This window comes from Entomomonas sp. E7T21, from assembly GCF_058693955.1.
The window spans coordinates 2,710,296-2,767,966 of record NZ_CP191672.1 but is presented as its reverse complement, the minus strand read 5'-3'; the positions used below and the strand labels follow the sequence as shown (position 1 = coordinate 2,767,966).

General features: G+C 35.1%; 55 protein-coding genes, 1 pseudogene and 1 riboswitch (1 of these 57 only partly in view). Of the genes and pseudogenes, 34 read left to right on the top strand and 22 right to left on the bottom strand.

The window, feature by feature from the left end:
• Positions 1-57: 57 nt before the first annotated feature.
• From ACQVD9_RS13070 to ACQVD9_RS13040, 7 genes are all read right to left on the bottom strand, one after another.
• Positions 58-1,674 (bottom strand): BatD family protein, encoded by a 1,617-nt coding sequence (locus tag ACQVD9_RS13070; protein WP_264746387.1) that lies wholly within the window; start codon positions 1,672-1,674, stop codon positions 58-60.
• A complete protein-coding gene (locus tag ACQVD9_RS13065) occupies positions 1,674-3,527 on the bottom strand; it encodes a vWA domain-containing protein (RefSeq protein WP_264746386.1) in 1,854 nt (617 codons plus the stop codon). The genes ACQVD9_RS13070 and ACQVD9_RS13065 overlap by 1 nt, the downstream gene beginning before the upstream one ends.
• Positions 3,524-4,519 carry a vWA domain-containing protein gene (locus ACQVD9_RS13060; protein WP_264746385.1) on the bottom strand — a complete coding sequence of 332 codons (996 nt, stop codon included), beginning with the start codon at positions 4,517-4,519 and terminating at the stop codon, positions 3,524-3,526. The genes ACQVD9_RS13065 and ACQVD9_RS13060 overlap by 4 nt, the downstream gene beginning before the upstream one ends.
• Positions 4,512-5,009, bottom strand: coding sequence for a DUF4381 domain-containing protein (locus tag ACQVD9_RS13055; protein ID WP_264746384.1), 498 nt, complete (start codon positions 5,007-5,009; stop codon positions 4,512-4,514). Before ACQVD9_RS13055 ends, ACQVD9_RS13060 begins: the two co-directional genes overlap by 8 nt.
• A 12-nt stretch (positions 5,010-5,021) precedes the next feature.
• Positions 5,022-5,978, bottom strand: a complete 957-nt coding sequence (locus tag ACQVD9_RS13050; protein WP_264746383.1) for a DUF58 domain-containing protein — start codon at positions 5,976-5,978, stop codon at positions 5,022-5,024.
• Between the two features lie 3 nt (positions 5,979-5,981).
• On the bottom strand, positions 5,982-6,941 hold the full coding sequence (locus ACQVD9_RS13045; RefSeq protein ID WP_264746382.1) for an AAA family ATPase: 960 nt from the start codon (positions 6,939-6,941) through the stop codon (positions 5,982-5,984).
• 146 nt (positions 6,942-7,087) lie between these two features.
• Entirely contained in the window at positions 7,088-7,660 is a 573-nt protein-coding gene (locus ACQVD9_RS13040) for a UPF0149 family protein (protein WP_413774199.1), read from the bottom strand.
• A 153-nt stretch (positions 7,661-7,813) separates the two neighbouring features.
• Between ACQVD9_RS13040 and recQ the strand changes: the two genes are divergently transcribed.
• The 5 genes from recQ (at position 7,814) to ppnP (ending at position 12,888) form a co-directional block, all read left to right on the top strand.
• Positions 7,814-9,931, top strand: coding sequence for a DNA helicase RecQ (gene recQ / locus ACQVD9_RS13035; protein WP_264746380.1), 2,118 nt, complete (start codon positions 7,814-7,816; stop codon positions 9,929-9,931).
• Between the two features lie 11 nt (positions 9,932-9,942).
• Positions 9,943-10,650, top strand: coding sequence for a tyrosine-protein phosphatase (locus ACQVD9_RS13030; protein WP_264746379.1), 708 nt, complete (start codon positions 9,943-9,945; stop codon positions 10,648-10,650).
• 7 nt (positions 10,651-10,657) lie between these two features.
• A complete protein-coding gene (locus tag ACQVD9_RS13025; RefSeq protein ID WP_264746378.1) occupies positions 10,658-11,143 on the top strand; it encodes a DUF2726 domain-containing protein in 486 nt (161 codons plus the stop codon).
• A 184-nt stretch (positions 11,144-11,327) separates the two neighbouring features.
• The gene (locus ACQVD9_RS13020) at positions 11,328-12,185 is read left to right on the top strand and encodes a hypothetical protein (protein ID WP_264746377.1); all 858 of its coding nucleotides are present in this window, start codon (positions 11,328-11,330) and stop codon (positions 12,183-12,185) included.
• Positions 12,186-12,603: 418 nt separating this feature from the next.
• Complete coding sequence (ppnP, locus tag ACQVD9_RS13015; protein WP_264746376.1) at positions 12,604-12,888, top strand: pyrimidine/purine nucleoside phosphorylase; 285 nt, start codon at positions 12,604-12,606, stop codon at positions 12,886-12,888.
• 189 nt (positions 12,889-13,077) lie between these two features.
• Here ppnP and ACQVD9_RS13010 read toward each other — a convergent pair whose 3' ends face one another.
• Positions 13,078-14,331 carry a mechanosensitive ion channel family protein gene (locus tag ACQVD9_RS13010; protein ID WP_264746375.1) on the bottom strand — a complete coding sequence of 418 codons (1,254 nt, stop codon included), beginning with the start codon at positions 14,329-14,331 and terminating at the stop codon, positions 13,078-13,080.
• Positions 14,332-14,706: 375 nt separating this feature from the next.
• Here ACQVD9_RS13010 and ACQVD9_RS13005 point away from each other — a divergent pair, with 375 nt between their 5' ends.
• From ACQVD9_RS13005 to ACQVD9_RS12995, 3 genes are all read left to right on the top strand, one after another.
• Positions 14,707-15,069, top strand: a complete 363-nt coding sequence (locus ACQVD9_RS13005; protein ID WP_264746374.1) for an SMR family transporter — start codon at positions 14,707-14,709, stop codon at positions 15,067-15,069.
• Entirely contained in the window at positions 15,066-15,395 is a 330-nt protein-coding gene (gene mdtI / locus ACQVD9_RS13000; protein WP_264746373.1) for a multidrug/spermidine efflux SMR transporter subunit MdtI, read from the top strand. The genes ACQVD9_RS13005 and mdtI overlap by 4 nt, the downstream gene beginning before the upstream one ends.
• A 151-nt stretch (positions 15,396-15,546) precedes the next feature.
• Positions 15,547-16,620: an NAD(P)-dependent alcohol dehydrogenase gene (locus ACQVD9_RS12995; protein WP_264746372.1), complete on the top strand. Its 1,074-nt coding sequence runs from the start codon at positions 15,547-15,549 to the stop codon at positions 16,618-16,620.
• A 66-nt stretch (positions 16,621-16,686) separates the two neighbouring features.
• On the opposite strand, the gene ACQVD9_RS12990 is transcribed toward ACQVD9_RS12995, so the two are convergent.
• Positions 16,687-17,718 carry an ABC transporter permease gene (locus ACQVD9_RS12990; protein WP_264746371.1) on the bottom strand — a complete coding sequence of 344 codons (1,032 nt, stop codon included), beginning with the start codon at positions 17,716-17,718 and terminating at the stop codon, positions 16,687-16,689.
• Entirely contained in the window at positions 17,708-18,742 is a 1,035-nt protein-coding gene (locus ACQVD9_RS12985; protein ID WP_264746370.1) for a quaternary amine ABC transporter ATP-binding protein, read from the bottom strand. The genes ACQVD9_RS12990 and ACQVD9_RS12985 overlap by 11 nt, the downstream gene beginning before the upstream one ends.
• 302 nt (positions 18,743-19,044) lie before the next feature.
• Here ACQVD9_RS12985 and ACQVD9_RS12980 point away from each other — a divergent pair, with 302 nt between their 5' ends.
• The 3 genes from ACQVD9_RS12980 (at position 19,045) to ACQVD9_RS12970 (ending at position 20,954) form a co-directional block, all read left to right on the top strand.
• Positions 19,045-19,422, top strand: coding sequence for a hypothetical protein (locus ACQVD9_RS12980; RefSeq protein ID WP_264746369.1), 378 nt, complete (start codon positions 19,045-19,047; stop codon positions 19,420-19,422).
• A gap of 330 nt (positions 19,423-19,752) precedes the next feature.
• Positions 19,753-19,962: a cold-shock protein gene (locus ACQVD9_RS12975; RefSeq protein ID WP_201090755.1), complete on the top strand. Its 210-nt coding sequence runs from the start codon at positions 19,753-19,755 to the stop codon at positions 19,960-19,962.
• A 173-nt stretch (positions 19,963-20,135) separates the two neighbouring features.
• Complete coding sequence (locus ACQVD9_RS12970) at positions 20,136-20,954, top strand: M48 family metallopeptidase (protein WP_264746368.1); 819 nt, start codon at positions 20,136-20,138, stop codon at positions 20,952-20,954.
• Positions 20,955-21,012: 58 nt separating this feature from the next.
• Here the strand turns inward: ACQVD9_RS12970 and ACQVD9_RS12965 are convergent, their stop codons facing one another.
• Together ACQVD9_RS12965 and ACQVD9_RS12960 are read right to left on the bottom strand one after the other, a co-directional pair.
• Positions 21,013-22,245, bottom strand: a complete 1,233-nt coding sequence (locus ACQVD9_RS12965; protein WP_264746367.1) for a serine hydrolase domain-containing protein — start codon at positions 22,243-22,245, stop codon at positions 21,013-21,015.
• Between the two features lie 202 nt (positions 22,246-22,447).
• Entirely contained in the window at positions 22,448-23,017 is a 570-nt protein-coding gene (locus ACQVD9_RS12960) for a TMEM165/GDT1 family protein (protein WP_264746366.1), read from the bottom strand.
• Between the two features lie 23 nt (positions 23,018-23,040).
• Positions 23,041-23,205, bottom strand: a riboswitch (yybP-ykoY riboswitch).
• A 165-nt stretch (positions 23,206-23,370) separates the two neighbouring features.
• On the opposite strand from ACQVD9_RS12960, the gene xseA reads away from it, so the two are divergent.
• Positions 23,371-24,753, top strand: a complete 1,383-nt coding sequence (xseA, locus tag ACQVD9_RS12955) for an exodeoxyribonuclease VII large subunit (RefSeq protein ID WP_264746365.1) — start codon at positions 23,371-23,373, stop codon at positions 24,751-24,753.
• Here the strand turns inward: xseA and ACQVD9_RS12950 are convergent.
• Positions 24,750-25,235 carry a GNAT family N-acetyltransferase gene (locus ACQVD9_RS12950; protein WP_413774160.1) on the bottom strand — a complete coding sequence of 162 codons (486 nt, stop codon included), beginning with the start codon at positions 25,233-25,235 and terminating at the stop codon, positions 24,750-24,752. The genes xseA and ACQVD9_RS12950 overlap by 4 nt on opposite strands.
• Before the next feature lie 166 nt (positions 25,236-25,401).
• Between ACQVD9_RS12950 and ACQVD9_RS12945 the strand changes: the two genes are divergently transcribed.
• Positions 25,402-25,713 carry a YqfO family protein gene (locus ACQVD9_RS12945; RefSeq protein WP_264746364.1) on the top strand — a complete coding sequence of 104 codons (312 nt, stop codon included), beginning with the start codon at positions 25,402-25,404 and terminating at the stop codon, positions 25,711-25,713.
• 3 nt (positions 25,714-25,716) lie between these two features.
• Here ACQVD9_RS12945 and ACQVD9_RS12940 read toward each other — a convergent pair whose 3' ends face one another.
• A complete protein-coding gene (locus ACQVD9_RS12940) occupies positions 25,717-26,112 on the bottom strand; it encodes a PA3611 family quorum-sensing-regulated virulence factor (protein ID WP_264746363.1) in 396 nt (131 codons plus the stop codon).
• 135 nt (positions 26,113-26,247) lie between these two features.
• On the opposite strand from ACQVD9_RS12940, the gene thiI reads away from it, so the two are divergent.
• From thiI to ACQVD9_RS12905, 7 genes are all read left to right on the top strand, one after another.
• Positions 26,248-27,699, top strand: a complete 1,452-nt coding sequence (thiI, locus tag ACQVD9_RS12935; protein WP_264746362.1) for a tRNA uracil 4-sulfurtransferase ThiI — start codon at positions 26,248-26,250, stop codon at positions 27,697-27,699.
• 113 nt (positions 27,700-27,812) lie between these two features.
• Entirely contained in the window at positions 27,813-29,630 is a 1,818-nt protein-coding gene (gene typA / locus ACQVD9_RS12930) for a translational GTPase TypA (protein WP_264746361.1), read from the top strand.
• A 163-nt stretch (positions 29,631-29,793) separates the two neighbouring features.
• Entirely contained in the window at positions 29,794-30,798 is a 1,005-nt protein-coding gene (dsdC, locus tag ACQVD9_RS12925; RefSeq protein WP_264746360.1) for a DNA-binding transcriptional regulator DsdC, read from the top strand.
• A gap of 271 nt (positions 30,799-31,069) precedes the next feature.
• Positions 31,070-32,410, top strand: coding sequence for a GntP family permease (locus ACQVD9_RS12920; RefSeq protein WP_264746359.1), 1,341 nt, complete (start codon positions 31,070-31,072; stop codon positions 32,408-32,410).
• A 15-nt stretch (positions 32,411-32,425) separates the two neighbouring features.
• A complete protein-coding gene (gene dsdA / locus ACQVD9_RS12915; RefSeq protein WP_264746358.1) occupies positions 32,426-33,784 on the top strand; it encodes a D-serine ammonia-lyase in 1,359 nt (452 codons plus the stop codon).
• Positions 33,785-33,916: 132 nt separating this feature from the next.
• The gene (locus ACQVD9_RS12910) at positions 33,917-34,618 is read left to right on the top strand and encodes a glutathione S-transferase family protein (protein ID WP_264746357.1); all 702 of its coding nucleotides are present in this window, start codon (positions 33,917-33,919) and stop codon (positions 34,616-34,618) included.
• 410 nt (positions 34,619-35,028) lie between these two features.
• Positions 35,029-35,946 (top strand): LysR family transcriptional regulator, encoded by a 918-nt coding sequence (locus ACQVD9_RS12905; RefSeq protein WP_264746356.1) that lies wholly within the window; start codon positions 35,029-35,031, stop codon positions 35,944-35,946.
• Between the two features lie 94 nt (positions 35,947-36,040).
• Here ACQVD9_RS12905 and ACQVD9_RS12900 read toward each other — a convergent pair whose 3' ends face one another.
• Complete coding sequence (locus tag ACQVD9_RS12900) at positions 36,041-38,224, bottom strand: heavy metal translocating P-type ATPase (RefSeq protein WP_264746355.1); 2,184 nt, start codon at positions 38,222-38,224, stop codon at positions 36,041-36,043.
• A 117-nt stretch (positions 38,225-38,341) separates the two neighbouring features.
• Between ACQVD9_RS12900 and corA the strand changes: the two genes are divergently transcribed.
• Positions 38,342-39,307 (top strand): magnesium/cobalt transporter CorA, encoded by a 966-nt coding sequence (gene corA / locus ACQVD9_RS12895; protein ID WP_264746354.1) that lies wholly within the window; start codon positions 38,342-38,344, stop codon positions 39,305-39,307.
• A gap of 190 nt (positions 39,308-39,497) precedes the next feature.
• Here the strand turns inward: corA and dacB are convergent, their stop codons facing one another.
• Positions 39,498-40,970 carry a D-alanyl-D-alanine carboxypeptidase/D-alanyl-D-alanine endopeptidase gene (gene dacB, locus ACQVD9_RS12890; RefSeq protein WP_264746353.1) on the bottom strand — a complete coding sequence of 491 codons (1,473 nt, stop codon included), beginning with the start codon at positions 40,968-40,970 and terminating at the stop codon, positions 39,498-39,500.
• A 158-nt stretch (positions 40,971-41,128) separates the two neighbouring features.
• On the bottom strand, positions 41,129-41,887 hold the full coding sequence (locus ACQVD9_RS12885; protein WP_264747903.1) for an SDR family NAD(P)-dependent oxidoreductase: 759 nt from the start codon (positions 41,885-41,887) through the stop codon (positions 41,129-41,131).
• A gap of 259 nt (positions 41,888-42,146) precedes the next feature.
• Between ACQVD9_RS12885 and ACQVD9_RS12880 the strand changes: the two genes are divergently transcribed.
• Positions 42,147-42,272 carry a hypothetical protein gene (locus tag ACQVD9_RS12880; protein WP_264746352.1) on the top strand — a complete coding sequence of 42 codons (126 nt, stop codon included), beginning with the start codon at positions 42,147-42,149 and terminating at the stop codon, positions 42,270-42,272.
• Positions 42,273-42,427: 155 nt separating this feature from the next.
• Here ACQVD9_RS12880 and rpmG read toward each other — a convergent pair whose 3' ends face one another.
• Together rpmG and rpmB are read right to left on the bottom strand one after the other, a co-directional pair.
• Complete coding sequence (gene rpmG / locus ACQVD9_RS12875; RefSeq protein WP_003457707.1) at positions 42,428-42,583, bottom strand: 50S ribosomal protein L33; 156 nt, start codon at positions 42,581-42,583, stop codon at positions 42,428-42,430.
• Positions 42,584-42,594: 11 nt separating this feature from the next.
• Entirely contained in the window at positions 42,595-42,831 is a 237-nt protein-coding gene (gene rpmB, locus ACQVD9_RS12870; RefSeq protein ID WP_264746351.1) for a 50S ribosomal protein L28, read from the bottom strand.
• A 426-nt stretch (positions 42,832-43,257) separates the two neighbouring features.
• Between rpmB and ACQVD9_RS12865 the strand changes: the two genes are divergently transcribed.
• The 8 genes from ACQVD9_RS12865 to ACQVD9_RS12830 all read left to right on the top strand — a co-directional run bounded on the left by ACQVD9_RS12865 (position 43,258) and on the right by ACQVD9_RS12830 (position 48,680).
• Positions 43,258-43,593, top strand: coding sequence for an ElaB/YgaM/YqjD family protein (locus ACQVD9_RS12865; RefSeq protein WP_264746350.1), 336 nt, complete (start codon positions 43,258-43,260; stop codon positions 43,591-43,593).
• A 16-nt stretch (positions 43,594-43,609) separates the two neighbouring features.
• Positions 43,610-43,987: a phage holin family protein gene (locus ACQVD9_RS12860; protein WP_264746349.1), complete on the top strand. Its 378-nt coding sequence runs from the start codon at positions 43,610-43,612 to the stop codon at positions 43,985-43,987.
• The gene (locus ACQVD9_RS12855; RefSeq protein WP_264746348.1) at positions 43,984-44,286 is read left to right on the top strand and encodes a hypothetical protein; all 303 of its coding nucleotides are present in this window, start codon (positions 43,984-43,986) and stop codon (positions 44,284-44,286) included. The genes ACQVD9_RS12860 and ACQVD9_RS12855 overlap by 4 nt, the downstream gene beginning before the upstream one ends.
• Before the next feature lie 72 nt (positions 44,287-44,358).
• A complete protein-coding gene (locus tag ACQVD9_RS12850) occupies positions 44,359-44,706 on the top strand; it encodes a glycine zipper domain-containing protein (protein ID WP_264746347.1) in 348 nt (115 codons plus the stop codon).
• A 578-nt stretch (positions 44,707-45,284) separates the two neighbouring features.
• Entirely contained in the window at positions 45,285-45,854 is a 570-nt protein-coding gene (locus ACQVD9_RS12845) for a hypothetical protein (protein ID WP_264746346.1), read from the top strand.
• 301 nt (positions 45,855-46,155) lie between these two features.
• Positions 46,156-46,611 carry a hypothetical protein gene (locus ACQVD9_RS12840; protein WP_264746345.1) on the top strand — a complete coding sequence of 152 codons (456 nt, stop codon included), beginning with the start codon at positions 46,156-46,158 and terminating at the stop codon, positions 46,609-46,611.
• A 104-nt stretch (positions 46,612-46,715) separates the two neighbouring features.
• On the top strand, positions 46,716-48,047 hold the full coding sequence (locus ACQVD9_RS12835; RefSeq protein WP_264746344.1) for a deoxyguanosinetriphosphate triphosphohydrolase: 1,332 nt from the start codon (positions 46,716-46,718) through the stop codon (positions 48,045-48,047).
• A 198-nt stretch (positions 48,048-48,245) separates the two neighbouring features.
• Positions 48,246-48,680 (top strand): YfbO family protein, encoded by a 435-nt coding sequence (locus ACQVD9_RS12830; protein WP_264746343.1) that lies wholly within the window; start codon positions 48,246-48,248, stop codon positions 48,678-48,680.
• A gap of 35 nt (positions 48,681-48,715) precedes the next feature.
• On the opposite strand, the gene ACQVD9_RS12825 is transcribed toward ACQVD9_RS12830, so the two are convergent.
• A complete protein-coding gene (locus ACQVD9_RS12825) occupies positions 48,716-49,933 on the bottom strand; it encodes an MFS transporter (protein ID WP_264746342.1) in 1,218 nt (405 codons plus the stop codon).
• A 288-nt stretch (positions 49,934-50,221) separates the two neighbouring features.
• Here ACQVD9_RS12825 and clpA point away from each other — a divergent pair, with 288 nt between their 5' ends.
• Positions 50,222-52,480 (top strand): ATP-dependent Clp protease ATP-binding subunit ClpA, encoded by a 2,259-nt coding sequence (gene clpA / locus ACQVD9_RS12820; RefSeq protein WP_264746341.1) that lies wholly within the window; start codon positions 50,222-50,224, stop codon positions 52,478-52,480.
• A 23-nt stretch (positions 52,481-52,503) separates the two neighbouring features.
• Entirely contained in the window at positions 52,504-53,124 is a 621-nt protein-coding gene (locus ACQVD9_RS12815) for a hypothetical protein (protein WP_264746340.1), read from the top strand.
• A 95-nt stretch (positions 53,125-53,219) separates the two neighbouring features.
• Here ACQVD9_RS12815 and ACQVD9_RS12810 read toward each other — a convergent pair.
• A pseudogene (locus ACQVD9_RS12810) lies at positions 53,220-53,414 on the bottom strand (YnfA family protein); the annotation flags it as partial.
• Positions 53,411-54,028, bottom strand: coding sequence for a LysE family transporter (locus tag ACQVD9_RS12805; protein WP_264746339.1), 618 nt, complete (start codon positions 54,026-54,028; stop codon positions 53,411-53,413). The pseudogene ACQVD9_RS12810 and the gene ACQVD9_RS12805, both read right to left, overlap by 4 nt.
• A 542-nt stretch (positions 54,029-54,570) precedes the next feature.
• On the opposite strand from ACQVD9_RS12805, the gene ACQVD9_RS12800 reads away from it, so the two are divergent.
• Positions 54,571-55,890 (top strand): MFS transporter, encoded by a 1,320-nt coding sequence (locus ACQVD9_RS12800; protein WP_264746338.1) that lies wholly within the window; start codon positions 54,571-54,573, stop codon positions 55,888-55,890.
• A 300-nt stretch (positions 55,891-56,190) separates the two neighbouring features.
• A protein-coding gene (locus tag ACQVD9_RS12795; RefSeq protein WP_413774198.1) for an alpha-2-macroglobulin family protein crosses the window boundary here: on the top strand, positions 56,191-57,671 show its 5' end (the start). 3,406 nt of this gene lie beyond the right edge of the window; the window shows 1,481 of its 4,887 coding nt (coding positions 1-1,481); the start codon lies at positions 56,191-56,193; its stop codon lies off the right edge, out of view.

Here is a 57,671-nt window from a genome sequence, read left to right as displayed (position 1 = left end):
TTTATTACCTATTTACTTATGAAAATCCCAGCTGTTGCTGGGATTTAAGAAAAACGCTTATTTGGGATATAGGGGTGGAATAATAGTATTATTTACTGTTGCAACTTCTTCTTTAGGGGGAAGGTTTTGAACAGCTTGCCATAAATTATCACCTTGCCATGTGTAACTGGTTTCACTATAAAGTGCTTTGTTAAGATCTTCTACCGCCTCGGCTAAAGGTGCATAGCGAGCAACAAGTTCAGTTAAATTTTCAGGTTGTTGTTTAACCCAGTTATCTAAAGCAATGCGTGTAGCTTGTGGGTCATGTTCTTGGCAAGCCCTTTTTATATCATCTAATAATGTTTTAGGATTGATAACAGGAGTATCTGGTTTAATGATAGCAGGCTGTTTACGAGCGTAAATCCACAATGCAAAACCAATTATTGTTGTTATAGCAAAGATACCTGTTAATAGTTGCCATATCCATAAATTAGAGGATGTTACTTTTTTTATAACAGTAGTTAGTTGAGTATCGTTATTGGCTGTAGTTGTTGTACTGTTAAAAGCAGGATTACTAGCTACTTGTATTTTTCGCTCAGCAATAGTGGCATATTCTAATTTATCTGTTTCTGTATTCCACCAAGCTACTTTAATTTCTGGAAGAGTAATTTCCCCCGCTTGGATGGGAATGATTAAATCTTTCTCTTCACGAGTACCTATAGGTAAATCTTGTTGCCAATCATCTGCAAGTTTTGGTTGTTCTGGATAGTTTCTTAATCCTGCTATTGATGTGGTAGGCAATGCACCCAATTGATCACTAGTAAGACCTTCGGCAGTAATACTAAGTGTCCGTATTAATGTATCTCCCTGTAGAACATTATTAGGCATTTTATCCCAGTGTTCTGTTAAGGTAATATTTTTGGCTGGTAGCCAAGGTGCATTCTTAGGATAATTAGTTGGTTTAGGTTTTATTTTTATTGTTAATTCGTTGGAAGTAACTGTTTTATTTTGAGTACGTCCATCTTCTTTGACTAAGGCCGTTAAAGCAAAAGAAGGTATTTTTAGTTGGCCACTTTTTTGTGGAGAAATTGCATAGCTTCTTTCAATAATAGAATAGTGGATACCATTAATTTGTTCTTCATGCTGTGTATTATTTAATTGTTTAATATTTACATCTAAAGCAGGAGGAATTAAGTTGTTCAGTCTATAGACCTGACCATCAGCTGCATAAATACGTAAAGTAAGCACCAGTTGTTCTTGAACGTACGCAGCATCTTTATTAAGGGTTGTTTCTACTTTAAGAATATCATGACCATTTGCAACTACATTAGTTGGTTGGTCAATTAGCTTAATAGTGATGGGATCAGTTTTATCTTGCCCAAGATTGATAGGTGGAATAACAATACCTTTAGCTTGCGTGGTAGGCTTCAAATTAATAGTCCAACGTCTAAATGATGTAGTTTGACCATTTACATAAACTACTTCACGACTTTCTTGAATACCTAGGATATCAAATAAATTTTTAAGTGGCTCTAAATCAGGGGCGTCTGAGCCATCAGAGGTAATGGTTAAATTAATCGTTTCATTAAGTACAATTTCAGTTTTATCAATAGAGGCTTTTACATTGGCCGCCAATGTAAAAGGGCTAACAAATAACAATAGTAACAATATTGCAAATAGGCGCTTAATCATCATTAATAACCACCTTTATTATAGCGTTGTTCATAATAGAATTTTCTGCGTAGTAATTCAGAGGGATCATCTGGAATAGTACGTATTTGTTGTAATAAAGCTTCGTCTTGTTCTTGCTGATTAGCATCTTTATTATCAGCATTGTTCATTGTTTGACCTTGAGCATTTTGTTGATCATTATTTTGCTGTTGATTATTTTGTTGAGCTTGTTGTTCTTGATCAGATTGTTGGCCATCTTGCTGATCTTGATCATTTTGGTCAGTATTTTGTTCATCACTATCTTGTTGATCTTTATTTTGTTGTTGGTTGTTCTGACTGTTATTACCATTTTGTGATTGATCTTTATTTTGTTGATCATTGCTCTGATTCTGCTGCTGATCATTTTGTTGTTGATTATTACCATCTTGTTGCTGACCATTCTGTTGTTGGTTATCTTGATCAGATTGTTGGTCATCATTACTTTGTTGATCTTGTTGTTGTTTCTTTAAAAGATCTTCAACAATTTTTTTATTAACAATAGCTTGTTCAAAATTAGGTTTAGCTTTAATAGCTTTATTCCATTCATCAATAGCTTCTTGATATTTCCCTTGGCGAGCTAATGTGTTGCCGTAGTTATATATACCTTCTGGAGTTGTTTCTTGTGAGAACTTTTGTTCAGCTTGCTTATAGTCTTTGGCTTGATAAGCTGAATAACCTTGCCATTGTTTATTCTCAAATCTTTTAGCTGCTTCAGTAGGTTTATTTTCTTTTAATAGTTTTGCTCCCTGTTGATCTTTATTAAGCCATAGTTTATTCCATTCGAAAGCTTGAACAGGTTGAGGCTGTAATATAAATATTAAAGGAATACAGAGTAACCATCCTTTGCGGCTTGCGAAAGCAGCTAGTAATAAGATAGGTAATATGAACCAGTAACCTTGGTCTTGCCAAAGATCTGTTGCTTTATTTTCTGTATCATCAGTGTGGCGCTGTTGTCCTTTAAGATTCACAAGGTTTAAGGTGTTAATATCTGTATCATTTAAAGTAATAGTACTGTAATAACCGCCTTCACTATAAGCAAAACGTTGTAAAGAACCGCTATCTAGCTTCGATAACATAATAGTGCCTGAAGCATTTTTCACAAAGTTACCTTTAGTATCCAAAATAGGAGCGCCTTGTACAGTACCTACACCTAAGATATTAAGAGTAAAAGGTTTATTAGCTAGTATTTGTTTAATGGCAGATTGTTCTTGATCGGACAAACCTGTTGTTATAAGTAAAATTTCAGCATGATCAATTTGGTTGTTTTGTTGCGTATTATTCAACAACTGAATAGCTTTATTAATACCTAAATCAGCTCTTTCGCCTGCTTGTGGCATAATATTGGGCGAAATAGAGTTAACTAAGTTGGTAATAGTGGCTTGATCATCTGATAAAGGAACTACAATATGAGCAGACCCTGAATAAGCAACAAGCGCTGTTTGTGCATCTTTACGTGCTTTAATGATATCTAGGAGCTTTTGTTTAACTGTTTGTAAGCGATTAGGTGGAATATCGCTAGATAACATGCGTGGTGTGAGGTCCATTACAATAATTAATGGCGCATCAATTTTTAGGGGCGGTTGTTCGATGTGTTTCCAGCTAGGCCCCAATAGTGCTAGCAAAGTAAATATACTCGCAAAAGTTATAAGTAGTTTAGGTAAGGCAGACTCTTGAATAGAAGTGCCTCGAAGTAACCAAGGTTGAAATAGACTAGGGATTAATTTTTGCCATGATCCTTTAATTTCATGGAAATTCCATAGTTTCCATAGTAAATAAATTAACACGGGTAATAAGATTAAAAACAGCGGGCGCTGCCAATGTGGCCATAATGACATCATACTGGCCTCCAATTTTTTAAGTTTGGAAATAATCTATTAATCACTAATAACATACTAAGTAAAAGGGCTAGAATCAGTGGCCAATAATAATATTCTTGAATATAACGGGATTCATCTAATTGCTGATTAACGGGTTCTAATTTATTGAGTGTTTGAGATATAGCTTGTAAATCGGCTTCTGAACGTGCTCTAAAATAAAGACCGCCTGTTTGTTCTGCAATATTTTTTAATGCCCCTTCATCTAAGTCGGCAGAGGCTAGGTAGCGTGAGAATCCATAACGAACCATTTTGTCAGAACCAATACCTACCGTATAAATTTTTACTTTGGCTTGTACGGCAAGTTTAGTAGCCTGTTCGGGCGTCATATTACCTGCATTATTAGAACCATCTGTGATTAGTACTAATATACGTGCTTTTTCGTCTTGGTTATAAAGTCGTTTAACACCTAATGCAATGGCATCACCAATGGCTGTTTGAGTACCAGCAATGCCTATTACTGATTCATCCAACCATGTACGAACGGTTTTACGATCAAAGGTAAGTGGTGATTGTAGGTAAGCATTAGAACCAAACAAGATTAAACCGACTCGATCACCTACTCTTTGTTCAATGAAAGGCCCAAATAGTTTCTTAATAAGGGTGAGTCGATCGACATCCTTACCTTGCCAAGGCATATCATCTTGTTCCATTGAGCCTGATGTATCTACCGCTAATAAAAGGTCGCGTCCAGTAGGTTGCACAGGTAATAGATCTCCTAGCCATTGTGGACGTGCTGCTGCAAAGACTAGTAAACACCAAATAATGGCTAAAGGAATAATTTTGTACCATGTTTGATTGGTTGAATAAGCCTTTTGCCCAGATATATGTTCTAATTCTTCAATAAAAGTGATATTGAGAGCAGTTGTATCTTGTTTAGCAGCAGGTAATAACCACCTTAATAATAAAGGTAAAGGTAAAATAAGGAATATCCATGGCCAAGCAAACTCAAACATGATGAGTAATCCACTTTTCTACAGCTGAATAAAGATTATCAATAGTTTTATCATCCATATAATAATTAGGATGATATTCACCTTCTACCAGCATGGGGAATTGTTTAATTTCTGCTTCAATACATTTATTGTCTAGAAAATTTAACCATGCTTGTCCAATCAATATTTTTGCATTTTCGGTAGGGTAACGTACGATACAAAGTCGTTTTAATAAGTCATTAATTTGCTGTAGCCAAAGACCTGCTGCTTGTTGATAAGGCTTTGGTAGTTTAGATAACTCATTAAGTGCGGCTTGGCGACGTATATCAAAATCAATAACAGGTAGTTTGGGTTGTGTGGTATACAATATTTTTCTAAATCGATAAATTAGTACGCCAATAATAACTATAATTAATAAAGCTAAAACTATCCACCAAATAGGTGCTAATGGCCACCAACTAACAGGGGGCGGAGCAATTAATGGTTCTAAAGGTAGTTTTTGTGGATCCATTTTATGCCACCCTTAGCGTTGTATCATAAGTAATGGTTTGATTTGTTCTACCACATCTTGTTCTGTGTTGATGGGCAGTAGCTTGGCAGTTATTTTCTTTGCTAATTCTTGCCAACGTTGTTGTCGTTGTTTAGCCTGCTGTGCATAGGCAGCTCGGAGTTTATTATTATTTGTATCCAATACTAATTCGCGATTATTTTGAGCAAATCGTAATAGTCCTGCCCTAGGTAATTCATGATCTAAAGGGTCATAAACGGGTAGTAATACAATATCCAAATGAATAGAGAGATGTTGTAATATGCGTAGGCAATCGTCATTCAGGCTGCGTTCGTCTACAATTAGAAATAATAAGCTGCCAGGTCTAAGTGCTTCTTTTGATTGTTTTAATGCTTGTAATAAAGTATTAGCTTGGTTGTCATTATTAGGCTCACTAGTAGTAAGTTGACCATTCATTTTTTGTAAATAGCCAATAAATTGTAATAAGCTGTGCTTGCTGAGGCGAGGTTTTATTAGGCGTTGCTCTGACTCATTAAAAACAAGACCACCAATACGATCATTGTTGTCTAAAGCAGCCCAACCCAGTAAGCTGGCTAATCGTGCTGTAATAACAGATTTTAAGCTATTGCCTGTACCTAAAAATAAATGTTTGGTTTGCTCAACTAATAGAAAAACTGGACGCTCTTTTTCTTCATGAAAGATTTTGGTATGAGCTTGTTGACTGCGTGCTGTAACACGCCAATCAATACTACGAATATCATCACCTGGCAAATAAACACGAACTTGGTCAAAATCAATACCACGACCTCTTAATTTGGAGTGGTGTGATCCTACTAATGGACTACGTCTATTATTAGCTGAAAATAGACTTAACCCTTTTAAATGGTAACGCATGTTTAGTAGTTCTTCTAAACTAGCGTGAATACCTTCTTCTGAGTTAGGTGTATTAATTAGTGAGTCAAGTATAGCCATAAATTATGCAACAGCAACATCTTCAAGGACACGTTGAATAACTTGGTCGGGTGTAATACCTTCCGCTTCCGCTTCAAATGAAAGAATTAAACGATGGCGCAGAATATCAAAAAGTACTGCCTGAATATCTTCTGGGCTAACAAAGTCACGTTCATTTAACCACGCATGGGCACGGGCACAACGATCTAAGGCAATAGTTGCCCTTGGGCTGGCGCCATAACTAATCCAATCTGCTAATTGTGCATCATAGTTTTCAGGTTGGCGTGTGGCCATAATAAGTTGCACTAAATATTCTTCTACAGCATCTGCCATATAGAGTTGCATAATTTCATCACGAGCACTAAAAATGGCTTGTTGGCTTACTTTATGTTCTGCTTTGGCTTCACCATGTAATGCTTCATTACGGGTGAGATGTAGAATTTGTCGTTCAACACTGGACTCAGGATAACCAATTATTACATGCATTAAGAAACGATCCAACTGTGCTTCTGGTAGTGGATAGGTTCCTTCTTGTTCAATAGGGTTCTGGGTTGCCATTACTAAAAATAATGGTGATAGAGGATAAGTATTGTTACCTACAGAAACTTGTCTTTCTGCCATTGCTTCCAGTAAGGCAGATTGTACCTTTGCTGGCGCACGGTTAATTTCATCAGCAAGAATAAGGTTGTGAAAAATAGGGCCTCTTTGAAACTCAAAACTAGCTGTCTCAGCTCGATAGATTTCACTACCAGTAATATCTGCAGGTAGTAAATCTGGAGTAAATTGAATGCGTTGGAAACTAGCTTCCATACCTTCAGAAAGTTCTTTAATCGCTTTAGTTTTTGCTAAACCAGGTGCACCTTCAACTAAAATATGACCATCGGCTAATAAGGCAATCAATAAACGGTCAATAAGTTTTTCTTGTCCTAGGATTTGGCTTGATAAAAACTGACGAAGTGCCAGTATTTCAGCGCGATGTTGCATGAATAGATTCCTTAATTAATGCTTGAACATAATGAGTAATTGATAATTTTATCAATAATAACTGATTAAGTGACCATACTTCCTTTGTTGGGTTGCAACAAATTATTAATGAGATGGTTACAGAGGGGTAACCATCTATTGCTAACCTAATGATTACTCTTTAATAATGCAGGTTTTTCTTCAGGTGCATTACAGAGTAGATAGAGTGTAGTTAGTAGTTCGGGAATACGTTCCAACATATCTGCTACTAAATCAACATCTTTCATTACTTCAGCAAACTCAGGTTGTTCTTCAAATAATTTAGAACCTACCATAATAGGTAGTAATAGTTCACTGACTTCTTCTTCATGATTGGCAAACCAGACCTCTTCGCGGAGGAATACGCCTTCCATAAAGCCCATACACCAGCCATGAATTTCAGAATCTTCTAAATCTTCACCTGGATCTAGGTCACAAGGCAAAACAAGATCTTCTTCAGAGGAAAGAACACGTAGAATTTGAGTTTTTAGACTAACTAATGTCTGTTCAATTTCTTGGCGTTGTTCAGCTGATTCAAATTGAGGATTTTCACCAAATAATATATCTAACCACTCTTGCTCTGCAATTACCTCTGGACAAATACATAGAGCAGTAATATATCCATGAGCTTGGATATAAGTCATCATTTCTTCATGAATATCCTGATCTAGAAAAGCTTGTAATGAATTTTGAGGATTCATTGTAAATGACATATGGGCTTACCTTATTAGTGGACTTATATAGACATAGTAGAGCAAATTCATATTAATTTCATGTGTTTTATTCAAATAAACGTTATTTATAGCCTATTTTGTGAGGTATTTGTATAATCCCGTTGTTATAGTGGAGCAATTATGTATAAGCGGGCATTATCCATACTTAAAAATACCTTTGGTTATGACTCATTTCGGGGTGAGCAAGCGGCTATTATTAAACATATAGCTGAAGGTAAGGACGCACTTGTATTAATGCCTACGGGTGGTGGTAAATCTATTTGTTTTCAAATACCGGCGCTTCTTCGTGAAGGCGTGGCGGTCGTTGTATCACCATTAATTGCCTTAATGCAGGATCAAGTGGATACACTTAATGAGTTAGGTGTTAAGGCAGCAGCATTAAATTCTTCCTTATCAGCAGAAGAGCAACGCAGTATTGCTAGGCAATTATTAGCAGGGGAAATTAAATTTCTATATGTAGCTCCAGAGCGTTTAGTTCAAGAGAGAATGCTTAACTTCTTGGAGCAATTGCCCTTAGCATTATTTGCTATTGATGAAGCGCATTGTGTCTCACAGTGGGGACACGATTTTAGACCAGAATATTTACAGTTAGGGCAGCTAGCTAAATTATTTCCCAATGTACCTAGAGTAGCCCTTACAGCAACAGCTGATACACGGACTCAACAAGAAATTGTCGAGCGTCTATATTTAAAAAACGCCAAAATATTTATAGCCAGTTTTAACCGACCCAATATCTTTTATCGTATTCAACCTAAAGAGCAACCTCGTAAGCAGTTGCTTAACTTTTTAGCAGATAAACGGGATGAAGCAGGCATTGTTTATTGTATGTCCCGTAAGCGCGTAGAAGATACCGCAGAGTTTTTACAAAGCCAAGGATATCATGCCTTACCTTATCACGCTGGTCTCTCATCGGAAGTAAGGAGTACTAATCAAAGCCGCTTTATCAAAGAAGAAGGCATTATTATGGTGGCAACCATTGCCTTTGGTATGGGAATTGATAAACCTAATGTGCGTTTTGTGGCGCATTTAGATTTGCCCAAAAGTTTAGAGGCTTATTACCAAGAAACTGGGCGAGCAGGGCGTGATGGGTTACCTGCTGAAGCGTGGATGGTTTATGGCTTACAAGATGTATTATTTAATCAACAGTTACTTGCCCAGTCAGATGCCAGTGAACAACATAAGCGTGTTGAATTACATAAACTACAAACAATGTTGGCTTTATGTGAAGAAATACGTTGCCGTCGGCAATCATTATTGGCCTATTTTGACGAGCAATTACCTGAACCTTGCGGTTATTGCGATAATTGTCGTGACAATGTTGAAACATGGGATGCTACAGAAGCAGCTAGAAAAGCGTTGTCTACTGTATACCGCACGGGACAACGTTATGGCGTTGGTCATTTAGTGGATGTATTGCTAGGGCATAATACAGAAAAGGTTGCAGCACTAGGACATCAACATTTATCTGTATTTGGTATAGGGAAGCAGTATTCAGAAAAGACTTGGCGCACACTATTTCGACAATTAATTGTACGCGGCTTGGTAGAAATTGATTTAGACAGTTTTTCAGGGTTACGTTTAACAGAGCAATGTCGTACGGTATTGCGTGGAGAAGAAAAACTACAACTGAGAGTTGATCAAACCCAAACTAGATCAGATAAACCTAGAACAGTTATTCATCATATTCAAGAGGGTGAAAAAGAGTTATGGGAAGCATTACGTACTTTACGTAGAAAATTGGCAGAGGAACATAATGTGCCACCTTATGTTATTTTTCATGATGCTACGTTACTTGAAATGTTACGTCTCAAACCACGCACCTTGGGGGATATGGCAATGATTAATGGTATTGGTACTCATAAACTTGAAAATTATGGTACAGTATTTTTAGAGGTAATCAATGGACAAATGGTTACTGACTCTAGGGCACAAGATATTCAGTATGAAATTATTGCATTAGCAAGAGCTGGCATGACAGTACAACAAATTGCTCAACAATTAAATTGTTCTAGTAAAGCAATTTATCGTACGCTTGCTGAAGCTATTAGCCAACAACAACTTTCTTTGGAGCAGGCAATTGATTTACCAGAAGATCTATTAGAGAAAATCCAAACTAGCTTTTTGGAGGAGGAGGGTAAATTAGCTTCTGTTCCTAAAGTATATAAGCAGTTAGGTGGACAAGTGGATGAAGGTGTATTGTATTGTGTGCATTCTGCTTTGGCAGATATATTTCAATAGGTAATACTGTAGTGGAAAATATTGTTAATATGCGTGAGTTGGGAGGTATTGTTACCCAACAAGGTATGCAAATAAAAACTAATAAGTTATTTAGATCGGGTAACCCTAGCTTAGCTAGTGAGAAGGATCGTGAATATTTACAACAGTTAACTCTCGATGAAGTTATAGATTTTCGTAGTGATAACGAAAAACGTAATTCAGAGCAAGTGTTTGCTGAATATTTTAATTGGGTAGCACAACCAATTTTTACAGGTGACTTAAGTGGCTTTTTTGGTAGTGGTCTTACTAAAAAGAAAGCTGTACGGGCAATGCATGATGTTTATCGACGTTTTCCTATAGAGTTTCAGCATCAGTTTCGTTATTTATTAAAACAGGCTGAGCAGGGTAAAACGATGCTTTATCACTGTACAGCTGGAAAAGATCGTACTGGATTTGCATCATTACTTTTATTGTCAGCATTAAGTGTTGATTTTGAGACAATTTTAGAAGATTACTTATATTCTAATAAAGCAGTGGCAGGATTAAAAAGGCAAATTGCTGATTTTATGGATAATGAAATTGATAATGAAGCATTAAATGCTATATTAGGTGTTTCGCCAGAGTATTTAGATCATTCATTACAAATGATTAATAAGGATTATGGTGGCGTTGATAGATACTTAACCCATACGCTAGATATAGACATAAAAGCTATTCGTGATCACTACTTAGAGGGTTAATGATTTTATGGATACAGAGCTGGTACTGCAACTTCTACTATATCCAGCGATAGCTTTATTGGTTTTAGTGGTTGTGACGATATTGGTTGTTATATTTAAAAGAGCACAAGCATGGCCTTATCAAGCAGTACCAGTGATGTCACCGATTGAGAAAAAGTTTTATTGGCATCTCAAAAATACTTTCCCTAATTGTCATATTCTTGCCCAAGTGCATCTGAGTCAGGTTATTAGACCACCTAGAGGAAAAAATGAGCTAAAGTGGTTAAATAAAATATGGCATATGAGTTTGGATTATGTGATTTTAGATGATAGTTTAGAAATGGTAGCTGTTATTGAGTTAGATGATCGTAGCCATTTGCTAAAAAGAAGGCGAGAAGCGGATCAGCGTAAAAATAAAGCCCTTAAAGCTGCAGGTATAAGGTTAATACGTATTCAAACCAGTCATTTGCCTAATAGTGTACAGTTATTTAGTTTATTAGAAGGTAAAGAATAACATTGAGTTTGTGGACATAAACATAACGTAATAATTGAGTAATTATTCTCATAATAAGTAATCAATTATAATTACACATTTAAAAATATTCTTATAAGTGAAGTTATAAAGTATTTCAATAAGAAAGTTGATGAAAATATTAGTTATTTAGAGTTATAAAGGAAATTAAGCTTTGCAGTCTAACATGCAGCAATCACCATCTTTTATCGATGTATTAACACGTAATCTATTTTTATTAACGATTATGTGTATTTGTATTGGGTTAGGCGTAGTTGTTCATTTATTAAATATAGAGTCACTTGATACCTATTTTATACAAATTAAATCGGACCGTTTGGATTTTATCTTCTTTATTGGTGTTGCTGCTTGTTATATTTCTTTGTTATTTATTTTAATTGAAAAGTATTGGATTAATTTGCTTATCCAATTATTAACTACGCTTTTATTATTTATCTTATTAATTTTTGTTTTTAATCCTAGTTTAAAGATAAAAATTTATTTGTTTGATTATCATGGGGAATTTGCGACTCGTTCATGGGATAAAGTGAAGGAGCTACCTGTTGATAAAATGGTAAGCTTTAATTGGATACAAATGCCAAATAAAGAAGATCAATTATTTCCTCATGGAGTCGTTTGCCCTGCGAGTTATAGTCGTTATTTTTTGAGTTTTGTATTTACTTCTTATGAGATTTTACCTAAAGAAATTTATAGGGATCAACAAGGTGAAGTAGGTATTGCCTGTAATGATACAACAAGTTATTTAATGCAAACATGGCCTAGTAGGGAACAGGCTTTGTTAACAGAAGATTACCAGTATTTTTTAAAGTTAGATGATAATTTGATGGATGATTCGTCATATAGCCAACCCTTAGCTATTTCTATTGATAAATTACCCAGTTTACAAGGAATGATACAGAAATATTATAAAGGGGAAGAAACTCTATCAGAGAAAACAATGATGGAACCATCTTTTCTTAGAAAGATATTAAAAGCAAAAAATAAAGGGATAAATAATAAAAGAAAGGTAAAAAATAAAGGGTAAAAAAATGTCGTTACCCTTGAAAATACTCCTAATAATAATCTCTCATGCTAAAAACAGTCTCAGACTGTTTGTCTACAATCCATGTAAACCGACCTTGACATCCATACCACGCCTTAACTCCTGTTTCCGTGCAGGCCTCGCTTTGCTATCCCAAGCAGATAATCCCTGTTTAGAAGTACTCTTTTAAGAGTAACGACAATTCTGTATATCTCATCTCTGAGATATGATATAACCTTTACTTGGATTCATATTAGCAACCATTTAAATGTTGGTAAAGTGCTTTTTAATATAATTTCAAGAAAACCAGTGTTTGTTTGTAACAAAATATTTCTTATTTATTGTTAAGAAACATAAGGGCATGTTTCTTAAGATAATATGATATTATAAAAAGTTGCATATTATACTAAAAGGTGAATAAATGATAGAGGTAAATGAGTATTTCAATGGTACGGTTAAATCAATGGGATTTAATGCAGAAGGTTTTCCTGTCAGTGTTGGTGTAATGGAAAAAGGTGACTATGAATTTGCTACAGGTAAAGCAGAAGTAATGCGAGTTATTTGTGGTTTATTAACTATTAAATTAGCAGGTCAGCAAGAATGGCAGTCATATGCTGCAGGTACTTTTTTTCATGTGCCGGCTAATAGTAAGTTTCAAGTGAAAGCTAAGCTAACTACAGCTTATCTTTGTGAATATCATGAATAATCAATTATATCGCTATAGATTAACTTCCTTGCTATTTAGTATTTGTCGTATTAGAAAAAATCGAATGAATTGCAGTAAAATGGAATGCAAGGTGTTTAGTTAGAATTGATTCAATAATTTTTCTATTGAGTATTCATTAATATGGTAATAGGAGGTGGATGGTATTTACTATCCACCTTTACTATTTAACTATTGGTTTGTTACTGTTTTATTAGCACGAATTAAGCGTATATTCGCTAAATCACTTCCTGTTGGATCTTGGAATACTCTCAGACCAAACTCAGGTAGAATAGCAAGTAAGTGATCAAAGATATCAGATTGAATACTTTCATAAGCGTTCCAGCTAATATCATTGGTAAAGCAGTAAAGTTCTAAGGGTATGCCTTCAGCGGTTAATGCCAGTTGTCGTACTAGTAAAGTCATATTTTTATGTATTTTAGGATGACTTCTTAGGTATTTCTCTACATAGGCTCTAAAGGTTCCAAGATTGGTGATGCGACGACAATTTACTTCATGGTCATCGCCATGTTCTTTATTCCAGTTTTTTATTTCTTGATCTTTATCTGCTAAATATTCTTTTAATAAATTAAATTTTCTTAAATGACCTTCTTCTTCTTTAGTTAAGAAATGTATGCTATTTTGATCAATAAATAGGCTTCTTTTGATGCGACGTCCACCTGCTTCTGTCATTCCTTGCCAGTTTTTGAATGATTCTGATAAAAACTTTTTAGTAGGAATGCTGGTGATCGTTTTGTCCCAGTTTTGTACCTTAACAGTATGTAGGGCAATATCGATCACATCGCCATCTGCATTTACTTGTGGCATTTCAATCCAATCACCTACACGGATCATGCCGTTTGAAGAGATTTGTACACTAGCTACTAATGAAAGTAGGGTATCTTGGAAAACTAACATTAATACTGCAGCCATTGCACCTAAACCTGATAATAAAATTACAGGTGATTTATCAATTAGAGCAGCAATTATTAATATAGTGGCTATCGCATAGATAAAGATTTTAACAATCTGAACATAGCCTTTAATAGGCTTATTAACAGCATCTGGGCGTTTTTGCCAGAGTACATTGATAATATCTAATACATTACCTAAGGCAAGTACTAGGGTTAAGATAATAAAGGCTGCACAGACGTTATCTACTATTTGTACAAAAACTTCAGGAAGTCCTGGAACTAAATTGATTCCTAATGCTAAAACCATAGCGGGGACTACATTTGATAGACGTGAAACTACATTGTATCTGTTTAAAACATCATCATGTTTTAAAACTGTAGCTTGTAATAGCTTGGTTATACCACGTACTAAAATTCGTTTAACAATAAAGTTTGCAACCCAAGCGATAATAATAAGTATACTAAGGCAAATAATAGTAAAAAATAGAGGATATTCTCGTAACCAACTGATCGTGTCATTGTAATACTGCATGTCTTCCTTCTCTTTATTTATTAGTAATTTATTAATTAAAGTTTTATAGCCTAACATATCACTATTCTGAGACAAGCCCAAAAATGTAATTAGATTTTTAGTGAAGTTAAAGTTGCTTTTTTTAGGGAACTTTTATTGACTTTGTTGTTTGGATAAGGTAAAAGATAACTATTATGTTTTTTTATGAGATTTCTTTCGCCTTTTCATTATTCTCCATGAAGTACCATTGGACTGGGGATATCTGAGTTCGTCTTTCTTTTTAGGGTACCTTGTTACCTTTCTTTGTTAATAACTTTTATTGGTTAAAACACATCTCGATAGTAGTTTTTCTATATCGATTTTATGTGCCTGTTATTTAGGTATATAAGGATAATAATGCGTTCTTGGATTTATTTATTGGTAGCTATTGGTTGCGAGATTATTGGACTAGTAGCTATGAAACTGGCCAGTACAAACTACCCCATGTTAGGTCATTTAGTGATGTATATAATGATTGGTGGTTCTTTTTATTTACTATCATTGGCTGTAAGAAAAATACCCTTAGGTGTAGCGTATGCATTGTGGGAAGGGATTGGAATTGTTCTAATTACAATCATCAGTGTGGCATTATTTAATGAATATTTAAATGCTTATAAAATATTAGGGCTAGGCTTGTTAGTATCAGGCATTCTACTCATCAAACTGGGTGTTCATAGTCCAAAAGAAGTAAAGCAATATGATAGCTCGGAGGCTATATGAGTGATTTAGCATGGTGGCATGTAGCATTTTTAATTTTAGCTATTGTGCTAGAAGTGATTGCTAATGTATTAATTAAATACTCTGATGGCTTTACTAAAAAAATATGGGGAGTGATCGGGATTTTATGTATTCTGGCCGCCTTTTCCTCTCTTGCACAAGCTGTTAAGGGTATTGACTTATCCGTGGCTTATGCAATTTGGGGGAGTTTTGGTATTTTAGCGACTGTGACATTAGGTTGGATACTTTTTAAACAACGGCTTAAATTACATGGTTGGCTAGGTATAGTGCTACTAGTAGCTGGCATGTCATTACTAAAATTAGCATAATTAAATAGTTTTATATTGACTTAGTAAGGTTGATTGTTGTGACACAATGTCCTATGCTGATTTTAACCTCTTTATAGGATAAAAATATTTCTTGTAGGGAGTATTTAGTTGCTATGTATTTAGCAACAACAATTAATACAGGAGTCAAACAATGCCAAAAATGAAAGCTGCTGTTTTTGTAGAAAAAAATCGTATCGTTTTAGAAGACAAACCCATTCCAGAGGTAGGTCCTTTAGATGCATTAGTACGAATAACAACAACAACTATTTGTGGTACTGATGTTCATATTCTTAAAGGTGAATACCCTGTTGCAAGAGGTCTGACAATTGGTCATGAGCCTGTTGGTATTATTGAAAAGTTAGGTAGTCAAGTTACAGGTTTTAAAGAAGGACAACGTGTTATTGCTGGTGCTATTACGCCAAGTGGTCACAGTAATGCTTGTATGTGTGGTTGTAGTTCACAGGATGGTCCTGATACTAAACATGGTTTCAAACATATAGGTGGCTGGAAGTTTGGTAATACCATAGATGGTTCACAGGCAGAATATATTTTAGTGAATGATGCCCAAGCTAACCTCTGTGTAATTCCAGATGGCTTATCAGATACAGAAGTATTGATGTGTCCTGATATTATGTCCACTGGTTTCTCAGGTGCTGAGCGTGGTGCTGTTAAAATTGGTGATACGGTTGTAGTGTTTGCATTAGGCCCTATTGGATTATGTGCTGTGGCGGGTGCTAAATTATTAGGTGCTACTACTATTATTGGTGTGGATACTGTAGCCGCGCGTATGGATGTGGCTAAAAAGCTTGGTGCAAGTCATGTAGTTGACTTTAAGAAAGGTGATTCAGTACAACAAATCATGGCGTTAACAGATGGCCGCGGTGTGGATGTGGCCATTGAGGCATTAGGTACTCAAGGTACTTTTGAATCATGTCTTAGATCACTACGTCCAGGTGGTAGATTATCAAGTTTAGGTGTTTATTCTAACGATCTTAAAATACCTTTAGATGCCTATGCTGCAGGGTTAGGTGATATCGATATTGTAAGTGGTCTCTGCCCAGGGGGTAAGGAGCGTATGCGACGTTTGATGGAGGTAGTTGCATCGGGTCGTGTCGATCTTAAACCGTTAGTAACGCATCACTATAAATTAGATCAAATAGAAGAAGCTTATGATCTATTTGCTAACCAACGTGATGGTGTAATGAAGATTGCAATTACACCATGACCTAACATAGTTGTTTAATAAGAAACCCTTTAATAAGACTACTAAAGGGTTTTTTATGGTTATAAATTAGTTTTCTTGTAAGTTATGTAGACGTTCTTTAATCCATTCAATACGACTCTTACGTTTATCTAATTGTGAACGACCAAAGCTTTCAGTAATACGATCAAGTACTACTGCTAAAAGAACAACAGCTAAGCCACTTTTAAATCCTAAACTAATATTAAGGGTATTTAAACTGCCATTAACTAGTTGTCCTAAGCCTTCGACGCCCACCATAGAAGCAATAATAACCATAGAGAGTGACATCATTAAACATTGATTTACGCCTGTCATAATAGAAGGCATAGCATTGGGTAGTTGTACTTTAAATAAGAGTTGCCAATATGTACAACCAAACGAACGACCAGCTTCTAATAGTTCTCTATTCACCTGTCTTATTCCTAAGTGGGTCAGTCGTACAGCGGGAGGCATAGCAAAAATAATGGTAGCAATAATACCCACACTATAACCAATACTAAATAACATGGTAACGGGTATTAAATAAACGAAAGCTGGCATAGTTTGCATTAAGTCGAGAATTGGGCGTACTACATACTCTACATAACGGCTTTTGGCCATACAGATACCTAATGGAATACCAATAATAAGACTGATAAGCGTAGAGCTTAATACTAAGCCTAAGGTAATCATGGTTGCATCCCAGTATCCTACAGGTTTGCCTAACTCATAAAGAAGATAAGGTAAATATAAGTAAGAAATGGCAGAAATAATATAAGTAACTCTATTTCGCCATATACTCAGTACAGATAACCAAATGGCAAGTAACGATAATTCCCAAAAGCCATTAGCAAAGCCATAGAGAATAAGCAGTAAAGCAAGCGCAGTAAAGATAGCAAAACGATAGCTAATTCGCCAAAATGCTAACCCCACAAAAACAGCAATAACTAGCCAAGGTGGAATAATAAGCAAAAAAGCTTCAATCGTTTTACCAAGATACTCTAAACTATCCCCAACAGTATTAAAAAAAGTGCCACAGTTATTTTGTAAAAAGTCGACACCACGTTCAATAGCATCGCCCAAATCAAACTCAATGGTCATTGTTGGCTCCATATAATGCACTTAATACTTGTGCTTCAGAAATAAAGCCACAATGTTTATTTTGTTCATCAACAACCAATAATGCTTTTTTATTCATAACTAAGTTTTCTATAACATCTGATAATAAAGTATTAGCAGAGATTGATTCCAAGGGAGTAGGTTGTTCTGGAGGTAATGGAACAGCAATATCAATTGCTTTAATAAAACGGGTAGTATCAATGGTATCAAAGAAACTACGCACATACTCATTAGCAGGGTTATTAATTAGTTGCTGAGGTGTACCTGTTTGAACTAAGCAGCCATCTTGCATAATAGCGATTCGTGAGCCAATACGTAGTGCTTCCTCAATATCGTGGGATACAAAAATAATCGTCCGGCGATGCTCTTTTTGCAGCTGTAAAAGCATATCCTGCATTTCCCGACGTTTTAATGGGTCTAATGCGGAGAATGCCTCGTCCATAATGAGTATAGAAGGATTGAGAGCTAATGCTCTAGCCAATCCTACACGTTGTTGCATACCACCTGATAATTCATGAGGATATTTTTTAGCAAAGGTAGCTAATCCCATTTGCTCAAGTACTTCCATCGCTCGTTTTTCACGTTGTTTACGTGGTACTTTAGCGACTTCTAGTCCAAAAGCTACATTGCCTAGCGCTGTACGGTTGGGCAATAATGCAAAGGATTGAAAAACCATACTCATTTCGCGACAACGTAATGCAATGATTTCTCTAGTATTTAGTTTGAAAATATTACGATTATCAATCAATACTTCACCTACTGTAGGTTCGTATAATCGATTAATAAGACGAGCAAGGGTAGATTTACCAGAACCAGATAACCCCATAATTACAAAGATTTCTCCCTCATTAATTTCAAGAGAAACATTGTTAATACCTACTAATAGCTCTTTTTCTTCAAGAATTTGTTCTTTTGACCATCCCTGTTGTAATAGCTCTATAGCTTCTTTGGGGCGGTTACCAAAAATCTTGTAAAGGTTGCGAACCAATATTTTTGGAGATTGCATTGAAATTCCTTGACTCTACCTAATATAAGTATCTAATGATCAATAATTTAGCCATTATACTGTATTTATACTAATATTGTGGTAGTGGTCTTGCCTTAATTTAATATTATTAATTTAGCTATAACTTCAGCAATTTAGTAAATTAGAACAATAATTTTAAGCAACTAGTATTGGCTGTTAATGTCTAATTAATCTAAACAGTTAAACCCTATATATAAGAAAGTAAAATAGATATTAAATAATAAAGAATTTAATATAGAAGTATTGATATATTTATATTGGTAGCTTATAGGAGGTGTTCTATGAGAGTCATTTTAGTAATAGTTATTGGGCTAGTATTGGCCGCTTGTACAACAGCGACTACGCAAAAATATGATGCAGTATTAAACAATTGGCTTAATAAACCAGAGATAGAGTTAATAAATAGTTGGGGAGCTCCTGATAATGTATATGAATTAGGTGATAAAAAATTTATCGCTTATTACTCTCAACATAACAGATATATCCCTAAAACTACTTATCGTTATCAGCCGTTTTTCGTAGGTGGGTGGCCTTATTATGATCCTATAGATGATACCTCTTATCAGGTTATTGCTGAAATTTGTAAAACAACTTTTACCATTGAAGCTGAAAAAATAACCAACTGGAGTCATCAAGGAAGTGGTTGTGTTACCGAATAGATTTTTACCAGAAAGTTGTTATTTATAATAAAAAAAATAAATAATAGGTAAGAAGTGTTATAACTTTATTGATATAAGGAAATAATAAATAGTTATAAGCATAATCAAATAAATTCAGTTTTTTTGATCTTGGTTGGTGTTTTGTCTTGTTACAATTTCCTATACTAAATACTCGGTTATTTTGGGAGCACGATTTGCCAATCCACTCTGAAAGTTATTAACAGTAGTAAGATTGACAGTATCAAGTTTTTGGGAATTACCGTTTTAGGCCTTTTAATAAGGTATGTTTGTTTAATAATATATTATAAAGAAGTAAATCTGGAGTTGGTTATGGCAGAACGTGAAATTGGCACTGTTAAATGGTTTAATGATGCTAAAGGATTTGGATTTATAGTGCGCGATAATGGTGTAGATGTATTTGTGCACTATCAAGCTATTCGTGGTGAAGGGCATCGTTCTTTAACAGATGGTCAAAAAGTGGAGTTTTCAGTAGTGCAAGGACAAAAGGGACTGCAGGCTGAAGATGTAGTTAAAGTATAATTAAGCATATAGTGTTACAAAATCCTAACTTAGTTAACTAAGTTAGGATTTTTTTTGTGCAATTGTTAGAATTAAGAAAGTTACTTATAATGAATAAATATAACTGAATGTGTTTTGATAACACGCTATTGTCTATTGATTATATTTTTGAATAGCCCTAGGGGATGATGTTGATGAAAAAAATATTAAGTTGTTCTATGTTAGCTCTTGCTATTGGTGTAACAGGCTGTACATCTACAAATACAACCAGTGGTGGTGCTGTGGGTGTAGAGCGTAAACAATATATGTTTAGCATGTTATCAGAGCAAGAAGTCAATAATATGTATGCTGAAGCTTATGCAGAAACTTTAAAAGAGGCACAGGCTCAAGGTGCTTTAGTAAGTAAAAATGATAAGCAAATGAAGCGTCTTCAAACAGTTGCTAATCGTTTAGTAGCGCAAGTAGGTACTTTCCGTCCTGATGCAAAAAATTGGAAATGGGAAGTTAATTTAGTTAAAAGTGATGAAATTAATGCTAACTGTGGTCCAGGTGGCAAGATTATTTTCTATACAGGCATTATTGATACATTACAGTTAACAGATGACGAAATAGCTGCCATTATGGGCCATGAAATTGCCCATGCATTGCGTGAGCATGGTCGTGAGTCAATGTCTAAAGCGTATGGTGTAGGTGCGGCAAGTGAAGTTGCAGGTATGTTTGGCGTTAAAACAGATAGCATTAATTTAGCCCAAACAGGCGTTAACTATTTAATGACTCTACCTAATAGTCGTACTAATGAAAATGAAGCAGATTTAATAGGTTTAGAACTATCAGCTCGTGCGGGTTATAATCCAGAGGCTGCTATTACTTTATGGCAAAAAATGAATAAGTTAGGTGGTTCTGGTCCTGAGTTTATGAGTACCCATCCATCTAATGATAATCGCATTGCTTCTTTACAAGCTACCATGCCAAAAGTAATGCCATTGTATGAAGCTGCTAAGAAAGCTAAATAAAAGCAGCTAGTATTAATAAAAAAGGACTAACTAAGGTTAGTCCTTTTTTATTGCAGAATTATTTTTCTATGGTTGAGTTTGAGTAGCTATTGTAAACAGCATCCCTAATATCATTAGGGAATTGTCCATACATTCCTTCTAATGCAGTATTAGTGAAAATAACAACTGCTATTTTTTTTACAGGATCGTAAAACCAATTATGACCATAAACACCACCCCATTGTATAGTTCCTTGTGATTGCGGTGTCTTAGCTAATGTAGGGTTTTCTAAAATAGCTCCACCATAGCCAAAGCTCCAGCCTAAATCATAAGATTGGGCTAAACCATTGGTTTGGTCTTTTAACATTTGTTGTACTGTAGAGCCAGTTAAAATAGGTTGACCATTATCTTCTATGGCTTGAAGAAAGTGCATAAAATCTGGAGCAGTTCCTAACATTCCTGCGCCGCCAGAAGGATATGAGTTAAGATTAGCATAGCGATTAGGCACAAAAGAAATCTTACTTCCTCCCATAATGGGTAGTTCAGTCTGTTCTTTCATGGGTTGCGGTTCTGGATTATCGTTAGTATAAGGTGTAGCTAAGCGATCAATAGCATTAGTAGTAAAGCCAGTATCTTGCATGGCTAAGGGTTTAGTAACATAAGTTGCTACTACTTCTGATAAGGGTTGATTAGTGGCTTTACTTAATACCGCTCCTAATACATCGATAGCAAGGGAGTATTTCCAATTAGTACCTGGTTTATAAATTAATGGTACACTGGCAATACGCTGTAAGTTTTCTTCCATTGATAAACCAGGTTGATCTAAACCGTCGGAAACTTTTGCTTGATGATAAGGACCTGTATCGCCTTCAAAAAAACCATAGTTTAAACCAGCCGTATGAGTAAGCAATTGTTTGATAGTAATAATTGGTGTTGTTCCATCAGCCAACTTTGGTTTGAAATTAGGTAGGTATTTAGTAACAGGATCATCCAAGCTAATTTTGTGTTCTTCAATAAGTTTTAAGGCAGCCGCTGTTACAAGAGGCTTGCTAACAGAAGATAAACGAAAGATAGTATCTAATGTCATAGGGCGCTGTGCTTCTCGATCAGCAAACCCCGCCGCTCGTTGGTAGACTAGTTCACCATGCTCGCTTACTAATACCACTGCACCTACTATGCGTTGTTCATCAATTGCTTGATCTATGACTGTATTTAATCGCTCAGTTAACTCTAATTGATTAGCAAAAGTAGTTGTAGGCAATAAAAATAATAATAGCCAAAAAAATATAGGGGTTGTAGAGTATTGCTTCATAACATTATTCCCTTTGCTTATGGTAAGTTATTTAGACCAGTATAAGCCAATAGTTAGTTCAAACCTATATATTCTTTGATTAGGCTACATTAGTTGCTACTAAAGATATTCTGATTAAATGTTATAAAATAATACTAAGATTTATTGATAATGAAGGTAGAAATAATTAATTAACTAACTATTTCTACCCTGAACATTAATCCTAGATAGTGATTGCTTGATAGATAGCAAAGCCAGCCATTGCTACAAATAATAGCGCAGCCACAATATGAATAGCTCTTAATGGTAGTTTCTCTGCACTAAAATTACCTAATAATACAGCAGGGACATTGGCTATCATCATGCCTACTGTAGTACCTGCAACTACCCAGAATAAAGAATTATATTGGGCAGCTAACATAACTGTTGCGATTTGAGTTTTATCACCCATTTCAGCGAGAAAGAAAGCAATAAAAGTGGCGACAAAGGGGCCAAACTTTTTAATAGCAGAACTTTCATCGTCATCTAGTTTATCAGGAATTAGTATCCAGATGGCCATAGCAAGGAAACAGGCAGCCAGAATCCAACTCAGTGTTGTAGGTGAGAAAAGAGCTGTTAACCAATGACCAACAGCACCAGCAATAAAATGATTAGCTAATGTGGATAATAGAATGCCTAAAATAATGGGAATAGGGGCACGAAAACGAGCAGCAAGTACTAAAGCAAGAAGTTGTGTTTTATCACCCATCTCAGCTAAAGCAACAATACCAGTAGAAACTAAGAATGCTTCCATTAGACTTTCCATAAGGGTGGGACAATTTTACTATGACACATATAACCAGCCCACCCAACAAGTCTGGTTATCTATGCCATAGGTCTTGTCAAACCGTTAGGTCGTTTACACCATGATCAGGAGGATCAAGTATGTTGATGTAAACCCAGTTAAAATGTAACTGGAGACTACTCCCCTAAGGACGAGGTGCATTTTGCCTTAAAAAAAGTTAATTTGGCAAGTGTTAATTGTGAACTGGCAAAAATTACTTATAAATTATGTAAATAATTTATGCTGTTTTATAGAAACTAATCCATATATAAATTAATTAGAGTAAACTATTATTTTTAAGTCGTATAAGTAAGTTTTTAATAATGGCTATTGATCCTTTTAATCGCTTGTCCGTTAATCAAGAAGTATTAACGGTTACCCAATTAAATCGCTGTGCACGCTCTATGTTAGAGGAGGTGTTTGCAGGCGTATGGGTTGTGGGTGAAATTTCTAACTTAGCAAAGCCAGCATCGGGTCATATTTATTTCACCCTTAAAGATCAAGATGCGCAAATCCGTTGTGCATTATTTCGCCAGCATGCATTACGAGTAAGGGAGGCTTTACGTGATGGGGTAGCCATCAAAGCCTATGGTAAAGTTTCTATATTTGAAGGGCGTGGTGATTATCAACTGATTGTTGAGCGTTTAGAGCCTGCTGGGGATGGTTCGTTAAAATTAGCTTTTGAGTTATTACAGAAAAAACTAGAGCAAGAAGGATTATTTGCTGCTGATATTAAGAAAACTTTACCACAACACCCTAAACGAATAGGTATTGTTACTTCGCCAACAGGTGCTGTGATTCGTGATATTGTGAGTGTATTTAAACGTCGTGCACCACAAGTAGAGTTAATATTAGTACCTACGGCTGTGCAGGGTAAAGAAGCTACTGCACAAATAATTAAAGCGTTACAGCTAGCTGATAAGCAGCAGTTTGATGCGATTATTTTAGCCAGAGGCGGTGGTTCTTTGGAAGATTTATGGTGTTTTAATGAAGAAGTCGTTGCACGTGCTATTGCTGCTTGTGTAACGCCTATTGTCAGTGGCGTGGGACATGAAACAGATGTAACTATTGCTGATTTCGTGGCTGACGTACGTGCGCCAACACCCTCAGCTGCAGCAGAATTATTAGCACCTCATCATCAAGACTGGTTGGCAACGCTTAATCAATTACAACAGCGTTTAGAACGAACTATTAGGGAACGCTTAACACGTTATCAATTAACTGTTGATGGATTTACTAAAAGATTACGCCATCCTCGTGACCAGTTACAACAACAAACACAGCGTATTGATGATTTAGAAATGCGTTTAATAAGAAGTTTTAAGCAGCAATTACTGACTTATCGCCAACATATTACACAGTTAGATAGTCGTTTATTAGCACAACATCCAAAGAAACAGTTACAAATTAGTCAACAACAAATTATAGTTCTACGGCAACAGTTAAAACGTTTAATTCAAGATAAATTAAAGCAAGTACAATTACAGTTGGCTAGTCAAGTACAAGCATTACAAATAGTTAGCCCATTAGCTACCCTTGAGCGTGGTTATAGTATTGTATTAACTGAAAAGGGACAGGTTGTGCAAGAGTCATCAAAAACTACAGTTGGACAAAAGTTAACAGTTAAACTCTATAAAGGTGAGTTAAAAGTTAATATATTAGATAATCAACAATATCCTGTTAATTTGTCACTATTAGAGGATTAAAGTACGTAAACTAATTCATAAGCCAAATGAATCAGTGCCACTTTTTTTCCTTGTTTATTAATTCGTTCCTCAATATCAAAAGGTGTAAAACCTAATTGTTTATAAAGTAACAGTGCAGCAGAGTTTTCATTAAAACAAGAAACCTGTACTTGATTTGCTTGGTAGTGTTCACGCGCTTTACGAGTCATGGTTTTCATAAGGTATTTAGCAATTCCTTGACCACGTAATTTAGGATTTATTATAACATTGCCTATTTTACAGCAACCACCTGACTCCCAATGGTAAAAATCTGCAAAACCTGCTATTTCTCGATCTTTTTCTATAACAGTGGCGTGGGTGCGTTGATCAATCGCTAACATCAACTGTTCCACAGTTAAGGGATAGTCTGCTTTAGGATAAAAGAAAAACAATTCTTCGGGTGTTTGTGGAAACTGGCAAATGATTGCTAAATCATCCTGTTGGACAGATCGATGTATAAGCATTATTACTACCCATAATTAAATTTATGGTTCGATTATACTCTTTTTATAGCTCAATCATATTAACAAGGAATTTTGCTATCAGTTAATCCTTTTTAACAATCAATAATATCCTGCATAATATATTATCCATTTTAATGATTAGTATTGTTTTGTTGGGGATTGGGTTATGTATAAGTTATGTTTTTATGTGCCTGAAAGTCATTTACAGCAAGTTAAGCAAGCAGTTTTTGCTACAGGGGCAGGGCAAATAGGTGATTATGCTGAATGTTGTTGGCAGGTATTAGGCAAGGGGCAGTTTAAGCCACTAGAGGGTAGTAATCCCTTTATTGGTAAAGCAAATAGCCTAGAGCATGTGGAAGAGTGGCGAGTGGAGTTGGTAGTAGCTGATGAGCTGATTATTAAGGCAGTGGCTGCTTTAAAAGCAGCACATCCTTATGAAACACCAGCTTATGACGTTTGGCAGTTAGCAGATTTTTAATAATTATAAGCCACAATCAGAAGCAAAGAATAATTCTTCAGCAATAGGTTTATTGCCTTTTTCAGTAAATTGATAGCTTAAAATTGCACCACGTTTTAATAAATCGCGGTAGCCTTCATTTTTACAAACACTTTCGGCTAATTGGCTTCTCATGGTATTTGGGAATTTACGCATTTCTTCTGCTTGTTTATCAGATACTTCAATGCGATTAATGAGGGTATTATCCTGTACAGTATATCCTTTATCTGTTAGGTCATCATTAATTTTACGAGGTATACCTTCACTACTTTTTTTAGCTACAGTTTGTAGGGTTTGATGTAAATTGTAGTCTTTTAAAGAAGCAGCATTTACCATAAAGGGTAATGCCAAGCTAACAATTAAAATACTTTTACGAATCATTGAAAATTCCTCTAGTTATATTCAAATTAGCAATATTGTACATTATTCCTTAAATTAAGATCGTGTATAGCTGGGCAAGTTTTGCTATAATTTGCTACTTTATTTTTCAGTGTACCCTGCTTCGATCATATTTCCATGAAATTTATTATTAAGTACTTTGCTGAGATTACTATTAAAAGTACTCCAGTACGTAAGCAATTTGTTAATCAGTTGGCCAAAAATATACGTTCAGTTTTAAAGAAACTGGATCCTAATATACGTGTGACTAGTAAATGGGATTATATCGAAGTTAATACAACAATGAATGACTCTGCTAGTAAGGCACAATTAATAGAAAAGTTAAGTTGTATTCCTGGTATTGGTTCCTTTTTGCAAGTGGTTGAATATCCATTAGTTGATATTGCTGATGTGATAGAAAAATGTAAATATCATTTTGCTGAGCCAATAAAGGGTAAAACATTCTGCGTACGCTGTAAGAGGGCAGGTAAACACAGTTTTACCTCCGTTGAAGTGGAGCGAGAAGTTGGCGCAGGATTAATAAAAGACAGTTCTCCTAAAGGTGTATCATTAACTAAACCAGAAGTTGAAGTACGTCTTGAAATTCGTGATCAACATGTTTATTTAGTTGAACAATCTTATAAAGGATTAGGTGGTTATCCACTGGCCTCTTTAGATCAAGTATTAGTGCTGATGTCAGGTGGATATGACTCTACTGTTGCTGCTTATCAAATGATTCGCCGTGGTTTAATGCCCCATTTTTGTTTTTTTAATTTAGGTGGGCGTGCTCATGAGTTAGGCGTAATGGAAGTAGCTCATTTCTTGTGGAGTAAATATGCTAGTTCACAGCGAGTGATGTTTATTAGCGTACCCTTTGAACAAGTAGTGGGCGAAATTCTTACTAAAGTGGATAACAGTCAAATGGGTGTTATTCTTAAACGTATGATGTTACGTGCGGCCACACAGCTTGCTAAGCGTTATGAGCTAACTGCGTTGGTAACAGGGGAAGCGATTTCTCAAGTATCTAGCCAAACCTTAACCAATTTAACAGTAATTAATCAAGCAACGGATATGTTAGTTATTCGCCCCTTAGTGGCCAGTCATAAAGAAGATATTATTGCTACAGCGGAGCACATTGGTACGGCTGAATATGCGCGTCATATGCCAGAGTACTGTGGTGTTATTTCAGTTAATCCTACTACTCGTGCTAAGCCAGAGCGTATTGAGAGAGAAGAACAACGTTTTGATTTTACAATACTTGATGAAGCGATTGCCCAGGCTAAGTGGGTGACAGTTGATCAAATTATGGAAGAGTTGGATAAGGATATTAATGTTGAGCAAATATCAGAAGTACTTGCAGGGCAAATAGTAATAGATATCCGTCATCCAGATCAGGCAGAAGATCAGCCATTAGTGGTAGAAGGGGTTGAAGTAAAGCAGATACCTTTCTATGCTATTAACCAACAATTTAGCAAATTAGACGAAAATCGCCAATATTTACTGTATTGTGATAAGGGCGTAATGAGCAGATTACATGCACACCACCTATTAAGCGAGGGACATATTAATGTGCGTGTATATCGTCCTTAAATACTCTATGCATTTTGCAAGTAGTGATCGTCACCACCCACCCGACACAACCTGCTAAAAATAACAGCGTTACCAAACAACTTATTTTATTCATTTTTATTTGAGATTTTATTGTGATTGAGAACTTACGCAACATTGCTATTATTGCCCACGTTGACCATGGAAAAACAACCATTGTTGATAAATTATTGAGACAGTCGGGCACATTAGAGCGTAAAGAATTAGATTCTGAGCGTGTGATGGATAGTAATGATCAAGAAAAAGAACGTGGTATTACTATTCTAGCTAAAAATACAGCAATTAGTTGGAATGGCTATAACATTAATATCGTAGATACCCCTGGCCATGCTGACTTTGGTGGTGAAGTAGAGCGTGTAATGTCAATGGTAGACTCTGTTCTATTGTTAGTTGATGCTGTAGATGGCCCTATGCCACAAACTCGCTTTGTAACGCAAAAGGCTTTCCAAGCTGGCTTAAGACCTATTGTGGTAGTTAATAAAGTAGACCGTCCTGGTGCACGCCCTGATTGGGTGATTGACCAAGTATTTGATTTATTTGATAACTTAGGTGCTACTGAAGATCAGTTAGATTTCCCTATTGTTTATGCTAGTGCGTTAAATGGTATTGCAGGGCTTGATCCTAGTGAAATGGCAGAAGATTTAACACCTTTATTCCAAACCATTATTGATCGTGTACCAGCTCCTAAAGTGGATGTGGATGGTTCATTCCAAATGCAAATTTCTGCTTTGGATTACAGTAGCTATTTAGGCGTGATTGGTATTGGTCGTATTGCACGTGGTAAGATCAAAGCTAACTCACCTGTTGTTGCTATTGATATGAACGGTAAAAAACGTAATGGTCGTATCTTAAAAATTATGGGCTACCATGGTTTACATCGTGTTGATGTAGAAGAAGCACAAGCAGGTGATATTGTTTGTATTAATGGTTTTGATCAACTATTTATTTCTGATACTTTGTGTGACCCACAAAATGTTGAAGCTATGCCAGCCTTAACAGTAGATGAACCTACTGTAAGTATGACTTTCCAAGTAAATGACTCTCCTTTTGCTGGTAAAGAAGGTAAATTTGTTACTAGCCGTAATATCAAAGAGCGTTTAGAGAAAGAGTTATTACATAACGTTGCTTTACGTGTTGAAGAAGGTGATTCAGCTGAGAAGTTCAAAGTTTCAGGCCGTGGTGAGTTACATCTTTCTGTATTAATTGAAAGTATGCGCCGTGAAGGGTTTGAGTTGGGTGTATCTCGTCCAGAAGTGATTATTAAAGAAGTAGATGGTGAGAAACAAGAGCCTTATGAGAATGTAACCATTGACCTTGAAGAACAACATCAAGGCGCTATTATGGAACAAATGGGATTACGTAAAGGTGATCTCTCGAATATGATTCCTGACGGTAAAGGTCGCGTTCGTTTAGAATATACAGTACCTTCACGTGGCTTAATTGGCTTTCGTAACCAATTCTTAACCATGACTTCAGGTACAGGTATTTTAACCAGCACTTTTAGCCACTATGGCAAAATGAAAGAAGGTGATGTAGAGCATCGTCAAAGTGGTGTATTAGTAGCTATGGCAGCAGGTAAAATCTTGGCCTACTCATTAACTACTTTACAAGACCGTGGACGTTTATTTGTTGAGCCTGGTATGGAGTGTTATGAGGGTATGATCGTGGGTATTCACTCACGTGGTAATGACCTTGTTGTTAACCCTACTAAAGGTAAAAAACTAGATAATATGCGTGCTTCGGGTAATGATGAAACTATTCAATTAGTACCACCTATCAAGTTTACTTTAGAGCAAGCATTAGAGTTTATTGATGATGATGAATTAGTGGAAGTAACACCTAAATCCATCCGCTTACGTAAGAAAATTCTTGATGAGAATGATCGTAAACGTGCCGAGCGTAGCAAAGACTAAAGTTAGTTTAGTTAAAAAATCCCCAGCATAGTCTGGGGATTTTTTTATAGATGCCTTAAAATTTAATGTTATAAAACAATAATTAGTGTTTAATTAAATTGTATATTGAGTCATGGTTGATTGATAGGTAAAAGTCTCCTTTTAAATGTAGGTTGGTAAAGATATGAAAGAGCCTTTTGCAGTGGATAAAACGAAGGTTGGGGCATTGGATCAGAGTTTATTAAATCAGAAGACAATATTAAATGATCAATACTTAATTAATTTACAAACTTTCATTTATGCTGCACGTTCTCTAAGCTTTCAAGCAGCTGCAGAAAACTTATATTTATCACCTAGTGCGGTTAGCCATCGTATCGGTAAATTGGAGAAACAACTAGGTTTTTTATTATTTCATCGTTTTGCTCGTAAAATAAAATTAACGAATGAAGGGGAACGTTTATACGGCGTATTAAAAGATAGCTTTGCTAAAATTAATCTAGAAATTCAGGATATTCGCAGTAATGAATTATCTGGTTCATTAAATATTTTCTCTCATCCCAGTGTTGCTGAGGATTGGCTTATTCCTCGGTTAGTCGATTTTACTCAACGCTATCCAGCAATCCAATTAAATATTCGGACAGGTAATGAACAGGCTAATTTTCAATCGCAAGCTATTGATGTAGCACTTTATTACAGTAATGGGCATTTTCCAGGTTTTAATAGTGAATGCTTTATGGAAGAAGAGATTTTTCCTGTATGCAGTCAAACTTATGCAGCTCAGTATAATTTAATTAACCAACCAGAAAATCTAGCAAAGTGTACTCTATTACATGATGCCAAAGCATGGCATTTTGCAGCTTTGGATGCAGAGTGGCATATTTGGTGTAAACAAATGCACATAGAATTACCAAATAGTCGTTCAGTCATTACATTTGATAGTTCTAGATCAGCCGCCTATGCTGCTATTTATCATACAGGGGTTGCTATGGGGCGTTTACATTTAGTACATAACTGGTTAGCAACAGGTCGGCTAATAACACCTTTTGCAATTCCAGCATTAAAAACTCATTTTCATTATTATCTTGTGTGGCCAAGACTACAACATATTCCACCTAAATTAAGTGTGTTTTTAGATTGGATCAAACAGCAAGGTGCGCAAAGTGATAAAGAACATGTGGGTTCTTTTTAAATATAATAATTTCTCCTATAAATTAATATTTTGAGTTTTAAAAAGCATTAAGCATTTAACATGCTAATCCTCCTAGCAAGATAAATACCTATATAACTAGTTCTTTAATTTAATTCTAATAAAGAGTGATATAGGTCTACAGATGAAAAATATTCAGTTATGTACTGCAAATTTATCTTTTGTTGCCCTACTTTTAAGTAAGTATGATGTTTTTGTGGAAGATTTTTAGTTAGCTAATTACTTAAAATTGAATACTTGGGGGAAATACTTTATGTCAACTACCATGTTAGTTGGTATTTTAATCGTTGCTATTGCAATGATTGTCATACTAATTGTGAAATGTAAATTACATGCTTCTATTGCTTTAGTGTTGGCTGCGTTTTTTGTTGGTATTACTACAGGGATGCCTATTGATAGTATTCCTGATGTGGTTGAGAAAGGGGTAGGTGGTACATTAGGATTTTTAACCTTAATTATTGGATTTGGTGCTATTTTAGGAAAGATGTTGGAAGTCTCTGGTGGTGCTGAACGTATTGCAAGTACCTTACTAGATAAGTTGGGTAAATCCCGGGCAACATGGGTAATGATGCTTGTTGGTTTTATTGCAGGTATACCCGTGTTTGTTGAGGTAGGTTTTGTATTATTAGTCCCCTTGGTACTGGTAGTGGCTAAAGATGCTGGTATTTCACGTTTGAAAGTAGGTTTGCCACTGGCTGTATCATTAATGACAGTACATTGTATTGTACCTCCACATCCTGCTGCCATGTCTATTGCTGCTACATTAGGTGCAGATATTGGTAAAGTTATTGTATTTGGTTTATTAGTTGGTCTTCCTTGCGCAATTGTTGGGGGACCTCTTTTTGTTAAGTTTTTCTGTCGTAATGTGCTAGATAATGAGCCTAATGATCAAATGACAGCAACTACAGCAGCTTCTTTAAATAAACAATTACCCGGTTTTGGGATTACTCTTTTCACTATCTTATTACCACTGCTTATTATGGTAGGTAAAACATTATTAGTGATTTGGGTAGCTAAAGACTCTGCATTAATGCCAATGATTTCTTTTATAGGTAATCCCATTACGGCGTTATTAATTTCCGTATTTTTTGCTTATTGGAGTTTAGGTTTAGCAAGAGGGCTTAATTTAACTGAGTTATTAAGTATTTCAGAAAAAGGTTTTACGCCCATAGCGGGTATTCTACTTATCATTGGTGCTGGCGGTGCTTTTAGTGAAGTGTTAAGTGTCAGTGGTGTGGGTAATGGTTTGAAGGAAGCACTTTCTACATTGCCAATTAGTCCAGTAGTTTTAGCTTGGTTAATTGCAGCTTTACTTCATTTTGCTGTAGGTTCAGCTACGGTAGCTATGATCAGCGCAGCAGGTATTGTATTACCAATGCTATCTGGTCACCCTGAATTAAAACCAGAAGTGATGGCCATTGCTATTGGTGCGGGTGCTATTGCTTTAACTCAAGTAACAGACAGCTTTTTCTGGTTGGTTAAAGAGTATTTAGGGTTAACAATGACTGAAACTATTAAACGATTAACAGTAGCTACAACGCTTGCTTCTATTACAGGATTAGGTGGTGCTTTGTTATTGAATATGTTTCTTTAGCTTGAGGGTAATAAAATGAAAGAGATTCATGGTAAAACATTAGAACAATGGTACAAAGATTACCCATTGATTGAAGACTTAGTAAAATTACGAGAAGCTACTTGGTTTAATCCTGCTGTTAAGAAAACTGTTGAAGCTTTACCTGATGTTGGTCTTACAGTTGAAGATATTAAGGATGCTGCTGCAAGGCTAAAACGTTTTAGTCCTTATTTGGCCAAAGTTTTTCCTGAGACTAGGCATCAATTAGGGATTTTAGAATCTCCTTTAATCGCTGTACCTAATTATCAACAAGCACTAGATAAACATTATCAGGCGACTTCATCAGGAAATTTATGGTTAAAACTTGATAGTCATTTACCCATTAGTGGTTCTATTAAAGCTCGTGGTGGTATTTATGAAGTGTTAAAACATGCAGAAGAATTAGCTATTAAAGCAGGGAAGTTAGCATTAACAGATGATTATAGTAAGTTAGCAGATCCTGAGTTTAAGGCGTTTTTCTCTCAATATGCAGTAGCAGTAGGATCGACAGGTAATCTTGGCTTGTCTATCGGTATTATGAGCGCTAAGTTAGGTTTTAAAGCCAGCGTGCATATGTCAGCAGACGCACGACAGTGGAAAAAGGATAAATTAAGAGCACATGGTGTTAATGTAGTTGAATATGACTCTGATTATTCTGAGGCCGTTGCTAAGGGTCGTAAAGAGGCTGAAAATGATCCTATGTGTTATTTTGTGGATGATGAAAACTCTAAAAATTTATTCTTGGGTTATGCTGTTGCCGCCTATCGTTTGGCTGGCCAATTGCAAGCATTATCTGTAAAAGTGGATCAAGATCATCCATTATTTATCTATCTACCTTGTGGTGTCGGTGGTGGGCCAGGTGGTGTTGCTTTTGGTTTAAAAGCTCAGTTTGGTGATGCAGTACATTGTGTTTTTAGTGAGCCTACTCATGCCCCTTGTATGTTTTTAGGTGTGTATACAGGATTACATGACAAAACCTCAGTACAAGATTTTGGTATAGATAATATGACTGCTGCTGATGGTTTAGCAGTAGGTCGTCCTTCTGGATTTGTTGGTAAGGCGATGCAATATCTATTAGATGGTTATTTCACGTTAGATGATGATGAAATGTACCGTTTATTAGCATTATTAGCACAGCAAGAAAAGATCTATATAGAACCTTCAGCTGCTGCGGGTATTCCTGGTATATATGATGTATTGCGCGATAAGCAATATATTGAGCGGATGAAATTTACTCCTGAACAATTACAGCAAGCTACTCATATCGCTTGGGTAACAGGTGGTAGTATGGTGCCAGAAGCTGAAATGAAGCAGTATATTGAAAAAGGTGAAAACTTACTTAAGCAAGATAATTAATCATTTACGTCAACAACTAAAATCCTCAGCATAGCTGGGGATTTTCATTTTATGAAAAATAATTAACAGTAAGATAGTTGTAAATAATTGCTGTTAGAATAGAAGTTATTCATTTATTGATAGGGGATAAAGATGCGTTATTCACTTTATATTGGCAATAAAAATTATTCTTCATGGTCTATGCGCCCTTGGATATTGATGAAGCAGGCTGGCATTGAGTTTACGGAAGTTAAATTACGTATGGATTACCGTAATCCTGATTCAGCTTTTAAGCGATCGATGAGTGCCGTAAGCCCTACAGGTAAAGTACCGTTATTAATTGATCATGAACAAGGTGATTTAGCTGTTTGGGATTCTTTAGCTATTTGTGAATATTTGGCAGAGCAACATCCTGATAAACAGCTTTGGCCTAGTGATCTTGTCTTGCGTGCTAAAGCGCGAAGTGCTTGTGCAGAAATGCATAGTGGCTTTATGGCGTTACGCAGTGCATTAACATTTAATATAGAGGCTTCTCTAGCGAAGCAGGGTAAATTAATATTAAGGGATCAATCAAATGTAGTGACTGATATAGAAAGAATATTTTGCCTTTGGTCAGGTTTGTTAAGTCAGTCAAATGGTCCCTTATTATGTGGTGAGTTTTCAATTATCGATGCTTTTTATGCGCCAATATGTGCTCGTTTTCGTACCTATCAAATAGCATTACCTGAGCTTGTGGAACAATATGTTAGTCGCATAGAAGCATTACCTAGTGTAATGGCTTGGCAGAATGATGCTAAGAATGAACATGATTTTTTAGCTGTGTTAGAGCCTTATCGTTTGCAAGCTGATAATTAAAAAATACATAAAGAAATCCCCAGCGAACTGGGGATTTCTTTTGTTTTTAGCATGAGAGATTATTTTGCTTAAACAGGGAGGCAAGCCTACACAGAAGTGTTAATTTTTGCCAATGAGCTAATTTAATTATTATGGTTTACTACTTATATAATAAACGTATATTAATAATTAAATAACTCAATTGATATGCTTAAAAAAATAGTTATCCAACATGAAAAAATAACTATATTATTTAGAGCATCATCAATTCTAGTATCATTTTAACTAGTTTTTTAAGCTGAAAAAATACAACTTTGGATTAGTAAAACTAGTATGATCCTATGGATAAGTACAATACACTATCAAAGTATTATTGAAAAGAATGATTATTAGATAGTAAGCATTCTGAAAATCAGATAATGGTGGTAATAATGCCTCTTTCATTACGACAAATTAAGTATTTTGTGGCAGCAGCAGAAATAGGCCAAGTTTCACAAGCTGCAATTTATTTAAATATCTCCCAGTCATCAGTGACTACAGCTATTCAAGAGTTGGAAAGAATTTTAAATGCACAGTTGTTTGTACGTACCCCACAAGGTATGGTTTTAACAGATAGTGGTCGACATTTTTTAAATCATGCTTATGCTATTTTAGGGGCAGTAGAAGATGCAATAAATGATCCTGTTCCCACTAATGCAATTACTGGAACTTTAAATATTGCAGCTAGCTTTACAATAATAGGTTATGTTTTACCTTATCATATAAAACGATTATCTTTAGCTTATCCTAATTTAACCATTAAGCTACATGAGTGCACTCATAAGGAAATAGAGAAAGGGTTAGTTAATGGCCAGTATGATATGTCAATAGTTTCTGCTTCTAATATTGATTCAGATAAAATAGTAATAGAAAACTTATTAAATTCCCCAAGACATTTATGGTTGCCTGCTAAACATCCTTTAGCAGAGAAAGATAGTATTAGTTTTGCAGATATTGCAGATGAACCTTATATTCTTTTAAATGTAGCTGAAGCCGAACAAGTGAGTGAGAAATACTGGAAACAACACAATCACTCATTAAATATTCGTTTAACAACTATTTCTATTGAGGCAATAAGGAATATGGTAGCTAATGAGTCTGGTATAACTATATTGTCTGATATGGTTTATAGACCATGGTCTCTAGAAGGGAGACGTATTGTTACTAAAAATCTAGTAACGCCTGTTCCATCTTTAAGCATTGGTTTGGCACGGTCAGAAAACATGGAAATGACACCAAGTAGACGTTGTTTCCAAGAGTATTTTAGGCGGACTTATTTGACACCACAAGTAGTGGCTTCCCGTAATTAATAACAAAAAAATGAGGAACTTAACCCAGATTCACCTGCAGTGCGTTTTTAGGGTGGTAACTATGCAGGTGCTGGGCATTAAGAAAAATAAGTAGTTATTTGAACATAAGTAACCTAAGGCCATTAAATACTACTAATAGACTGACACCAATATCCGCAAATATAGCCATCCAGAGTGTACCGTAACCTAATAGCGTAATAATTAGGAAAAGTAGCTTTATACCAATAGCAAAACTTATATTTTGTACAAGAATATGACGTGTAGCTTTGGATAAGCGAATAAACAAGGGTAGTTTTCTTAAATCGTCATCCATTAAAGCAATATCAGCTGTTTCTATTGCTGTATCAGTACCTGCTGCTCCCATTGCAAAACCAATATCAGATCGTGCTAGTGCAGGGGTATCATTTATACCGTCACCTACCATACCAATGGTTTGACCTTGTTTAATTTTAGATTCTATAGCAGTTAACTTATCATCAGGCAACAAATCTGCTTTAACTTCATCAATACCAACTTGTTGGGCGATGGTATTAGCAGTATATTGATTATCACCTGTTAACATCATCACTTTAATACCTAAGCGGTGAAGATCATTAATAGCCTGTTTACTGGTTTCTTTTAAAGTATCTGCTACAGCAAAAATAGCAATTACTTGAGTTGATGTAGCTAATAAAGTGGTGGTTTTACCCTCTTTTTCAAGCAATTGTAACTTATGGGTTAGTTCATCTGTAGCTAACCCTAGTTCTCGAATTAATCGATAATTACCCAAGTAATATTGCTCACTATTAATAATACCTTGCGTACCTTGTCCAAGGATTGCTGCAAAATTTTCTACAGTGAGTAAAGGTAACTTGGTAGCTTGAGCAATAGCCATAGATACTGGGTGATCTGAATGGTTAGCTAGACTACCAGCTATTTGTTGAGCATTAATATCAGTAAGTACTTGATAATCAGTTTGTGATGGCTTACCAGCAGTTAATGTGCCTGTTTTATCAACTGCTAACCACTGTAATTTATTACCTTGTTCAAGATAAGTCCCGCCTTTAATTAATATACCTAATTTTGCTGCTCGAGTTAGGCCACTAACTATAGTAACAGGGGTGGAAATAACTAGTGCACAAGGGCAAGCAATTACCAATAATACTAATGCTTTATAAATCCAATCAATCGTAAACTGGTTTGTATAGACCCATACAGGAATAGTAATTAATGCAATCAATAAGGCTATAGCAACAACAATAGGGGTATAGTATTTAGAGAACTGATCTACAAAACGTTGTGTGGGAGCACGACTACTTTGAGCTTCTTCAACACGCTGGATAATGCGAGCAAGAGTTGTATCATTAGCAATACGTGTTACTTTAAAAGTAAAAGCTTGGTTGCCATTAACAGTACCAGCAAAGACAGGATCGCCCACAGTTTTTTCAACAGGCATACTTTCTCCTGTGATTGCTGACTGATCAATAGTCGTTTGACCATTAATTATTTCTCCATCAAGCGCTACTCGTTGACCTGGTTTAACACGAATAATACTGTCTAACGTGATTTGTTCAGCAGCAATTGTTTGCCAAGAACCATCAACTTGCTCAACTTCTGCGGTAGTTGGCGCTAGTTGTAATAACTCGCTAATAGCATTACGAGCACGTTGTAAAGACAGTGTTTCAATATATTCAGCCAATGTGAAAAGGACTATTACCATAGCAGCTTCAGGCCATTGTCCAATAAATATAGCACCTGTAACAGCAATACTCATGAGTGCATTAATATTAAGTGCTTTATTTTTGAGGGCAATAAAACCTTTGTAATAAGTGGGGATACCTACGAATGCAATAGTAATAAGAGAGATAATAGCCACTATTAATGTAGGCATGGCTAAATAATGCATTATTTCTGCGGTAAAGGCTAAAAAGCCTGCAATAATAAGCATGATAGTGGATTTGTAGGAGGTATTTACATGCAATATTTGGCTATTATCATAGGGCACAGCTTGCATACCTAGTTCACTGATCATATGTTGTAGAGGTTCAATAGAGGTATAACTATGACGAACCTTTAATACCCGTTTTATAAGATTAAATTCTAATTGTTCTATGGCATTAACCCCCTTAAACTTGTCACGAATAAGGCGTTCTTCCGTTGGACAGTCCATATCTTGAATAAGTAGACTATCCCAGCGTAGTTGGGAAATAGAAAAATCTATCTTGTCAGTAGATTTTACTTTATTTTCTAAATGGTTATGTTTATGCTCACAGGCATGATGATGGGTATGGTTGGTCATAGGTTTGTCCCATTTTTAATAGACAGTATTATATCTTATAATCTATTAAAAACCTTATAGTAACTATAGGGTCAAGCTATTTTATAATTTTCATTAACTAATAAGTACGATATCTTTATGATTACATATCATTACCTTGAAAATGGATTATTAAAAACACAGGTGGCTCAAGATTTAGAAGCAATTCCTGCTAATACTATATGGATTGATTTATTGCGTCCTAAGCCTGAAGAAGAGCATTTTATTGAATCAAGCTTAGATATTGAGATTCCATCTCCTGAAGAAATGGCTGAAATTGAAGATTCTTCACGTTTTTTTGAGAATAAAGACAGTCTTTGTATGATTGTTTCAGTGGTCAGTGGTAGTCAAAATATGAACCCCTCTCTCACAGAGCTATCATTTATCCTCAATAAGAAGCAACTGGTGTGTGCACATTATGGTGAATTAACCTCATTTCGTTCTTTTGAAACACAATATGCACGTCAGCCACAGGTTTTTAAAACAACAGATGTGCTGATGATGGTATTAGTTGATGCGGTTGTTGATCGAATTGCTGATATTCTTGAAAAGTTACAAGATAACTTGAATAGCCTTTCAAGAGATATTTTCGATGAGTCAGAGGGGCAGCATACTGAAGGTTTACAACGTACAGTCAAACAGTTAGGTAAATATAACTCTTTGTTAGCTAAATTAAGTGATAGTTTATTAAGTATTCGACGAATGCTAATTTTTTGTAAACAATCTACTGATTGGCTAACTCCTGCAAGTAAGGCGCAGATAAAAGCGATTGAACAAGATATTGGCTCATTAACTGAATATCATGCCAGAATGTCCAGTGAAATTACTTTCTTATTAGATGCTACATTGGGATTAATTAATATTGAGCAAAATAGCATTATTAAGGTATTTTCAATTGCTGCAGTGTTATTTTTACCACCTACTTTAGTGGGTACTATTTATGGTATGAACTTTCATGATATGCCAGAGCTAGACTTTAAGTTTGGTTATCCAATTAGTATTGTATTAATGGTGCTGTCATCACTGGGCTGTTATATCTGGTTTAAGATTAAAAAATGGCTTTAATATTAAAATAAAGACACAGTGTATTAAGGTTATGGTAATAATATACTTTTAGATGAACTTGTTATTTCTCAACAAGCTATATTTGATTGATCTTTATTAAACACTGTTTTTCAGATGGAATAGAGTGGGTAGCAAAAAGGCTGTTTTATTTCAAATTTATAAAATAAAAACAGCCTAAATGATGAGCTTGCTATTTTGTACGGGGTAATGATGTTACTGTAGGATCATAGAAATCTAGTAAGATATCATCAAGTACCTCAGCAGCTCCCCAAGGTTTAGGATCATTTAAAATTGCTACTATCGCCCATGTGTCGTTATGTTTATCACGAATATAACCTGCAATAGCCCTTACATTGTTTAATGTACCTGTTTTAATATGGCCTTTGCCCTTTAAATCAGTTTTTCTTAAACGTTTGTGCATAGTTCCATCAACACCGATAATTGGCATAGATGAAATAAACTCTGCTGAGTAGGGACTTTTCCAAGCCATTTTTAGTAATTCTGACATTTCTCTTGCAGTAATACGCTCTTCTCTAGAAAGGCCTGAACCATTCTCCATTTTTAATTGATTAGAGTTTACGCCTTTACTAATAAGCCATTCATAAATTGTACGGTAAGCTGCTGCGGCATCATCCTCATCAGTGGCTTTGCGATTTCTAGCACCAATAGTTAAAAATAATTGTTTAGCCATGGTGTTATTACTAAACTTATTAATATCTCTAATTACTTCTACTAAGTCAGGTGACCAAACTACAGCTAATAGTTTGGCATCTTTAGGCATAGTTCCAATAGAGTTTTTACCACTAATTTTGCCGCCTAGTTCTTGCCAGAATGAGCGAACAATATTAATCGCGTAACGGTCATGATCAAACAGTGAAATATATTTTTGGACTGTACAGTCTTCAACAATATTACCTGAAATAGTGAGTGTTACAGTGCCGTTGGCTTGTGTAACTGGATCGTATTCAATATCAGGAATAGTAGGGCAACGGCCTTTCGCTTTAGGTTTAATAATTTGTAGATTATTAACAAGGTGAACATCTTTTAATGGTGGTTCAACAACAACTTGAACTTTTTGATTATCGGTATGACTGATAATACGAATAACTTTGAAATTAATTAATAAAGAATCAGGAGATACTAGGTAAGGGCGATAGCTTTCGTTGCTATCGTCTAAGAAAACCTTTTCTTCTGGCATATTAAAATAGTTACGATCGAGAATTAAATGCCCTGTTACTGATTTTACACCGTTATTTCGTAGTTCTCTTAGAAGCAACCAAAGTCTTTCCATATTTAATTTAGGATCACCGCCACCTTTTAAATAAAGGTTACCATGCACTACACCATCTTTGACTTCGCCATCAGTAAAGAAAGCAGTACGCCAATGGAAATTTGGCCCTAATAATTCTAAAGCAGCATAGGTAGTGAATAGCTTCATGGTTGATGCAGGATTCATGGAAACGTCTGCATTAACATAGGTAGCTTTACCTTTACCCGTTAATGGAATAGCTACTAGTGATAAAGCCTCAGGCGGTATTTTATTGGAAGCCAAGGATTTATTAATGTTTTGTGAGAAAGTAGTATTTGTTGCTGGCGCAGCTGCTAAGAGTGTAGTAAACGAAAATAATATAGCGAGAGAAGTAACACGAAATAAGCTAGTCATGAGCAACTCAATGTATAGTTAGAATATTTTATTTATAAAAGTTAATTGATCATCTTAATGACTGGTATTAGACCTGTAAAGCTAGCAAAAGGTTTAATAAGTAAATATTTTTTAATAAAGAATGTAGACTGTCCGTTATTGAACAGTCTATAAAGAGGTTAGTCACGATCAATAGTAAAGGCTGACCATGTTTGGCGTACTGGCATAATTTCAACACGATTGTAGTTGATATGGTCAGGTAATGTAGCAATATGATAAATTTGTTCAGCAATATCTTCCGCTTGTAGTGGGGAAGTGCCACGGTATAAATTATCAGATGCCTTTTGATCGCCTTTGGTACGTACTAACGTAAATTCTGTTTCAGCAAGTCCTGGTGCAATATCTGTAACTCTTACTCCTGTACCTATTAAATCACAACGCAGATTATAACTAAATTGTTTTACAAATGCCTTACTGGCACCATACACATGACTCCCTGGGTAAGGCCATTGACCTGCTATAGAACCTAGATTGATAATACTAGCACCAGCTCCTGTTGCAATAAGTGTAGGTAATAATGTGTGAGTAATGTTTACTAGACCCGTAACATTCGTATCAATCATTGTATGCCAATCTTCTAATGCTACTTTTTGAGCAGGTTCAGGTGCTAATGCTAGACCAGCATTATTAATAAGTGCTTTAATTCTTTTAAATTCAGTGGGTAGTTCTGCAACTGCTTTTTTTACTGCATCAGCATCACGTACATCAAGAGTGATAATATGTATTGGAACTTGGCTTAACTCTTGTTTAAGTTCTTCTAAACGTTCTGTTCTACGTCCAGTAAGAATTAATTTCCAGCCAGCCTTAGCAAAACGACGAGCCGTAGCACGACCAAAGCCTGATGTGGCTCCTGTAATAAAAACAATATTTGTCATGATAGATTCCTTAAATGTTTATACAACTATTAAAATACAAAATGAAAGTAGGGGCTAGTAGTAATATTGTCTAATCGATGAATTTAAGTGTTTTTGGGAGTTATTGTTTATTGACAAGCAAAATAGGCTATTAGTGCTAGGCCTAGGTAAAAATATCAGCCTATTATTCTTTGATAACAGGCTTTTTAGGAGGAGTAACTTTATTTTTAGTGTAGATTGTTTTATGCTTTGGCTTAAATAAAGCTTTAAGGTATTGCAGGTTATGCCAAAAATAACAATTGTATTAATCGCTTTTATTGCCGCTATTATTTGGGTTTTTATAATAAATGGGGATAAAAAAGTGGCTACTGATTTTCCTCAGGTAACAACAGAACAAACTACTCAATAGTTTTATTAATACCACGGAGTAATTATTTTTAAAGTACATCTTGTTTAGAGAGAATGGCTGAAATTAGCTATATTTATTACAACTATTATTAGATGATTAATCTATATAATAAAAAACCCACTAGAGAGTGGGTTTTTATAATCATTAAAGCCAAATTATTTAATTTTAGCTTCTTTATAGATCACGTGTTTACGAACAACAGGATCAAATTTTTTGATTTCAATTTTATCTGGCGTAGTACGTTTATTTTTGTCAGTTGTATAAAAATGACCTGTACCAGCACTAGAAACTAAACGAATTAATTCACGCATTTTAAGACTCCTTAAACCTTAACACCACGACCACGGATTTCTGCTAATACTGCATCAATGCCACGCTTATCAATAATGCGCATACCTTTCGCAGAAACGCGTAAACGTATAAAACGGTTCTCTGATTCAACCCAGAAACGATGGTATTGAAGATTAGGTAAAAAACGACGACGTGTTTTATTTTGTGCATGGGAAACATTGTTCCCTACTGCTGGTCCTTTACCAGTAACTTGACAAACTCTTGACATATTTCAGCCCTCTAAACCTCATGCCAAACCCGGCATGGGTTGGCTAACTCAAAAATAATGTGAATGCTAAACTTAACTATTAAAGTTCTTAAGCAAGAACCTTTAAAAAATTAGGTGCGCTTTATATCAAAAATAAGCCAATTTCGCAACTATTTTAGTTAACTAGTGAAGTTATTCATTAATGTAAAACAGTAATTATAGCATGTTTTATGTATGTGTTGATAGTGAAAGTGGATAAATAAATAGTTACATCTGTGCGTGTCATAGCAGTGCAGGGTATACATAGTAGTTTGCTACTAATGACTGATAGTAGCATTTTATTAGCTGTGTTTAAAATAAATCTAAGAATCAAAGGAATAAGTTCTTTTAATAAATGAACTGATCATGGATGGTTGTCAGTTATAACCATTGACTGGAGAAGTTATTATGAAAAATTCAACTGATAAAGATGTAAAAGCGACTGCAAAAGAAATCAAAGATGATTTTATGGCACAGTTTAATGAGATTATTGACGATGCAGAGCGTCTTTTAAAAGAAACCGCAGAAGTAACTGATGGTAAAACCACTGAATTACGTGAGCAATTAACTGGCAAGATTAAAGATATTCGTGATTCTATGGGAGAGCATGTTAAGCCAATTTGTAAGAAAAGCAAAGAAGCGTTTGAAGCAACTGATGATTATGTTAAGGCTCACCCATGGGTATCGGTAGGTGTTGCTGCTGCTACAGCCTTTGTAGTTGCACATTTTTGTCGTCGCCGTTAATAGCGAGGAGTAGATTATGGATGCACCTAAAGCGTCCGAGCCTAATAAACCCTCGCAAGAGGGGCTTATTAGAGCGCTATCAAATTTATTGAGTAGTCATGCCTCTTTATTTGTTATTGAGTTGGAAGAGGCAAAAGGTTTTGCTTGGAGCTATTTTGTACATGTTGCAATTATAGTCGTGTGTAGTGTCTTGTTCTTTATTATGTTTTCCGTAGGGGTTGTTGTTTATTTTTGGGATAGTTACCGATTGACTGCAATTTTAGCGTTATTAGGTAGTTATCTTTTGATAATTATGATTGCTCTAGTTAATTTAATACGTATTAAAAAGAAAACTAAACTTTTTATAAGTACCAAAGAGGAATTGCTTAAAGATAAAGAGGAACTGCTGTCATGATGGATAAAAAACAAATAAGTCGTTCCGAAATGCGTAAGTTACTTATTAAGCAACAGTTGCAAGAGCGAAGGCAAGAGTTAAAGTTACAAACACAGCCTTTACTAAAAACAGGACAGCGAGTAATAGGGTTATTTACACCCAACAATAACCAACAACATAGTAGTGGTAAAGTTGCTATTGTGACTGGTTTAGCAATAGCAGTAGCTATATTAGGTAAGCGTCGAGGTGGCTGGTTAGGTAAAGCAGCTCGTTATATTGTTATCAACTATCCAGGTCTATTACATAAACTGATTAAATAGCTTATTATCTCATCCATTTGCTGTTTATAATCAAAGTTTAGTGTTATTGTTGAGAGTGGGTAATAGTTGATCATGGAAAATAAATCAGTATCAGAGCCTAAAGAGCTTATAGTGATTGAGGATTTAGAAAAGACTAATAAAGAAGATTCATCGTTATCAAATTTATTGGTTATTCTCGATCATATTGAAAAGTTATTAACTAGTACAGAACAAGGTGCTGTGTTACACGATAAGATGGCTAGTTATTTAGATCAAGTTAAACCTTTGTTAAATAATCCAGAGATTAAAATACCTGAAAAAGGTAAAGAAATATTAAATAAGGCTAACGATTTTGTTCAAAAGCGCCCTTTAACAACTATAGGTATTGCGGCAGGAGCAGCAGGGGTACTATTAGCGTTATTAGCAGGACATAAAAAATAAACCATTTATATGTTTTTTATAGTCAGGGTTATTTTGCTATCTATAATTAAATGATGTATTAGAACTCATATTATCAATTTTGTAGAAAATAGTTATGGTTAATGAACTCGCCTTAGGCGAGTTTTTTATTATGTATACGGATAGATATTTGACTAAGGAGGGAAAGTATAATCATTAATTAATATAATATGTTGGATATAATTGCAAAAAGCTACTCATAAATTTCAAAATAACAATTTTTCATTTAAATGTTAAATGGACGTTTTATTAAATACAACATTAGGATGATTAAATTAAGTGCTATTAGTCCCTAAAATTGGATTGTATTTATATAAAGTGAGAGCGTAAGTTAACTACAATAATAATGGTTAAGGATAAAGAAATGAGTAAGTTATTGTATTTTAAAGAGTGGTTAACTATTAAGGAAGCCACTAAATGCCTTTCTAATGTATTTAATGAAAAAGTTAAAATGAGGGATATCTATAGATTAGCTTTAGACAATAAATTAATTTTGTCTTTACATTTTATTAATTCCACTTAATGTAGAAAAAGGAGTAAATGTAGAAACAGTAATTAATATGACAGCAGTAGTTAATGATACCCCGATTTTGTTTGAGAAAGAGTATATTCAAATAAAGTCAGGTTGTTGTTGTGATTTAGTCAATTTATACAATGGGCAATTAGTTATAAAGCAAGTGTATTATGGTGATGCATCTAATACATTAAAAATTGAACCAGAATATAATAAAGGAATTATTATAAAAGAAACTAATGAAGATAAAGATCATCCTTGCTACTATCGATTAATTAACTGCTTAGAATATAATGGGCAATTGTCAGAAGTGGTTACTACTCATTTGTTACCAGATGATGTTTTATTGGTGGTTAAGACTGAATATTTGCGTGATTTTATTAGTCATACCTGTATTACAAATAATCTCGATAAGCCATTACATAGTAAGGAACGTATAAATTTGTATAAGGTAATAGCATTATTGGCAGAAATGAATCAGTTACCTCCAACTAAAGAATTCAAAGTTGCTAATATAATTAAAACTTATGGCGATAGTATAGGTTTTGATTGTCCTAGTAGCCATACCATTGCTAAATGCTTAAAGGAAGCTAGTCATTATTTACCTATACATTAATAAATTGAATTCAAAAAATAAAAGTTGAATTCAAATTATCTATTTGTTTTTTAATATATGCTATCACCTCTTAATAAAGATGGTTGTATATTGAGTAAATATCTTTATTAGTTTTTTATAAATTGTGCTATATATTACTATTATTAGTATTAAGCATAATAATAATTCATGATAATAGATAAAGGAGTAGTAGCTACCAATATTAATAGTGAAGATGTTTTTGTTGTTAATGATAATTCGTTTATATACAAATGTACTTTTAGAATTAAGAGGTAAAAAAACATAATAACAAGGAGGAATCATGCAAAAAGTAATAACGGTACTAGCTAGCCCTGAAGAGGCTTTTTTAGTTAATACCTATGTTGAAACTTGTGCAATGATTGATGCGATAACTGCAATTAATGAGAGAACGGAATCTATATGTGATTTATTAGTGGGATGTATCAGAAATTGTCTGATTAAGAGTCAATCTTTGTGTAATATTGCTTGGCAATTACAAGCTAATATGGATTGCTTAGCATTATTTATTAAGCGCTATATAACAAGTCAACAACAGTTATGTGCGGGGTTAATTCAAGCGGCTCGGCAAAAGGCCAGTCATATTATTATGAGCTATGGGGAGAGTACTGCTAAGTTAAATGCTGTGGGGGAAATAGTAAGTTTATTGTTGGATATTAAGCAATATATTAATGCTGTTGCTGCAATAGCTTGTTACCAAAGAGATAGCGAGAATAATAACTTTGAAATAATGGCATAAAATTATTATTAATTAATAATTACAAGAAGAGTTAAATTAGGGGATAATAGATAACTTTTATTATCCCTTATTATATTTTACGATTTTATCGTTGTAGGTTTGTTTTGAATTGGCAATCATTATTATCTCCTGAGAGATTAGGTAAAGCAGTATTAAGCCCAGATGAGTTGGGACGTAGCCCGTTTCATAAGGATTATGATCGAGTTGTTTTCTCTGGAGCATTTCGACGTCTAGGTCGTAAAACACAAGTTCATCCGGTGTCTAGCAATGACCTTATCCACACCCGTTTGACGCATAGTTTAGAAGTGGCGTCTGTAGGGCGTTCTCTAGGAATGCTAGTTGGTGAGTTATTAAAAGATGAGCTACCCCAATGGTGCTTACCTATAGATTTGGGAGTTATTGTGCAATCTGCATGTTTAGCTCACGATATTGGTAATCCGCCTTTTGGGCATTCAGGAGAGGATGCTTTTCGCTATTGGTTCTCTCAGGCAGCCAGTAAGGGTTGGTTTGACTGTATGAATGAGGTAGAACTTGCAGACTTTCTAAATTTTGAAGGGAATGCACAAGGATTTCGTATTCTAACTCAATTAGAATACCATCAAAACGAAGGTGGTATGCGTTTAACTTATGCTACGTTAGGGAGTTATCTAAAATATCCTTGGACATCTCGTTATGCGGAAGCCGAGGGATATAAGAAATGTAAGTTTGGTTGTTATCAAAGTGAGTTACCTTTATTAGAGCAAATAGCAGGTAAGTTAGGTTTGCCCAAGGTTTCTGCAGAGCGTTGGCAACGTCATCCCTTAGTATATTTGCTGGAAGTAGCAGATGATATCTGTTATGGGCTAATTGATCTTGAAGATGGTATAGAAATGGATCTGTTGGCTTATGAAGAAGTTGAAGCTTTATTGTTGGATTTAGTCAGTGAACGTAATCCTAACCTTAATAAACAATTAGACTCGACTAGTAGTCGGCGACGTAAATTAGCTATTTTACGTGGTAAAGCAATTGATCATTTAACTAATGCGGCGGCAGAAGCTTTTATTACACAACAATCTGCTTTATTGAAAGGTGAGTTAGTAGGCGATTTGGCAGAGTATATGGATACTGCAAGTAAAGAATGTATCCTAAAAGCAAAGAAAATTGCTCGAGAAAAAATATTTCAAGATAAACAAAAAACATTGCATGAAATAGGCGCTTATACCACTCTGGAGATTTTACTTAATAGTTTTTGTGGTGCTGCGGTTGAGTTGCATAGTAAAGGCACATTATCCTTTAAAAATAAACGTATTTTTGATTTATTAGGCCATGATGTTCCAACAAAAGATTGGACGCTCTATCAGTCAGTCATGCGTATGATCGATTTTATTGCAGGTATGACTGATAACTATGCAACAGAAATGGCTAAAGAAATGACAGGACGATCTAGTCCAGTATAGTAAGTATAATTTCTACATAGAAAAAAACTAATTACTTTGAGTAATTGACTCATTAAATATAATCAGTGTAGCAGTTAAATTTGTTATACTGATATCTTAAGAAGATTGCCTGTTCTAAGCAATTTATTGATTATTATAAGAAAATTCTAAATCGATGATTGGTATAGTCATTTTTGATGTTAAGGGTAAAAATAAGTTATGCAAGAGCGTGAACAACTATTAGAAAAAATCCAAGAATTGATTGAAGAGAATGAAGGTGATTTACCCTTTGTTTCTCTAGATGATTTTTTTGTTGGTAATAATGATGAAGCAAGTATTGCACCTGACCAAGTAGACGATGGCAGACCTACCTTAGCTGAAATGTATAAACAATTGAAATGGATTGAGGGGCGACCCAATGTTTATTCTGTATTAGTCAGTATTCATGAAGATTGGGAAATGTCTCTTAATAATAGAGAAGTATGGCCAGCAGCAGACACAATTCATATTTATGCAATGGCTCCTTTATCTGATGCAGAAAAATGGGTGGAGGCATTACATTGTCGTATTTATGAAGGGTGGATTTATGGCATGCCTCTAGCAGCACCATCAGTACCACCGGGTTATAATGTTTATACACTTTATTGGGATTAATAAAAAAGCCATCAAATTGATGGCTTTTTTAATGATTACTTAATATAAAGTTGTTTTTTAAGATAACTTTCTACATCAGGTAGAAAGAGTGTTAAAACACCTAATAATGGTAGAAATGCGCAGAACTGAAAAATATGTTGTAAGCTTGTTTGATCAGCAATATAGCCTAAAACAGCTGCAGCTATACCGCTCATTCCAAACATAAAACCAAAGAATAATCCTGCAATCATACCTACACGGCCTGGTATTAATTCTTGAGCATAAACGACAATAGCAGCAAAGGCAGAAGAAATAATTAGGCCAATGAGGACGCTTAGTACTCCTGTCCAAAATAGATTAGCAAAGGGTAGTGCTATTGTAAAAGGCGCAGCGCCAAGGATAGAGAACCAAATAACATATTTACGACCAATACGATCACCAATAGGGCCGCCAGCAAAAGTGCCGACTGCAACAGATGCTAAAAATAAAAATAAGAAAAGCACGGCATGGTCTTTTGAAAGATTAAATTTTTCTATTAAATAAAATGAATAATAGTTACTCATACTTGCCATATAAAAGTATTTTGAGAAAATTAAAATACCTAAAATAGAGAGGGCAAGTGTGGTTTTTTGCTTACTAAAGGGTAAGGTAAGGTCAATAGGCGCTCGCCCTTTACTGGCCTTTAAGTGTTTGGCACTCCAAGCACTAATGCGCATAAGTAAAATAATACCAGCGATACCAAATACCACAAACCATAAGATATAGCTTTGTTGGTTATGTCTTAACACAATAAAACTAACTAATAAAGGACCAAGTGATGAGCCAAAGTTTCCTCCTACTTGGAAAGCTGATTGAGCAAAACCAAACTTGCCTCCTGATGCATTGCGTGCAACACGAGAGGCTTCAGGATGAAAAGTAGAAGAACCAACCCCTAGAAAAGCAGCAGCAACTAGCAACCAAGAAAAACTACTAGCAAGTGCTAACATTACTAAACCCAGAGTAGTGGAGGCCATACCGATAGGTAATAGGTAAGGTTTTGGGTGTTTGTCTGTGTAAAGTCCAATGGCTGGCTGTAAAATTGAGGCGGTAATTTGATAAACAAGGCTAATGCAGCCTATTTGTGCAAAACTTAAACTAAACCTTTCTTCTAGCAGAGGATAGGTGGCAGTGAGCATTGATTGAATGAGATCATTCATTAAATGAGCGCAGCTCACCATCATAATAATAGATAAAAATAGTTTGTTATGACTATTAACGGCTTGTTGTTGATTCATGATAATGGATAAACTTATTTTTATATCAAAAAGTAGGGGATGGTTATTAATTTATATCATACAGAATTATTTATAAATTTATAAGGTTACTTAAGATATATTCTTTTTCTCAATAAGAGGTAAAGTAAATGGATAGCTTTTGTGATAAAATGTCGCAGTAATCTTAATTAGCTATTTCTAAGTAATAGAAGAATTATTTGGATAAATAAAATAACTATTTTAAAAAATATACAATATGCTAATGTATTAAGTTGTAAATAGTCTGAATCCAATATAGCGGGTGTATCTATGTTAAATAAAGCGCTTGAAGAAACAATCAATGCAGCTTTTCGTGAAGCTAGCTTAAAACGTCATGAGTTTATTACAGTAGAACATCTATTGTTAGCTTTATTGGACAATGAGGATGCTGTCAAAGTACTGCAAGCTTGTAAGATTGATCTTAAAAAACTCTCGAAAGAATTATCAGAGTTTATAGAGCAAACCACGCCACGTATTGCAGATACTGATAAAGATACACAAACTGATGCTACATTAGGTTTTCACCGTGTACTACAACGTGCCGTATTTCATATGCAGAGTTCTGGCAAAAATGAAGTAAGTGGTATAAATGTTTTAGTTGCTATTTTTAGCGAAACGGAAAGCCAAGCTGTTTATTTGTTGAAAAAACAAGGAATTTCAAGATTAGATGTAGTGAGCTATGTTTCACATGGTATTGGTAAAACTGATATTGAAGATGTAACTGGGGAAGAAATTAAAGAAGAATCACCAGATAATGTGGTAGAGAAGAAGCCTCTAGAAGCTTATGCGACGAATTTAAATGAATTGGCAGAACAAGGATTAATTGATCCTTTAGTGGGTAGAGAACAAGAAGTTGAACGTGTTGCACAGATATTGGCACGTCGTCGTAAGAATAACCCTTTATTAGTGGGTGAGGCTGGGGTTGGTAAAACAGCCATTGTTGAGGGGTTAGCGAAGCGTATTGTTGATGGTCAAGTGCCAGAACTCTTAAAAGGCAGTGTTATTTATTCATTAGATTTAGGTGCTTTATTAGCAGGCACTAAGTATCGTGGTGATTTTGAAAAACGTTTTAAAGCTGTCCTAAAAGATTTGAAAAAGCGCACTGATGCGATTTTATTTATTGATGAAATCCATACTATTATTGGTGCTGGGGCGACTACAGGTGGCGCAATGGACGCATCTAACTTGCTTAAACCAGCGCTTAGTAGTGGCCAAATTCGTTGTGTAGGTTCAACAACCTTTAAAGAGTATCGTGGTATTTTTGAGAAAGACCATGCACTATCACGTCGTTTCCAAAAAGTAGATGTGGTTGAACCTTCTGTTGCTGACACTATTCGTATTTTACAAGGTCTAAAATCTCGTTTTGAGGAGCATCATCATATTGCCTATACTGATGAAGCCCTTAAAGCAGCGGCTGAATTAGCAGCACGCCATATCTCAGATCGACATATGCCCGATAAGGCTATTGATGTGATTGATGAGGCTGGTGCTTATCAGCAGTTACAGATACCTGATAATAGAGTGGAGTGTATAGATGTCCCACAGGTAGAAGCTATTATTGCTAAAATGGCAAGAGTACCTTCAAAAAGTGTTAATGCTTCTGATAAAGAACTTTTACGTAATTTAGAACGTGACCTTAAATTAACAGTGTTTGGGCAGGATACTGCTATTAGTTCGTTAGCTTCAGCCATTAAACTTTCCCGAGCTGGATTAAAAGCTCCAGATAAACCTGTGGGATCATTTTTATTTGTAGGGCCAACAGGGGTAGGTAAAACAGAAGTCGCCAAACAGTTAAGTCGAGCATTAGGCATAGAATTAATCCGTTTTGATATGTCTGAATATATGGAGCAACATTCTGTTTCTCGCCTAATTGGTGCCCCTCCAGGTTATGTGGGTTTTGATGAGGGTGGTTTACTCGTAGAGGCCATTACTAAAACGCCTCATTGTGTACTGTTGTTAGATGAGATTGAAAAAGCTCACCCTGCAATCTTTAATTTATTGTTGCAAGTCATGGATCATGGTACGTTAACTGATAATAATGGGCGTAAGGCTGATTTTAGAAATGTTGTATTAATTATGACTTCTAATGCAGGGGCTCAATCAGCTGCTAGAGCGTCGATTGGTTTTGCTCAACAAGATCATTCAACTGATACTATGGAAGTTGTTAAAAAAGCATTTTCACCTGAATTTCGTAATCGATTAGATGCAATTATTCAGTTTGGTCGTTTAAGTGATGATGTATTGAAGAGTATTGTGGATAAATTCTTAGTGGAATTACAGGTACAATTAGAGGAAAAACAAGTACAACTAGAGATTTCTGAGCAAGCAAGAGCATGGTTAGCGAAAAATGGTTATGATCCTCAAATGGGTGCTCGACCAATGGCGCGTTTAATTCAAGAAAAAGTAAAACGCCCTCTTGCAGAAGAAATTTTATTTGGCAAGTTAGCAGAGCAGGGTGGTATTGTTCATGTTGATATGAGTAATGAACAGCTAACTTTTAATATAGAGCAAATTGTTGAACCTGCTTAGTGAGTAGTTTTTAAGGAAATAATATGAACTATAAAGTGTTGTTGATGACCCTTGTAGTATTTGGATGGGCAGGTCAAGTTGTGGCACAGTCAAATAGGCCACCTACAGCTGTTAATGTGCCAACAATGGCTTTTGATAAAGAGCTAATGGAGAAAGCTACGGTTATTGATGAAGAATATATTCCTACTCATTTGAGAGTAAATAGAGCTGTAGTTATGTTAGGTTCTACAACCTTAACAGAGATTTCTAGTATTTTTAAAACAGGTATTCCTTTACATAATGGTAAAGGTTACTATCAATGCTATAGTTTACCTAAATATTCTCATCAGCTATGGTTTGTTACCAAAGGCACAGATTTACAAGCGCCAGTTACAGAAGTGGTAATGAAATTGGGTGGTACATTACCAACAGAGTATTGTCCATTAATTACAGCCGCTTCTTATCCTATGCTTTCTAATAAAATGCGTTTAGAACTAAAACCTAATTTACTGGAAACTTTATTTGGTAAACCTATACAAAAACAAAGAACAACTTCTGTTTATCTTCTTCAACTACCAAAATTACAAAAACTTAAAGTACAAACTCAAACAGGCAGTAAAGGTGTTGAAATGATTAAAATTACACAGGTGGGTGTGACTTATTAAGTAAATAGACAGTTAAAAAGATAATTTATTTAGACTGTTAAAAACTTTGGGAGAAAATTTTTGCCCAAAGTAAATTAGAAATTATAACGAATCCCTACACCACCATAAGCCACATAAACTCTACCAGATGCAGCATCATGCAATGTTAAAAGCCAAGCAAAGATAGATAAACTAATAGCAGCAGGAATTAATAACCATATTGAACCGTTTTGTTTTAACCAAATATAAGGTAGGTAACAACCGATTATTTCTGAGAATGCTGTTAAGATATAAAGAATAAGTGTTTTCAAATAATAAAATCACTGATTAAACGATAAATTAAACCTAAACCAAAAAGCACAAAAGCTATACCACAAATAAAATTAATTTTATTAAGCCGTTTTTGATACCAATTAGCAACCCATTGTGTAGAAAATAGTGTTGCAACCAAATAAAACCATATTAAGCTTTCTATTACAACTAATATAAACATCAATAACAAGGTATGGGGAGTTGCATTAGCAACAGCAACTGCAAAAATACTTCCAAAATAGGCCAAAGCTTTTGGGTTAGCAAGGTTAGTCATTAAGCCCTTTATATAAAAACTGTGTTGCTTATTATTGTTTTTAGCTGTTAACTGGTTTTTATAAAAGCTGCTTTTTATAGCAGAGATACCTAACCAAATTAAATAACTGCCTCCTAGTAATAACAGTAATTTATAAATGATGGGTGTATGTTCAATAATAATACTTAAACCACTAATAGCTAATAATGCCCAAATAGCAATAGCACTACACACACCCAATATTGCTAAAATGTAGCTTCTTTTATTATAGTTAGCTGCTATTTGGGAAATATAAACGAAATCAGGACCAGGACTTACTAAAGCTAAAAGATGGATAAAAAATATAGAGAGGAGTGACATATGCTTAATGCTAAGAAAATAGCTAATATATACTTAGGCTACTTAAAAGACAAAATAATTTTGAAAGTAAGTAGGGTTTTAAGTTAAAGTATGATCAATATTGAGTATGTTTAGTAAGTTATAAAAATAATAAGTAGTACAGAAAGACATCTAAATTATTGTTAACTAAACTAAAGTTGATGTTTACAACATATAGTTGGCATGAAAATATATAAAAACTTAAGATAAATATAAAAAAGAGCGTTATGAATAGTATAAAAAAACAACTTATGTTTTATGTAGTTCAATTAATAAATAAGTATATATTTGGCAAAGTAGGTGGATTGTTAGTTTTTATTTACAACTACAATGCGCTATTTTACTTGTTTCTCAGAATTTATGATCACTCCAAAATTTTAAATTCTATCTTTCAGAAAAGAATATAAAATCATTTTCCTCATTATAAGCCCGGATTTAGTTAAACCATATAAAGGAGGTATGACTAGTAATAGCCCTAATAAATCAGTCAATTCTAAAATAATAACAACTTGAGGTAATAAAAGATGGTACAAAATAACAATAATATAGCTGTTGAAACTCCTGAGCAGGAGAAGAAACGATTACGTAAAGTAGCAACTGCTACTATTGTTGGTTCTATGCTCGAGTGGTATGACTTTTACTTATATGCAACTATGGCCGCGTTAGTTTTTGGACAAGTGTTTTTTGACACTGCTGACCCTAAGAGTGCAAGTTTAAAAGCCTTTGCTACCTTTGCTATTGGCTTTATTGCAAGGCCTGTGGGTGGAATGTTATTTGGTCGTTATGGTGATCGTTTTGGCCGTAAAAAGATGTTGGTGGTTACCTTTATCCTTATGGGGGTTTGTACCACAGTCATTGGCCTTATTCCTACCTATGATAGTATTGGCGTTTGGGCTCCTATTCTGTTAGTTTTCATCCGTTTTATACAAGGTTTAGGAGCTGGTGCTGAGTTAGCGGGCGCAGCTATTACTTCATATGAGCATGCCTCCAGTAAGAAAAGAGGTAGTCAAGGCGCTTGGCCTGCAATTGGCCTGAATTTAGGTTTATTACTTTCTTCGTTTACTGTTTTTATATTAAGTTTATTTGGTGAAAATTTCTTGTTAAATGGTGGTTGGAGAATCCCTTTTATTCTTAGTTTCATATTGGTTTTCGTTGGGCTGTGGGTAAGACGCAGCTTACCAGAGACTCCAGACTTTGATAAAATTGTACATGAACATAAACGTGATAAAGCACCATTCCATGATATTTTTAAATTCCATATGAAAGGATTATTAGTCGCTTTCTTTTTGGCATTAGGTTACAACGCGTTAAGTTATACCTTTAAAACTTTCTCATTGGCTTATCTAGATCAGTATAAAGGCGTTACTGCTGATGTTACTTCTTTATCTATTACCCTTGCTAGTTTAGTTGCCTTATTTACTATCCCTTGTTTTGGTTGGATGTGTGATAAATGGAGTAGTAAGAAAGTGATGATAACAGGTGCAGTTATCACCTTATTATATATCTTACCTTTTATGTTGTTAATAGATACAGCTAATGAACATTACATTTACTTTGCATTAATTATTACTACAGGCTTCCTAACACCTATGATGTTTGCTGCACAAGGCTCATTTTTAAGTAGACAATTCCCTGTTCAAGTACGCTCTACAGGAATTGGTACAGGTAGAGAAATAGGTGGAGCATTAGGTGGTTTGGCACCTTTATTAGCGCTTTGGTTGGTAAAAATATCACCTGATAATTCAACCATAGGGGTGATTGTTATTTTATTTATCTCTGCTATTTTTGTGATCGTTTCAGGATTGTGCGATCAGGGTAGTAAATTTACAGATAATAAAAATTAATGCATAAAAAAGCCTCATTTTTGGGGCTATTTTTTTGTATTAGAAGTTTTGCATTACAATGGTTTAGTGAGCCTATGATGATCTTTATCCTGTTTATTTTTAGTGAAATTCAAGCATTGTTATTATGTTAAGAAAGGTTTTGTTAATAGGTAAATAGTAAAATGTTAAGGAATAATTAACTTTTATCAATTATGATATAACCGAATAATATATGGTGGTTGAATACTGACTTTTTATTAAATTGCAGAAATGCAGGATGCTTTTATGAAGAAAAAATATTGGCTAGTAGTTCCTTTATTGATGTCCTTAATGTTTGGGACGATATCTAATAACCTTGTGCATGCACAAACTGCAAGCCCACCTACTACCGCAGTAGATGAGTCAACATTAGCAAAACGCTATGCAGGGAAAGAGTTAAAGGTTATTGATGTTTCAGAGATTCAAGTAAATGGCGCTAGTACGCTTTCTGTTACTTTTTCGGTACCTTTAAAAACGGATCAAAAATTTAATGATAAGTTACATTTGATTGATACTAAGTCAGGTAAAGTTGATGGTGCTTGGGTTTTATCTAAAAACCAACAAGAGTTAACCTTTAATAATTTAGAACCGAATCGTAAATTGGTATTAACTATTGATGCGGGTTTAAGAGGGGTAAATGGCAAAAGTATTCCTTTAGAGTATGTCGCTCGTTTAACCACTAAAGATTTAAAGCCTATGTTAGGTTTTGCAAGCCGAGGTTCTTTATTGCCTGTTCGTTTAGCTGAAGGTTTGCCTGTAGTAACCTTAAATGTTCAACAAGCGACCGTAGAGTTCTTTAAAATTCATGATGATAAGTTACCTCAATTCTTTAGCCAATGGGGTAGAGGTGGAAGCTTACAATACTGGAGTTCTGAAGAGTTGCTAGCGATGGCTGATTTAGCTTATACAGGTGGTTTTAAGCTAAATGCAGATAAAAACCGTCGTGAAACAGTGATGTTACCGATTGGTGGAATCAAGCAGTTACAACAACCAGGTGTTTATTTTGCTGTATTACGTCAATCTGGTGCTTATAAATATAGTTTCCCTGCTACAGTTTTTACTATCTCTGATATTGGTGTTTCTGCACACCGTTATAAATCCAGTGATAATCTAACTGTTTTTACCCAGTCATTGGAAACGGGTAAACCCATTATTGGTGTTGATATCAAAGTATTGGATAGTAAAGGTAATGTAATTGAAAATGCTGCTACTAATACTAAGGGGTATGCTGAGCTAGCAAATATCAGTGATGCGGATATAGTCTTGGCTGCCCATAATGGCCAGACTACGATGTTACGTTTGAAAACATCTGCCCTAGATTTATCTGAGTTTACTGTGACTGGTCCCGAAGATGCTGCTTTCCAATTCTTTATCTTTGGTCCTCGTGATTTATATCGTCCTGGTGAAACAGTATTATTTAATGCGTTGCTACGTGATAAAGATGGTAATCAAGTTAAGGATATGCCTGTTAATGTTGAAGTGCGTAGTCCAGATGGTACTGTTGTACGTAGTTTCGTATGGAAAGCAACGCAACAAGGTTTTTACCAATATCAATTGAAAGTTTCTAGTGATGCAAAAACAGGGCGTTGGTCTTTCTTAGTAAAAATCGGTGATAAAAAGGTTCAAGATTATAATTTTAATGTTGAAGATTTTTTACCAGAACGTCTTGCATTAGAGTTAAATGTTGATGAGGAACCATTAGCACCAGCAGATAGTATGCATGTTGGAGTAAACGGTCGATATCTTTATGGCGCACCTGCTAG

What these genes read in the sequence shown, in the direction of transcription:
- ACQVD9_RS12985 (WP_264746370.1), bottom strand. Translation starts at nt 18,742, where the DNA reads ATGCAATCTCCAAAAATATTGGTTCGCAACCTTTACAAGATTTTTGGT.
- ACQVD9_RS12825 (WP_264746342.1), bottom strand. Translation starts at nt 49,933, where the DNA reads ATGAATCAACAACAAGCCGTTAATAGTCATAACAAACTATTTTTATCT.
- ACQVD9_RS12940 (WP_264746363.1), bottom strand. Translation starts at nt 26,112, where the DNA reads ATGATTCGTAAAAGTATTTTAATTGTTAGCTTGGCATTACCCTTTATG.
- ACQVD9_RS12970 (WP_264746368.1), top strand. Translation starts at nt 20,136, where the DNA reads ATGAAAAAAATATTAAGTTGTTCTATGTTAGCTCTTGCTATTGGTGTA.
- mdtI (WP_264746373.1), top strand. Translation starts at nt 15,066, where the DNA reads ATGAGTGATTTAGCATGGTGGCATGTAGCATTTTTAATTTTAGCTATT.
- ACQVD9_RS13010 (WP_264746375.1), bottom strand. Translation starts at nt 14,331, where the DNA reads ATGCAGTATTACAATGACACGATCAGTTGGTTACGAGAATATCCTCTA.
- ACQVD9_RS12815 (WP_264746340.1), top strand. Translation starts at nt 52,504, where the DNA reads ATGAACTATAAAGTGTTGTTGATGACCCTTGTAGTATTTGGATGGGCA.
- ACQVD9_RS12840 (WP_264746345.1), top strand. Translation starts at nt 46,156, where the DNA reads ATGCAAAAAGTAATAACGGTACTAGCTAGCCCTGAAGAGGCTTTTTTA.
- ACQVD9_RS12920 (WP_264746359.1), top strand. Translation starts at nt 31,070, where the DNA reads ATGTCAACTACCATGTTAGTTGGTATTTTAATCGTTGCTATTGCAATG.
- ACQVD9_RS12860 (WP_264746349.1), top strand. Translation starts at nt 43,610, where the DNA reads ATGGATGCACCTAAAGCGTCCGAGCCTAATAAACCCTCGCAAGAGGGG.
- ACQVD9_RS12845 (WP_264746346.1), top strand. Translation starts at nt 45,285, where the DNA reads ATGACAGCAGTAGTTAATGATACCCCGATTTTGTTTGAGAAAGAGTAT.
- dsdC (WP_264746360.1), top strand. Translation starts at nt 29,794, where the DNA reads ATGAAAGAGCCTTTTGCAGTGGATAAAACGAAGGTTGGGGCATTGGAT.
- clpA (WP_264746341.1), top strand. Translation starts at nt 50,222, where the DNA reads ATGTTAAATAAAGCGCTTGAAGAAACAATCAATGCAGCTTTTCGTGAA.
- ACQVD9_RS12945 (WP_264746364.1), top strand. Translation starts at nt 25,402, where the DNA reads ATGTATAAGTTATGTTTTTATGTGCCTGAAAGTCATTTACAGCAAGTT.
- ACQVD9_RS12980 (WP_264746369.1), top strand. Translation starts at nt 19,045, where the DNA reads ATGAGAGTCATTTTAGTAATAGTTATTGGGCTAGTATTGGCCGCTTGT.
- rpmB (WP_264746351.1), bottom strand. Translation starts at nt 42,831, where the DNA reads ATGTCAAGAGTTTGTCAAGTTACTGGTAAAGGACCAGCAGTAGGGAAC.
- ACQVD9_RS13040 (WP_413774199.1), bottom strand. Translation starts at nt 7,660, where the DNA reads ATGAATCCTCAAAATTCATTACAAGCTTTTCTAGATCAGGATATTCAT.
- ACQVD9_RS12995 (WP_264746372.1), top strand. Translation starts at nt 15,547, where the DNA reads ATGCCAAAAATGAAAGCTGCTGTTTTTGTAGAAAAAAATCGTATCGTT.
- corA (WP_264746354.1), top strand. Translation starts at nt 38,342, where the DNA reads ATGATTACATATCATTACCTTGAAAATGGATTATTAAAAACACAGGTG.
- ACQVD9_RS12830 (WP_264746343.1), top strand. Translation starts at nt 48,246, where the DNA reads ATGCAAGAGCGTGAACAACTATTAGAAAAAATCCAAGAATTGATTGAA.
- recQ (WP_264746380.1), top strand. Translation starts at nt 7,814, where the DNA reads ATGTATAAGCGGGCATTATCCATACTTAAAAATACCTTTGGTTATGAC.
- ACQVD9_RS13025 (WP_264746378.1), top strand. Translation starts at nt 10,658, where the DNA reads ATGGATACAGAGCTGGTACTGCAACTTCTACTATATCCAGCGATAGCT.
- ACQVD9_RS13070 (WP_264746387.1), bottom strand. Translation starts at nt 1,674, where the DNA reads ATGATGATTAAGCGCCTATTTGCAATATTGTTACTATTGTTATTTGTT.
- ACQVD9_RS12805 (WP_264746339.1), bottom strand. Translation starts at nt 54,028, where the DNA reads ATGTCACTCCTCTCTATATTTTTTATCCATCTTTTAGCTTTAGTAAGT.
- ACQVD9_RS12905 (WP_264746356.1), top strand. Translation starts at nt 35,029, where the DNA reads ATGCCTCTTTCATTACGACAAATTAAGTATTTTGTGGCAGCAGCAGAA.
- ACQVD9_RS13050 (WP_264746383.1), bottom strand. Translation starts at nt 5,978, where the DNA reads ATGGCTATACTTGACTCACTAATTAATACACCTAACTCAGAAGAAGGT.
- thiI (WP_264746362.1), top strand. Translation starts at nt 26,248, where the DNA reads ATGAAATTTATTATTAAGTACTTTGCTGAGATTACTATTAAAAGTACT.
- ACQVD9_RS13060 (WP_264746385.1), bottom strand. Translation starts at nt 4,519, where the DNA reads ATGTTTGAGTTTGCTTGGCCATGGATATTCCTTATTTTACCTTTACCT.
- rpmG (WP_003457707.1), bottom strand. Translation starts at nt 42,583, where the DNA reads ATGCGTGAATTAATTCGTTTAGTTTCTAGTGCTGGTACAGGTCATTTT.
- ACQVD9_RS12975 (WP_201090755.1), top strand. Translation starts at nt 19,753, where the DNA reads ATGGCAGAACGTGAAATTGGCACTGTTAAATGGTTTAATGATGCTAAA.
- xseA (WP_264746365.1), top strand. Translation starts at nt 23,371, where the DNA reads ATGGCTATTGATCCTTTTAATCGCTTGTCCGTTAATCAAGAAGTATTA.
- dsdA (WP_264746358.1), top strand. Translation starts at nt 32,426, where the DNA reads ATGAAAGAGATTCATGGTAAAACATTAGAACAATGGTACAAAGATTAC.
- ACQVD9_RS13045 (WP_264746382.1), bottom strand. Translation starts at nt 6,941, where the DNA reads ATGCAACATCGCGCTGAAATACTGGCACTTCGTCAGTTTTTATCAAGC.
- ACQVD9_RS12990 (WP_264746371.1), bottom strand. Translation starts at nt 17,718, where the DNA reads ATGACCATTGAGTTTGATTTGGGCGATGCTATTGAACGTGGTGTCGAC.
- ACQVD9_RS12965 (WP_264746367.1), bottom strand. Translation starts at nt 22,245, where the DNA reads ATGAAGCAATACTCTACAACCCCTATATTTTTTTGGCTATTATTATTT.
- ACQVD9_RS12865 (WP_264746350.1), top strand. Translation starts at nt 43,258, where the DNA reads ATGAAAAATTCAACTGATAAAGATGTAAAAGCGACTGCAAAAGAAATC.
- ACQVD9_RS12800 (WP_264746338.1), top strand. Translation starts at nt 54,571, where the DNA reads ATGGTACAAAATAACAATAATATAGCTGTTGAAACTCCTGAGCAGGAG.
- ACQVD9_RS12950 (WP_413774160.1), bottom strand. Translation starts at nt 25,235, where the DNA reads ATGCTTATACATCGATCTGTCCAACAGGATGATTTAGCAATCATTTGC.
- dacB (WP_264746353.1), bottom strand. Translation starts at nt 40,970, where the DNA reads ATGACTAGCTTATTTCGTGTTACTTCTCTCGCTATATTATTTTCGTTT.
- ACQVD9_RS12960 (WP_264746366.1), bottom strand. Translation starts at nt 23,017, where the DNA reads ATGGAAGCATTCTTAGTTTCTACTGGTATTGTTGCTTTAGCTGAGATG.
- ACQVD9_RS13020 (WP_264746377.1), top strand. Translation starts at nt 11,328, where the DNA reads ATGCAGCAATCACCATCTTTTATCGATGTATTAACACGTAATCTATTT.
- ACQVD9_RS12910 (WP_264746357.1), top strand. Translation starts at nt 33,917, where the DNA reads ATGCGTTATTCACTTTATATTGGCAATAAAAATTATTCTTCATGGTCT.
- ACQVD9_RS12900 (WP_264746355.1), bottom strand. Translation starts at nt 38,224, where the DNA reads ATGACCAACCATACCCATCATCATGCCTGTGAGCATAAACATAACCAT.
- ACQVD9_RS12855 (WP_264746348.1), top strand. Translation starts at nt 43,984, where the DNA reads ATGATGGATAAAAAACAAATAAGTCGTTCCGAAATGCGTAAGTTACTT.
- ACQVD9_RS12850 (WP_264746347.1), top strand. Translation starts at nt 44,359, where the DNA reads ATGGAAAATAAATCAGTATCAGAGCCTAAAGAGCTTATAGTGATTGAG.
- ACQVD9_RS12880 (WP_264746352.1), top strand. Translation starts at nt 42,147, where the DNA reads ATGCCAAAAATAACAATTGTATTAATCGCTTTTATTGCCGCTATTATT.
- ACQVD9_RS13005 (WP_264746374.1), top strand. Translation starts at nt 14,707, where the DNA reads ATGCGTTCTTGGATTTATTTATTGGTAGCTATTGGTTGCGAGATTATT.
- ACQVD9_RS13065 (WP_264746386.1), bottom strand. Translation starts at nt 3,527, where the DNA reads ATGATGTCATTATGGCCACATTGGCAGCGCCCGCTGTTTTTAATCTTA.
- ppnP (WP_264746376.1), top strand. Translation starts at nt 12,604, where the DNA reads ATGATAGAGGTAAATGAGTATTTCAATGGTACGGTTAAATCAATGGGA.
- ACQVD9_RS13055 (WP_264746384.1), bottom strand. Translation starts at nt 5,009, where the DNA reads ATGGATCCACAAAAACTACCTTTAGAACCATTAATTGCTCCGCCCCCT.